We start from the raw sequence: 57,544 nt of genomic DNA on the forward strand, positions 1-57,544 counted from the left end.
TCGCTGCGGGGCAGCAGCACGTGCAGGATCTGCGGCGGCATCACGCGGTTGCCGTCCTGGTCGCCGACCGCCGCGCCGATCATCACCCACTGGCAGTGATCGGTACCCGACGAGAACGACCAGCGACCGTTGAGGATGTAGCCGCCGTCGGTCGGCACCGCGACGCCCATCGGCGCGTACGGCGAGGCCATCCAGGTGTCGGGATCCTGGCCCCACACCTCCTCCTGCGCCTTCGGGTCGAAGAACGCCAGCTCCCACGGGTGCACCCCGACGATGCCGGCGACCCAGCCGGTGGCGCCGTCCATCGCGCCGATCGCCATCGCGGTCTCCGCGAATTCACGCGGGTGCACCTCGAGGCCACCGTGGTTCTTGGGCTGCAGCATCCGGATCACACCGGACTCCCGCAGTCGCTTGGCGCTGGCGTCGGTCAGGCGCATCAGCTTGTCGCCCTCGACGCCGTCCGCACGGATCTCGTCCGCGTGCTGTTCGATCCGATCCAGGACCTGCCCCATGATTTCCCTCGTCTTTCGCTGATGATCCGGCGGCCTACCGTCGCCTGCTTTCGATCGTCCCAGCCGTCAGGCGGATGCGCCTTCGGTGCTCTTGCTCAGTGGGAGCGTATGCGCAGCGGCGTACTTCGCGGCCAGATATCCGAAGACCATCGACGGTCCGATCGTGGCTCCGGCGCCGGCGTACTCGTTGCCCATCACCGAGGCCGTGGTGTTGCCGGTCGCGAACAACCCCTCGATGGCCGTGCCGTCCGCGCGCAGCACCCGGCTGTTCTCGTCGCAGACCAGGCCACCCTTCGTGCCGAGGTCACCCGCCTCGCAGCGGATCGCGTAGAACGGCCCCTTGACGATCTCGTCCAGGTTCGGGTTCTTCATCGTGGGGTCCCCGTAGTAGCGGTCGTACGCACTGTCGCCGCGGCCGAAGTCCTCGTCCTTGCCGGCGCGGGCGAACCCGTTGAACCGCTCGATCGTGGCGACCAGCTTGTCGGCCGGGACACCGATCTGCGCGGCGAGCTCGGGCAGGGTGTCGGCCCGGTGCACCACCCCGGAGTCGTAGAAGCCTTGCGGGAACGGCATGTTCGGCAGCACCTGCGCGAACGGGTAGCGGTTCTTCGCCTTGGTGTCCATGACGAACCAGGCAGGCACGTGGCCGCCCTCGAGCTGGTCGTGCACGAAGTTCACGTACGGCGACGACTCGTTGGTGAACCGCTCGCCCTGGGCGTTGACGATCACCGACGGCGGGATGCAGCGTTCGGACACGAGCGGGATCACCGCACCCATCGGGTGGAACACCGACGGCATCCACCACGCGTCGTCCATCAGGTCCACCGCGGCACCGAGCTGCTGGCCGACCCGGATCCCGTCGCCGACGTTCTCCCGCGCACCCGCGCTGATGTTCGCCCGCCCGTGCTCGGGAAGGTACCTGTCGCGCATCTCCTGGTTGTGGTCGAAACCACCGGTCGCGAGCAGCACCCCACGGCGCGCTCGGATCCGGACCGTCCTGCCCTCACGCTCGGCGACCACACCGATCACCGCGCCGCGCTCGTCGGTCACGAGTTCGGTCATCGAGGTACGCAGCCACAACGGCACACCCGCGTCCTTGAGCACCATCCGCAGCCGGGCGACGAGCGCACGGCCACCGGTCGACATGTGCCGCCGCCGAACCACGTTCGACGCAACGCGCCACGCCGCGACCATCGACGCCCGGCGGCCCGCCCAGGTGCGCTTGACCATCGCCAGGTCGTGGTAGTCCTTCGACGTCACCCAGAGTCCGAGCGGACCCTTCATGCTGTTCGGACGCTGGAACTGCTCGTCCTCCTTCAGCTTTCGGGTGTCGAACGGCAGACACTCGATGGTGCGGCCGAGCGGGCTGCCGCCCTCCTCCTCCGGGTGGTAGTCGGAGTACCCCTTCACCCAGTACAGCTTCATGTGCTTGCTGCGGTCGAGCAGCCCCATCAGCTCGGGGCCGTTCTCGACGTAGGCGTCGATCCGTGCGTCGGACACCGTCCCCGCGGTCAGGGTGCGCAGGTAGCGGCGGATCGCGCCCGGATCGTCGACCATACCCTTGCGGGTGAGGGTGGGGGCGTTGGGAATCCAGATGCCGCCGCCCGAGATCGCGGTCGATCCACCGAACTTCTTGCCCTTCTCGATGATCAGGGTGTCGAGGCCGAGGTCGGCGGCGGCGATGCCTGCGGCCATGCCGCCACCGCCGCTGCCGACGACCAGGAAGTCGACGGCGGTGTCCCAGGCTTGTTCCGTCATCGAGTGGTGTCCGCGCGACGCAGGAAGGCCAGCACGGCGGAGGTCCAGGCGTCCTTGGCTTCGATCATCGTCCAGTGCCCGCAGTTCGGGAACACGTGCAGTTCGGCGTTGGGGATGTCGCGCATCGGGAGCATCGCCATGTCGACCGGGCTGACCCGGTCGTCGCGACCCCAGGTGAGCATCGTCGGGGCCGTCACCTTGTGGAGCTGCGCCCAGTACGGGGTGACGTCGGAGGCCTGCGCGGCGGCGGCGTTGGCCGCGAAGGCCTTGCTGCCGTACATCCGGGCGGCGATCTCGAGGGTGAGCGGCTCTGTGGCCAGCTCCCAGCGCTCCTCGATCAGCTGCTCGGTGACCACCGCCGGGTCGTAGACCATCGAGTGCAGCCACCGGATCAGGCCCTCGCGGGTCGGGTTGTCGGTGAACTCCATCAGCAGCTTGATGCCCTCACCGGGGCCGGGCGCGAAAACGTTCTTGCCGACGCCGCCGATGGTGACCAGCTTGTTCACCCGCTCCGGCGCGTTGATCGCGACGGTGGTGGCGACGATGCCGCCCATCGAGTTGCCGATCATGTGCACCGGTTCGTCGATGCCGAGAGCGTCGAGGAACACCCCGACCGACGCTCCGGCCATCACCAGCGGGTGCCCGTCCCCGGGGTCGCTGACGCCGAAGCCCGGAAACTCGAGCACCAGGCACCGGAAGTGCTCGGCGAAGTCGGCGAGGACGCCGCGGTAATTGCGCCATCCGGTCACGCCGGGTCCGGAGCCGTGCAGCAGCAGCAGCGGCGGGCCGTCTCCGGCCTCGTGGTATCGCAGCACTCCGAGGTCGGTCACGACCTCCCTCTTCGTGGACTCGTAGGTGAGTTCGCTCGTCATGGACCCGACGGTGCCAGTCCAGGTGGGTCGCGGGCAGGTGAATTCCCGATCAGCGAGATCATCCGGCATGGTGTGCGGTGCCGTCGCCGAATCCCGCGGCGCCGCCTCGGCCGCCGAACTCCCGGCCCCGATGTGCCCCCGCGACTACCATCAGGTGCATCCGTCGACATGGATCGGAGCCGAGATGGCGAAGATGCTGAAGTCCCTGACCGACGACGAATTCCTGCTCGTCCGCGACACCAGGAAGACGCGGATGGCGGAGCTCGACGAGGACGACCTGATCGCTCTGCACAGTCGCGTGCGCAAGCACCGCAACAAGTACGTGAAGCTGTACCACCGGGCGGGCGCGAAGAAGGTCGTGCAGAAAGGCGCCCGGGGCGCCGCGAAGGCCGCGAACAAGCACAACGCCCGCAAGGCGGAACTCTTCGAGGACGCCCTCGCGCGGGTCAGCAGGCGCCTGGCCGTCGTGGCCGAACAGACCGCGCTCGAACTCAAGCAGGAGCGGCTGGCCCGGGCCCGCAAGGACGCCCCGTCGTTCGGCGGTGTCGACACCGACGGCTCCCGGGTGCCGTCCGAAGGCGTGATCCGCGTCGACCGCACCCGCGAGTCGCCGGGTCGGATGAAGTACGAGGCGTCGACGATCGCGGCCGGCGACCGGCGGCAGGCGAAGAAGGACAACCGCTGACAACGGGCACGCCGACGGGCCGGCCACAGCTTCCTGACCGGCCCGTTCTCGCCGCGCGGCGCTGACTAGATCCAGCCGCCGACCCGACCGCCGAGCACGCGGGTGCGGGCCTCCGGCGACCAGGTGTCGGCAGGCACCGGCTCCGCGGGCCGCACGGCCCGGCGTGGTGCCGCCATCTCGGGGTGGAGGGTGCGACCGATCTCCCGGGCCGCGTCGACGACGAGCGGTGCGACCCGTTCCAGCGGCGCGGTGCGCACGTCGCCGCTCAGCGACACCGCCGCGACCGGGCCCTCGGTGCCGCGGACCGCGGCACCGACACACGCGACACCGCGGGTCGACTCCTCCCGCTCGAACGCGAGGCCGCGACGCTGCCGGATCCGGTTCAGTTCGAGGTGCAGGGTGCCCAGCCCGGTGATGGTGTTGGCGGTGACCCGGCCGAGCCGGTCGCCGCAGACCGCGTCGACCCGCTCGGGGTCGAGCCAGGCGAGCATCGCCTTGCCTGCGGCGGTCGCGTGGGCGGGCAGCCGGCCGCCGACCCGCGACGGGATCGCGGCCGCCATCCGGCCGCCGACCTTGTCGAGGTAGACGATCTCGTGGCCGTCGAGAACGGACAGGTGCACGACCATGCCGGTCTGCAGGTGCAGCTCGTGCAGCAGCGGCGCGGCCGCCTCGCGGAGCTCGGCCTGGCCGCTGTCACCGCCCGTGCCGAGTGCGCGGCGGCCGAGGCGGTATCCGAACGACGCGTGCTCGACCCAGTTCAGCTTCACCAGCGAGTCCAGGATGCGGTGGACCGTCGACCGCGGGAGGCGGGATCGGCACGCGACCTCTTCGAGAGTGAGCCGTGCGGCGCGACCGTCGAAGGCGTCGAGGATCAGCGTCATCCGTTCGACCATCGACGGCGGCACATCGCGGGTGGCCTTGGGGGTGGGCGCATCGGTGACGACCGTCATGGCGGCTCCTCCGGTCCGGTGGATCGCATGGATGGTCATCGTACGATCCACAAAACTGAAATGAATTCTGAAACTGTACCAAGCCTCGGGGTGATGTAGAACACTGTGTCCTGATTCGCGCGGTCCCGGCCACCGAGAGCGCCCGTAACCGGCCGACCGGGCCGGGGTAGAAAGCGGACGCGGGGTCCACCACGGTCCGGCGCAGTCCCCGACCGACGGGAGCGAGAAGGCATGCGAATCGGGATCGTCACCCCGGTGCTGATCCAGCACCCCGGCACACGGGCGGACTGGGAGGTCGGCGCCGGAATCGACGAGGTCGCCCGGATCGGCGAAACCGCGGATCGACTCGGATACCACCACCTGACCTGCAGCGAGCACGTCGCGGTGCCGACCGCTGTCGCCGCCGAACGCGGCGGGACCTATTGGGATCCCCTCGCCACCCTCGGCTACCTGGCCGCCCGTACCACCCGGATCCGGCTGGTCACGCAGGTCGTCGTGCTCGGCTATCACCACCCGCTCGAGATCGCGAAGCGCTACGGCACCCTCGACCGGGTCAGCGGCGGGCGCCTGACGCTCGGCCTGGGCATCGGCAGCCTGCGCGAGGAGTTCGACCTGTTGGGGGCGCAGTTCTCGGGGCGCGGCGAGCGCGCCGACGACGCCCTGCGCGCGTTGCGCGCCTCGCTCTCTCGACCGGAACCCGAGTACCACGGCGAGTTCTACGACTTCGCCGACGTGGTCGTACGACCGCACGCCGTGCAGGACACGGTGCCGCTGTGGATCGGCGGCCGAACCGCGAGATCCCTGCGTCGCGCGGTCGAGCTCGGCGACGGCTGGGTGCCGTTCGGGCTGCGACTCGACGACCTGGCCGCGATGCTCGAGGCAACCCCGCCGCGGCCGGACATGGAGATCGTGCTCGCGGCGCCGCGCCCACTCGACCCGGCCGGCGCGCCCGACGTCGCGATCCGGGCGCTGGCGCGGCTTCGGGACGCAGGCGCGACCGCGGCCGGCGTCACCATAGCCGCGACCGGCGTCGACCACTACTGCGACCAGCTGGCCGAGCTGAAGGAGCTCGCCGGCCCGCTCGGCATCGACTTCGACTGATCGACAACCGAAAGGAACACCATGACCGACACCTCCGAGCTCGTCGCCCAGCTCGCCGACCGCGTCCAGCTGCTCGAGGACAAGCTCGCGATCATGCACATCATCAGCGCCTACGGTCCGGCCGTGGACAGCGGATCCGCCGAGGCGGTCGCCGGACTGTGGACCGAGGACGGCGTCTACGACGTCGACACCGGATCGATGAGCGGCCGCGCCGAGATCGAGTCGATGGTCCGGTCGTCGAACCACCAGTCGTACATCCACGGCGGCTGCGCGCACCTGGTCGGGCCGCCGCACATCGCGATCGACGGTGACACCGCGGTCGCGACCTGCCACTCCCAGCTCGTCCTCCGCGACACCGAGACGGGCGCCAACCGGGTCGCGCGGATCACCGCCAACCGGTGGGAGTTCGCCCGCCTGAACGGGGAGTGGAAGGTCACCCTGCGCACCAACCGCCTGCTCGACGGACGCGCCGAGGCCCGCGACATCCTCGCGGCCGGCGTCACCGCGACCGTCTGACCGGGACACCGGAAGCCCCGGCGGAACGGTTCCGCCGGGGCATTCGCGGGCCGGGGTCAGCGGGGTGCCGCTTCGAGCGTGGCCTTCGCCCACCGGTAGTCCGCCTTGCCCGCGGGCGACCGCACGATCGCGTCGACCGCGACCACGAGTCGGGGCGCCTTGTAGCGGGCCACCTGGGTGGTGACATGGTCGATCAGCTCGTCCAGATCGGGCACGGCGTGCCCCTCACGCGGCTGGACGACCACGCCGACCCGCTGGCCGTACCGCTCGTCGTCCACGCCGGCGACCAGCGCGTCCATCACGGCCGGGTGGCTCTTGACCGCCATCTCGACCTCTTCGGGGAAGACCTTCTCGCCGCCGGTGTTGATGCACATGGAGCCGCGGCCGAGCAGCACGATGGTGCCGTCGTCCTCGACCCGGCCGAGGTCCCCGAGGATCGACATCCGCACGCCGTCGACGACCGGGAACGTGGCGGCCGTCTTCTCCGGGTCGCCCCAGTAGCCGAGCGGAACGTTGCCGGACCGGGCGATGTACCCGACCTCGTCCGACCCCGGCGTGACCGGCTGCATCCGCTCGTCGACGACCCGCACGGTCGGCTTGCCCGCGATCCGCATCAGCCCGTCGGCGCCGATCTCGAGGTTGCCGTCGACGCCGGACTCGGATGCCCCGAAGCCGTCCCGGACGGTGAGCTGCGGCAGGTGCGCGACGAGCTGCTCCCGCACTCCCCTGGAGAACAGCGCACCACCGGAGCCGACGACCAGCAGCGAGCTCAGGTCGTACTCGGCACCGTGTTCGACGATCGCGTCGGCGAGCGGCCGGGCCATGGCGTCACCGACCACGGTCAGCGTCATGACACGCTCGCGTTCGACCAGTGCGAGCGCCTCCCGCGCGTCGAACCTCGGCATCAGCACATGGGTGGTGCCGACGCAGAACCCGGTGAACAGCGTGTACAAGGCGGCGCCGTGGATCAGCGGAGCGGTCAGCATCCACGTCATCTCCGGGATGTGCGGGACCGCGGCCGCCACCGCCTCGGGGCCGGCGTACGGCTCACCGAACGGGTTCCCGCCGGTCAGGGCCGCGTGGAAGAAGTCCTCGTGCCGCCACATCACGCCCTTCGGCATCCCGGTGGTGCCGCCGGTGTAGATGATGAACAGATCGTCGTCGCTGCGCTCGGGGAAGTCGCGGTCGGCGGACTGCGCGGCGACGGCGTCGTGGAAGTCGGCGGCGGTGACGGCCCCCCAGTCGAGGTCCGCGGCCGGTCCGACGGTCAGGACGTGGCGGACGGTCGGGGTCTGCGGCAGCACCGCGGCGGTGGTGGCGGCGAACTCGCCGTCGGCGATCACCGCGACGAGTTCCGCGTTGCCGAACAGGTAGGTCAGTTCGGCGTCGACGTACCGGTAGTTGACGTTCACCGGGACGGCCCGGATCTTCAGGCACGCGAGCAGGGACTCGACGAACTCGATGCTGTTGCGCATGTACATGCCGACGTGATCGCCCGGCCCGACCCCGGCACCCACGAGGTGATGGGCGAGCCGGTTGGCTCCGGCGTCGAGTTCGGCGTAGGTCACGCGTTCGCCGGCGCACACGATCGCGGTGCGGTCGGGCACGCCGTCAACGGCTGCTTCGAACAGGTCGGCAAGGTTCAGCGACATCCAGGGTCCTTCTCGCGCAGTGTGATCGGGCGCCCAGACGGTGCCACAAGGCCCAGATGTGGGCCGGGTCACTCCCGGTCACCGGGATCGCGTCGAGGGTGGGACGACACCTTGCCGGGAAATAGAATCAATACTAGTTTTCGCCGCAGTGTCAGCGGAAGAACTGCTGCAAAGACCACAGGAGACAAACATGGGTGAATCCGTCAGCCTGGACGGCCGGACCGCCGTCGTCACCGGAGCCGGCGCCGGACTCGGCCGCGCCGAGGCCCTCGCGCTCGCGCAGGCCGGAGCCGCGGTCGTCGTCAACGACATGGGCCAGGCTGCCCACGACGTGGCCGAGGAGATCCGCACCGCCGGCGGCCAGGCCGTCGCCGTCACCGGCGACGTGTCCGACTGGTCACTGGGCGCCCGCATGATCGAGGAGGCCGTCACCCACTTCGGCTCCTTCGACATCCTCGTCAACAACGCGGGCATCCTGCGCGACAAGATGATCTTCAACCTGTCCGAGTCGGACTGGGACGACGTCATCCGCGTCCACCTCAAGGGCCACGCCGCCACCTCCCACGCCGCCGCCGTGCACTGGCGCGCGGCCGGCAAGGCGGCCGGCGGACCGGTCTACGGCCGCGTCGTCAACACCTCCTCGGAGGCGTTCCTGTTCGGCTCCGCCGGACAGCCGAACTACTCGGCGGCGAAGGCAGGCATCACCGCCCTGACGTTGTCGACCGCGCAGGGCCTGGCCCGCTACGGCGTCACCGCCAATGCGATCTGCCCGCGCGCCCGGACCGCGATGACCGCCGAGGCGTTCGGCGAGTCCGACGGCACGACGGCCGGACTCGACCCGCTCGCCCCCGAGCGGGTCGGCACCCTGGTCAGTTACCTGGCCTCCCCGGCATCGCACGAGATCACCGGTCAGGTTTTCGTCGTCTACGGCAAGATGGTCGCCCTGATGGCGTCGCCGAAGGTCGAGAACCGTTTCGACGCATCCGGTTCCGCCTTCACCGTCGAGGAGCTGGACCAGCAGCTCTCGTCGTACTTCACCGGCCGCGGGCAGTACGAGACCTACTCCGCGTACGGCGTTGCCGAGCTGGAGAAGGCCGCGCTGGCGGTCGACTGATTCGAAGGAGCTGACATGAGGCTTGCAGGCAAGGTTGCGATCGTCACCGGCGGCGCCGGGGGCATCGGCCGAGGCATCGTCCGAGCGTTCGCGAAGGAAGGCGCGAAAATCCTGTTCGTCGACATCAACGACGACGCGGGCACGGCGCTCGAGGACGAACTCGGCGGCGCGGGACGGTACCTGCACGCGGACATCTCGAAGGAGGAGAGCGCGGCGACGATCGTCGCGGCCGCGGTCGAGGCGTTCGGCAAGGTCGACGTCCTGGTCAACAACGCGCACGCGTCCCGGCAGGCGCCCCTGCTCGAGACCACCCAGGAGATGCTCGACCTGTCGTTCGGGACCGGCTTCTACCCGACGTTCTGGCTGATGAAGGCCGCGCACGCCCAGCTCGCCGCGAACGAGGGGTCGGTGATCAACTTCGCGTCCGGCGCCGGTCTGGAGGGGCAGCTGACGCAGGGCTCCTACGCCGCCGCGAAGGAGGCCATCCGCGCGATCAGCCGGGTCGCCGCCAACGAGTGGGCGGCCGACAACGTCAACGTCAACGTGATCTCCCCGCTGGCACTCACCGAGGGCGTCAAGGCGTACGTCGAGGCCAACCCCGGTGTCGAGGAGGTGCTGCTCGCGAAGACCCCGCTGCACCGATTCGGCGACCCCGAGTCCGACATCGGACGGGTCGCGGTGTTCCTGGCCAGCGAGGACGCGAGCTACATGACCGGCCAGACCCTGATGGTCGACGGGGGCAGCATCAAGCTGCGGTGACGCGCCGAGAGTCCCCGAGGTCCCTGCCGGGACCTCGGGGACTCTCGCATCGGTCGAGCCGTCTCAGCAGGTCTGCGGGGTTTCCTGCCCGTTCAGGAGGGCAGTGGTGAACGCCTCCGCGTCGACCAGCGACGCTTGCACCGCCGCGCGGTGGTCGGCACCGTCGTAGGTGCGGTAGTCGATGCGAGTTCCCTTGCCGCACAGTTCCTTCACCAGCGCGTTCGTGGCGGCGGGGGTGACGAGCTGGTCGGCGGTCCCCTGCGCGACGAGCAGCGGCACCTTCGGCGCAGCGTTGGAGGGCTCCTGCGCGGCCAGATACGACGTCCACGGACCGAGATCGGCATCCGGTCGGATCGCCTTGTCCACCGGAACCGACGGCACGGCCGCGCGGATGTCGGCGATGCAGCCGCGCCGGGCCGCGGTCATCAGCGGCGCCGCAGCGTCGGTGACGATCTGCTCCGGCTTGACGGCCGGGTCGGCGGCCGCTGCACCGAGCAACGTGATCGGCAGGAAGGCCAGCGCGGGTGCGATGGCCGGATTCCCGGACTTGATGTACGCGGGAGTCTGGCTCAGCCCGCTCCCGGGGGCGACGGCGATCGCGCCGAGCAGGGACAGTTCGGGAGCGCGGCCCACCGCCTGATCGGACGCGCTGACCGTGGCCGCGCCACCCTGGCTGTGTCCGCCGACGAACCATTTGCTTCCGACACCAGCATCGAGATGCCTTGCTGCCCTGACGATGTCGGTCACCGCGTTCGATTCCGAGGTCGCGTTGAGGTAGGTGTGGTCTCCGGGCGTTCCCATGCCCTCGTAGTCGGTCTGGACGACCACGTAGCCCTTCTTCACCCAGTCGTCGAGAGTGGCGCTGACGCTGCCGACGTAGTCGTGCACCGCGCCGTCGACGGTGTCCCCCGAGGGCGCGCAGGTGTCCGCGATGCCGGTCGTGCCGTGCGCCCAGCTGATCACCGGCCAGCCGCCTTCGGGCGCCGACCCGTGCGGGAACGCCACCGTCCCCGACACCACGATCGGCGTGCCGTTGCCGTTCTCCGACGCATAGGTGATCAGCTCGCTTCGGCCCGCACTCGGCAGCACGGCGGCGTTGGTCAGGGGCGCAGTCGAGAGCACGTCGCCGGCCTTCGGGGTGGCCGGCGCGTCGGCGTCACCGCCGGACGAGCAGCCGGCCAACGCGATCGCGGCGACCGCGAATCCCCCTATCATGCGGACGGGAACAGCAGCAGGAACCAAACGCATCGACAACCTCCGAACGGGTACGAGGAACTCGCCTCGGAAAAGAATTAAGAAGGGTTTCTTAGTACCGTGGCGCCGACACAGCAGTCAAGAGGCAAGGACACATTGGTTCAGGCGGCCGAACGCCTGGTCGCCGAGCGCGGACTGCACGGTGTCCGCGCCAGCGAGGTCGTCAAGGCTGCCGGACACCGGAACAACTCGGCGATCACCTACCACTTCGGCACCTGGGAGAACCTGCTGATCGCGGTGTGGGAGTCGCACACGGTCCGCGTCAACGCCGACCGGTCGGCGTTGATCGCCGCGGCCCGCGCCCACGACGGGTTCGACCTGCCCACGATGGTCCGCGCGTACGTCGAACCGCTCGTCGCGGACCTCGACCGGCACCGGCCGAGCTACTGGGCGCGCTTCTCCGAGCAGTGGCTGGCGACGATCCGGCTCGACTTCTTCCGCCTCGACGAGCAGGCCGCGGCCGACCAACCGCACGTCGAGTCGGTGATGGTCGTGCACGAGCTGTTCACCGAGATCGCCGCCACCCTCGACCACCTGCCGCCGGAGGCACGGACGCGGCGGGTCGCGCTGATGTCCCGGTTCGTCATCGCGGCACTCGCCGCCTGGGAACGCGAGGGCAACGAGGCGCAGCCACTCGACGATCTCGCACGCGAACTCGTCAGCACCGCCGTCGCGCTGCTGCGGGCACCCGGGGCGTTCTGAGCAACCCCACCGCCGGGTCGCCGGGCGGTGGTGCGCAGATCCGTGTGCAGCGGTCGGCGGCGACGGAGGCCGGATGGAGGTGCTCTGTGCCGCCGACGACCGGCGTCGGCCGCGCTCCACCGACCCGTCGCCTCCCGGCGAACCTGCATCCGGCGGCCGCCCCGAACGGGCGGGCCGCCGGCACGGGAACGGCCCACCGGTGCCGCCGTCAGCTGTAGTCGTAGAAGCCGCGGCCGGACTTACGACCGAGGCGACCGGCGTCGACCATCCGGCGCAGCAACGCCGGCGGCGCGTAGTGCGGCTCGGCGAACTCGGCGTACAACGACTCCGACGCCGCGAGCGCGACGTCCAGACCGACCGTGTCGAGCAGCGTCAGCGGACCCATCGGGTAGCCGCAGCCACCCTTCATCGCCGCGTCGATGTCCTCGGCGGTCGCGTAACCCGACTCGAGCATCCGCACCGCCTGGCACAGGTACGGGATGAGCAGTGCGTTGACGATGAACCCGGACCGGTCCCCGGCCTGCACGGTGGTCTTGCGCAGCGTGTTCTTCGCGTAGTCGGTGACCGCGGCGGCGGTCTCCGGGGCGGTGACCAGCGTCGAGATGATCTCGACCAGCGGCATCACCGGGACCGGGTTGAAGAAGTGCACGCCGACGACCCGCTCGGGACGCTGCGTGGCGCCCGCGACCTTGATGACCGGGATCGAGGAGGTGTTGGTGGCGAGGATGCCGGACGGCTTGACGATCTTGTCGAGCTTGCCGAAGATCTCGTACTTCAGCGCCTCGATCTCCGGGGCGGCCTCGATGACGAGGTCGCGGTCGGCGAACTCCTCGATGTCGAGGGTCACGCGGACGCGCGCGATGGCGGCGTCGGCCTCCTCCTGGGTGATCTTGCCCTTCGCGACGCCGCGGGAGATCGACGACGCGATCCGCTCGGTCGCGGCGTCGGCGAACTCCTGCTTGGTCTCGAGCACCAGGACGTCGCTCCCGGCCTTCGCGCACACCTCGGCGATGCCGGCACCCATGGTGCCGCCACCGATGACTCCGATCAGCTCCACTGTCATCCCTCCAAACCTGAACCAGCCGTCACACGACGGCGCCATCGTCGAAATCGGCCAAAGCATCACTCACACACCAGAACCCACCGCCGCACACGCGTGCCACCACTCGGAGCCCACCTGGAAAGAGGGTTCACCCGGGCAGGCGCCTGCCGTGGTCACCGGCGTTGATACTCTTGGCGAACACCCGGTCGGCAGAGATTCAGACCACCCGTTGCACCCCCGGGTGTGGTCGTGCTCATCCGGGCCGGGTACCTGCCTTCGCGAGAGTGAAATGCGGGTGGGAGTCCACTCCGGAACCACAAGGTGCCCGGTTCGGCATCAGGTGCCGGGTCCTTTCCGGGTGCGGCTTCTGTCCGATCCCCGTTCGGACTGCTCCGTCAGGGCCGCGTCGAGCAGCGATGCACCGGCCGCCTGCAGTTCGGCGATCCGTGCGTTGCGCCGCGTCAGCTCCGCGTGGCTCTGGACGGCGAAGCTCCGGGCAGCCGGATTCAGCGACCCGGGGCGGTGCACGATGCCGAACGGCGTCCGGATCTGGGGATCGGTCTCGACGACGACCGCGCCCAACCGGTGCGCGGCCGTCGCCATCCGCAGCGGCAGGAAGGCGCTGACGGCGCCGTTGAGGACCAGCGTCATCTGCGCGTGCCGGTCCGGCATCTGGGCCCGGACCAGTGGAAGCACCGACTCCCGACGCAGCATCGAGGTGACGAGGTCGTTCTCGCGCAGCGCCGAATTGCTCACCACCAGTGGTACATCCCCGAGCCGCCTCAGCGCGAGCGGCTGCACCGGGGGAGGGGTCCTGGGCGGCATCACGAGCAACAGCCGCTGGTCCCCCAGCTCGATCCGCTCGAGGTTCTCGGTCGGAACCGGAAAGGTGGTGAAGCCGAGCTCGCAACGACCGGCGAGCACCTCGTCGCACAATTCTCGCGCGCCCGGGAACTCCAGCACGTCGATCCGGATCTCGGGGTGGAGACGCGTGAACGAGGCACTCCACGCGGCGACCGCGTCACTGGACATCTCCGGCATCGTGCCGATCGTGACGGACCCGACCTGCAGTTCCCGGGCCCCCCGCATGATGTCCTGCGCTGCGACGAGGTCACCGAGCACCTTCCGCGCCGGCTCCACGAGCAGCTGACCCGCCGGATTGAGGACGAGGTTACGGCCGGTCCGGTGGAACAGGCTCAGCTTCAGCTCACGTTCGAGCTGACGGATGCCCTGCGAGATGGACGCCTGCGCGACCTGCAGGTGCTGAGCCGCCCGGTTCACCCCCTGGTGCTCGACAACGGCAAGGAAGTACTCGAGTTGTCGGATATCCACAGCGTCAATCTTCCCTCCACCCACGGCGGACCGGCGTAACCGCGGCGTCAGACGCGATAGGAATCCGGCAGTGCGCCGTCGGCCCCGACCTGCTTGATCATGGCCTTGGCGAGGTTGCGCTCGTGGATCGGCGAGGAGCCCTCGTAGATGCGCAGCGCCCGGACGTCTCGCCACATCCGGGGGACGGGGTGCGGACCGACGATGCCCTCGCCGCCGAGCAGCTGCACGCAGCGGTCGGCGACGCGGCCGGCCATCTCGGAGCCGTACAGCTTGGCCGCGGCGATCCGGTGCCGCGGGATCACGCCCGTGTCGAACGCCCGCGCGCTCTCGATCGCCAGGGCCCGGCCGGCCTCCATCTCAGCGAAGCTCGCACCGAGCATCGCCTGTACCGCACCGAGCTCGGACAGCGGGGACCCGAACTGGCTGCGCCCGATGAGATGCGCCGTCGTCTCCTCGAGCATCCGGGTCGCCTGGCCGATACAGGTCGCCGCGACGTGCATGCGCGCGTGGTTGATGCCGCGCAACGCCATCGTCAGCCCCTTCCCCTCACCCTCGGGACCGCCGAGCAGGTTCGCGGCGGGCACCTCGACTCCGTCGAGGTGGATCTCGCCGACCGGCGCCTCCGCATGCCCGTTCATGATGGCGGGCAATGCCGTTCGCACTCCGGGCAACTTGGCGTCCACGATGAAGGCAGAGACTCCCGCGGCGCCGGGCTCGGCCTCGTCGGTGCGCGCGAAGACGACGAACGCGTCCGCCCACGCGGCGTTGGTGATGTACCGCTTGCTCCCGTCGAGGACGTACACATCACCCCGACGCCGCGCGGTGGTGCGCAGGGCGCCCGCGTCGGAGCCCGCGAACTCCTCGGTGAGCGCGAACGCGGTCACCAGCGTGCCCGCCGCCATCGCCGGAAGCAGTTGGCGGCGCTGGTCTTCGGTGCCGTGATCGAGGATCGCCTGCGAGCACAGGCCGATCACCGTCGAGAAGCGCGAGCGGTACACGCACGACGCGCGGGTGAACTCGAACGTCAGCAGCACCTGCTGTTCCATCGACCAACCGAGCCCGCCGTACTCCCGGGGAATCGTGATCGCGAACAGCCCGAGCTGCGCCATCCGCTCGACGAGGCGGACGGGAACCTCGCCCGCCTCGACCATCTCGTTCTCGGCCGGGATCAGCTCGTTCTCGGTGAACTCGGCGATCACCTTCAAGTAGGTGGGGAAGTCATGGTCGAGAATCTCGGGGTTGATCATGAAGAGTGCCTTTCTATTTGACGTAGGGAGAAAGCAGGGGCGCCGACGACCCGACTGTCGAGCAGCGCGGCGACGGCCGAATCCGGGTAGCCGAGGTCACGGAGGACGGCGACGGTGTGCTGACCCACCACCGGTGCCGAGACGGAGGTGGTGCGGCGACGGCCGTCGAGCGTGAAGGCCAGCCCCGGACTGGTGTACCTGCCCCCGTCGGAGGTGGCGACATCGACGAGGATCTCGGACGCCGCGACATCCTTGTCGTCGACGAGATCGTCGAACGATCGGACTGCGCCGCAGACGATTCCGGCGGACTGCAACCGTTCGACGGCCTGGTGCCTGGTCATCGCGCCGAACGCCTCGGACAGCGCCGCCAGGAGCTCCGCGCGGTGCGCGACCCGCGCCGGGTTGTCGACGAACCGTGGGTCGTCGATCAGCTCCGGTCGGTCGATGAGATTGCACAGCGCAGACCACTTCTCGGCGGTGTAGGCGGAGAGCACGATCGTCCCGTCGGCCACTGTGACGACATCGGCGCCGGGCGCGACCAGCGCCTGTCCGTTGCCCTTGCGTCGCGGCGCCTGCCCGGTGAGCGTGTACTCGCCCCAGTTGGACGCCTGCATCGACAACGTCGCCTCCATCAGGGAGGTCTGGACGTGCGCGCCACGCCCCGTCGAGGTCCGCTGGAACAGTGCGGCGAGGATTCCGGTGGCGAGAGCGTTGGCCGCGGTGACGTCGGCGACGGGCAGGCCCAGGCGTTGCGGTTCCCCGTCCGCCTCACCGGTGGCGTACATGAGCCCGAACTCCGCCTGGGCGGCGATGTCGAGTCCCGGACGGCCACGCGACGGTCCGTTGACCCCGAACCCGGTCACGCCGCCGTGGACCAGCCGGGGGTAGCGCCTGCTCAGCTCGTCCGGGCCGATGCCCAGCCGTTCGGCCGAGCCGTGGCGGAAGTTCTGGACCAACACATCCGCCTCCGCCAGCAGCTTGTGCAGGATCTCCCGGCCTTCCTCTCGGCCGAGATCGAGGGCGATGCTGCGCTTGTCCCGGTTGTAGGCCTGCACCATCGCCTCGCCGAAGGTGCCGATCCCACGGGCCTGGTCACCGCTCAGGCTCTCCACCTTGAGCACGTCCGCGCCGAGATCGGCCAGGGTCTGGCCTGCGCCCGGCCCGGCGATGTACTGGCCGAGGTCGAGCACTCGAATTCCTGTGAGAGGCCCGCACATGGTGATCACTGCGCCTCTCGTGCCGCGTACTGCGCGGTCAGCTGCTCGAGTCGCGCCTTGGCCTTCTCCGGGTTGAGCATGAGGCCTCCGGCGATCCCGAGCACGCACACGGTGATGCCGACGAACAGGAAGCCGGTCGAGTAGCCCTGTGCTGCGCTCGGCGCGTGCTCGACGATGAGGCCGAGGCCGAACGGCGCGACGATGCCTGCGACGCTGTAGGCCGCGATGATGCACCCGAAGAACGCCACCCGCTGCCTGGCCGGCAGGAAGTCCGACGCCCCGGCGAACGCGACGGAGAACGCGACGCTGTTGACGGCGAACGCCGCGATCACGAAGACCAACTGCACGGGCCCGGCCGGGAGCTGGGTGAACACGACCATCGAGAGACCGCCGACCAGCAGGTACGCGCCGCTGACGTAGCCGCGCGCGACTCGCGAGGTGTAGCCCTTGCGTATCAGCCGACCGGACAGCAGGCCCGCCGAGAGCAGGACGACGACCGCGACGATGTACGGCAGCGTCACCAGCATGCCGACCGTGCTCGCGGAGTACCCGAGGCCCTCGTTCATGTACGCCGGCAGCCACGCCACCTTCAGCGACGAGATGAGGTAGCCGGCGAACGAGAGGAGGACCAGGCCCCAGAAACTCTGCAGGGTCAGCAGCCGGCGGAACGGAACCACGATATTGCCGTTGGGATCTTCGCCCTGCCCGCCGCCCTCGACCGCCGCGTCGCTCCGCTTGAAGGGCAGCTTCTCGGTGTACCAGGACCACCCGATCAGCCAGAGCACTCCGACGACCACCAGGGCCATGAAGGCGGCATGCCACGACCAGGTCAGGATCACCCAGGTCAGCACCGGCGCGGCCACCAGCGGACCCACCGACGACCCGGCGTTGATCATGGCCCCGGCCGTCGCCCTCTTGTCGGGCGCGAATCGGTCCGCGACGATCGACTGGCACAGCGCGTGTGCGGGACCTTCGAAGAAGCCCAACGCGATTCGGCACGCGAGGAGAACACCGAACGATGTCGGGACCGTCAGCGGAAGCATGCTGACGACCCAAGCGAGCATCAGCAGGCCGGCGCCCCAGGTGTACGAGATCTTGCGGAGCACGGCAGTGAGGGTGACCGCGCCGACCGCGAACAGCCAGAAGAAGGCGCTGCCGAGCAGACCGTACTGGCCCGCGCTCAGGCCGAGGCTCGCACGGATCTGCCGACTACCGAGACCGATTGCGGCCTTGTCCGCGAAGTTGAGCGTGAAGAACAGGAAGAGCAGCACGACGATGCCCCACGCTTGCCGGTTCGCCGGCCGCTTCGGCTGCGCCCCAGTCTCGCTGGGGCGGTCTTGCGTCAGCACCATGAATTCCTCCGAAATGTGAGCGCTCGGCCGCGGACCGTCCCGATCGACTGTGATCGAGGCCACTGGAGCAGTTCCCACATCACATCCAAATTCCTGCGCAGCATCAACCGGCAATACGCGGTCGAACCGTTCGGCTGCGCCTATAGGCGTAGGTCGGAACTGGCCGCCACCGACATACCCGGCGCCGAAGCACTGATCATGTTGCGCAACAACGGGCCGGGGGCGGCCGCTCACGGCATCCACGGGGCACCGCCGTGGTGATGCCGGCGATCAGCGCCCACTCGGCGTCGTCGTACGGACACGGCGGAGCAACAGCATCCGTGAACAGTTCGCGCGGACGATCGCGCCACCATCGCGCGTGTCCAAGGGTCAGTGCGAGCGATGGTCCGTGACTGCAGTCCGGGGCCCGAACTTCGGCTTCACCGCCTGACCGGTGACCTCGAGCAGCCGGATCGCCCGGTACCGGTGCGGCCGGAGCGGTTCGAGGTACTCGACCATGCCGGGGTCGTCGAGCGGACGTCCGAGCAGTGACCACCCGACCATCGCAGCCAGGTGGAAGTCGCCGACCGACACCGCGTCGGCGTCGCCGAGCGCCCGCTGCGCGACCTCGGCCGCGGTCCACACCCCGATGCCGGGTACCGCGCGCAACCGGGCCGCCGCCTCCTCGGGCGCCATCGCCACCGTCTGCTCGAGCCGGTCGGCGACCGCGGCGGCGGTCACGATCGCCCGGGAGCGCTTCGGGTCGACACCCGCGCGGTGGAACTCCCAGGACGGAATCCGGCGCCACACCTCGGCCGGCGGCGGCACCCGCATCCCGGCCGGCGCCGGTCCGGGAGCCGGGGCGCCGTGCGCGCCGACCAGCCGTCGCCAGGAGGCCCGGGCGGCGATGCCGTGCACCTTCTGTTCCAGGATCGTCGGCACCAGCACCTCGAAGACCCGGCCGGTGCGCGGGATCCGCAGCCCGGGGCACCGGCGGTGCGCCTCGGCCAGCTTCGGGTGCCGCGGCGCGAATCCCGTTGCCTCGTCCCGTTCCCCGAGCAGATCCGGCAGGGTGTCGGCGAACTCCACGGCCCCGGGCCCCCAGGCCCGGCAGTGCACCGACGTCGGGTCGCGCTGGACGAGCCGGTACGTGACCGGGCCGGCCGGCATCAGGGAGGTCCGCCACAGCGCACCGTCCGGGGTGACGCGGTGGCACGGGTCGCCCCTGCCGCGGCCGAGCGTCGCAAGCGAGGCCGCCAGCAGCAGCGGCCGGCCGCTGCGGTGCAGCGTCTCCACGGGCGCGGCAGCGGAGACGGTCATGACCCCCACGATAGGCGGGCGCCGGACGGGACCGGGCCGGCGGTGCCGGTCAGTCGTCCGCCCGGTAGGCGGCGGCGGACCGGCCGTGGCCGGCCTCGCGCGTGATGTGGTCGACGAGCGGCTGGGTGCGGTACTTGACCGGCGTCGTCAGCGCGAGGGTCGTCGTGGTGTGCGCGACGCCGGCGAGTCCGAGGATCCGCTCGAGGACGTGGAGCAACTCCTCGTGGGACGGCGCAGCGATACGGATCAACAGGTCCTCGCGCCCGGTGGTGGTGTGCACCTCGAGCACCTCCGGGACACCTCGGAGCTCCTCGATCACCGCCTGGATGCGCCCCTGCTCCAACTCGGCGCCGACGAAGGCCTGCACCGACAGCCCGAGCACCGACAGATCCACGTCGGGCCGGTACCCGGTCACGACCCCGGACTCCTCCAGCCGGCGCATCCGGGAGGCGATCGTGTTGCGTGCGACGCCGAGCCGGGTGGCGAGATCCATGATCTGGGCCCGGGGGTCGTCGGTGAGCTGCTGGAGCAGTGCGGCGTCGAGCTTGTCGATGCTGATCACGATGCTGACCTTTCGGGGGTGATGTACGTCATAACTATGCACGATGACACGTTGTTCCGTCGAGTGTTGACGTGCCCGATACCTGAGCCAATTATTGCTGCACCGAAAGACCGAATTTTCTCCGGTGACGCTACAGCGACATAGGAACAGGTGGCCGCAGATGACCGAACTCGCCGATCGCCCCACGACTGCAGTCGTCACGCCGTACGACCTGGACGACCGGTACCGTCCCGGCGCGGGCCCGGTCCTGCTCACCGGGGTACAGGCCATCGCCCGACTCCTCGTCGAACAGCACATGCGCGACCTGAGGGCCGGACGGCGCGTCGCGACGTTCGTCTCCGGCTACCAGGGCAGCCCCCTCGGCGGGGTCGACAAGATGCTGGGCGGCATGCCGAAGGTCCTCGACGAGCACGACATCACGTTCGTGCCGGGCTTCAACGAGGAGCTCGCGGCCACCGCGGTGTGGGGCAGCCAGGCGGACCTGACCGCGTTCGGCGGCACCGCCACCCACGACGGGGTGGTCGGCGTCTGGTACGGCAAGGGCCCCGGCGTGGACCGCGCCACCGACGCCCTGCGGCACGCCAACATGTACGGCGTCAGCGCCCGGGGCGGCATGCTGCTGCTCGTCGGCGACGACCCGGCGTCGAAGTCCTCGACGGTCCCCGCCGTCAGCGAACGCTCCCTCGCCGCCCTCGGCATCCCCGTCCTGTTCCCGCGCAACGCGGCCGAACTGGTCACGATGGGCATGCACGGCATCGCGCTGTCCCGGGCGTCGGGGTGCATCGTCGCGCTCAAGATCGTCGCCGACGTCGCCGACGGCGCCTGGACCCTCGACGGTTCGGTCGCGGACCTCGACATCACGGTCCCCGAGATCGAATGGGAGGGGCGGCCGTTCACGTACCTGCAGCGGCCGATGGCGGTTCCGACGGACAGCGTGATCGCCGAGGCGGACCTGTACGGCCCGCGCGCCGAGATCGTCCGCGCGTACGGCGCCGCCAACGGCCTGGACGTGATCGAGGTGGACCCGGCGTCCGCGCGGATCGGATTCGCCGCCACCGGAACCGCATTCGACTCGCTGCGCCAGGCGTTGCTCGACCTCGGAGTCGACGAACAGACGATGCACCGCGCCGGGATCCGGTTGCTGCGCATCGGCATGCCGACCCCGCTCGGTCCCGACCGGGTCCGCGAGTTCGCGGCCGGGCTCGACCGACTGGTCGTGGTGGAGGACAAGACCGCGTTCGTCGAGACGCAGATCCGCGAGATCCTCTACGGCACCGATCGCACACCGCAGATCCTCGGCAAGCGCGACGCCGCCGGACGGCCCCTGATGCCGGTCGACGGGGAGCTGACCGCGGGCCGGCTGCTCGGGCCGCTGCGCCGCGTACTTCGCGACACCGTCGAACTGAAGAAGCCCCTCCCGCCCCAGCTCTCGCTCGAGGTGCTGTCCGCGAAGCGGACCCCCTACTTCTGCAGCGGCTGCCCGCACAACCGCTCCACCGCCCTGCCGGAGGGCTCGATCGGCGGTGGCGGCATCGGCTGCCACACGATGGTGACGATCTCGAACCGGGACGACAGCAAGGTCACCGGGCTGACCCAGATGGGCGGCGAGGGCAGCCAGTGGATCGGGCAGGCTCCGTTCACCGACATCCCGCACCTGTTCCAGAACGTCGGCGACGGGACGTTCTTCCACTCCGGCCAGCTCGCCGTGCAGGCGTGTGTGGCGGCCGGGGTCAACATCACCTACAAGCTGCTCTACAACGAGGTCGTCGCGATGACCGGCGCACAGGACGCCGAGGGCATGCTGACCGTCGCGCAGCTGACGCACAAGCTCACCACCGAGGGTGTCCGGAAGATCATCATCTGCGCGGACGAACCCAAGCGGCACAACAGGAAAGCGCTCGCCAAGGGCACTCTGCTCTGGGACCGGGACCGGCTCGACGAGGCGCAGCGGCTGCTCCGCGACATCGAGGGCGTCACCGTCCTGATCTACGACCAGCACTGCGCCGCCGACGCGCGTCGGCAGCGCAAGCGCGGCACCCTGCCCGCGCGCACCACCCGGGTGGTGATCAACGAGGAGGTGTGCGAGGGCTGCGGCGACTGCGGCACCAAGTCCAACTGCCTGTCGGTGCAACCGGTCGACACCGAGTTCGGCCGCAAGACCCGGATCGACCAGACGTCCTGCAACACCGACTACAGCTGCCTCGACGGCGACTGCCCGTCGTTCGTCACCGTCGAACTCGTTCCCGGGAAGGCCAAGTCCGCCAAGAAGTCCCGTCCCACGCCGCCCGCGGTCGCCGACCCGGGCCTCGCCGACGCGACCGGCACGCAGAACGTCTTCCTGGCCGGCATCGGCGGCACCGGCATCGTCACCGTCAACCAGGTCCTGGCGACGGCCGCGCTGCGCGCCGGCCTCGAGGTCGAGTCCCTCGACCAGATCGGTCTGAGCCAGAAGGCGGGCCCGGTCGTCTCGCACCTGCGGTTCTCCGCCGGAGCGCTCGAGCCCGCGAACCGGCTCACACCGGGCAGCGCCGACGCGATCATCGCGTTCGACCTGCTGACCGCGACCGACGCCAAGAACCTCGGCTACGGCGACCCCACGACGACCGTCGTGGTCGCCTCGACCAGTCAGACCCCGACCGGGGACATGGTGTACGACAAGTCGGTTCGCTACCCCGACGAGCAGCAGCTGCTCGACCGGCTCGGATCGGTCGCACGGACCCTGACGTCGTTCGACGCACTGGCCGCGGCCCAGGAACTGTTCGGGGGCACCGCGGCGGCGAACTTCCTGCTGATCGGCGCCGCCGTTCAGAGCGGCGCCCTGCGCCTGCCCACCGAGGCGATCGAGGAGGCGATCGGCATCAACGGGGTCGCCGTCGACGCCAACGTCGCCGCGTTCCGGTGGGGCCGGGTCGCGGTGGCCGACCCGGCCGCGTTCCGCGCCGCGACCGAGCCGGCCACCACCCGGGCGCCCCGGCCGGTTCCCGCGCACCTGTTGGCCGGCACCACCTTCGACGGTGAGGTACGGCGACTCGTGGAGCTGCGCGCCGCCCGTCTGGTGGACTTCCAGTCCGAGCGGGTCGCCCGCCGGTACGTCGACACGGTGCAGTCCGTGTGGGCGGCCGAGCGCTCGGTCACCGACCGCACCGCCTTCACCGAGGCGGTGGCCCGCGGCCTGTACAAGTTCACCGCCTACAAGGACGAGTACGAGGTCGCCCGCATGCTGGTCGACCCCGCCTTCGTCGTGGACGTACAGGCGCAGGTGCCCGGCGGGACGGACCTGACCTACAAGCTGCACCCGCCGGCGCTGCGTGCGCTCGGCCGCACCAAGAAGATCGGGCTCCGGCCGAAGTCCCATGTGGCACTGAAGCTCCTCGCCAAGGGCAAGGTGCTGCGGGGCACCAAGCTCGACCCGTTCGGGTACGCCCACGTCCGCAGGGTCGAACGCGAGCTGCTGGCCCACTACACCGCGACCGTGCGGGAGCTGGCGGCCACGCTGACCGTCGACTCGTACGACCGGGCCGCCGAGATCGCCGGGCTCCCGGACCTCGTGCGGGGCTACGAGTCCGTCAAGCTCGGCAACGTGGAGCTGTACCGGGACCGCCTGCGGGAGCTGGGCGTCACCCCCTGACCCGTCACCCCGGGTGACGGGGCGTCGGGGCTACCGATCTGCGGGCGCGGTCAGGTACCGCGCCCGCAGCCGGTGCTTGACCAGCTTGCCGGTGGGAGTGCGGGGCAGGTCGTCGGTGAAGTCCACGGTCCGCGGCGCCTTGAAGTGGGAGACGCGGGCGCGCACGTACTCGAGGAGTTCGCGTTCCAGCTCCGGGCTCGGTTCGAACCCGTCCGCGAGCTGGACGACCGCCTTGACCTCCTCCCCCATCTCCTCGTTCGGTACGCCGATCACCGCCGCGTCGAACACCTTGGGGTGCATGGTCAGGACGTTCTCCGACTCCTGCGGGTAGATGTTCACGCCGCCCGAGATGATCGTGAACGCGGCCCGGTCCGTCAGATACAGGAAACGGTCGTCGTCGAGGTAGCCGATGTCGCCGCTGGTGGTCCACGTCCGATGCGCGGGGTGGGTCGCCTCCTCGGTCTTCTCCGGGGCGTTGTGGTACTCGAACGGCCGCTCCTCCCGCTCCCACCACACCGTGCCGGTCTGGCCCGTCGGCACCTCGACCCCGAGCTCGTCGCAGATGTGCACGATGCCCAGCACCCCGTCCCGGCCCACCGATCCGGGTTTCGCGAGCGCCTGGGCGCTGTCGATGAACGTCGCACCGGAGCCCTCGGTGGAGGCGTAGTACTCGTGGATCACCGGGCCCCACCAGTCGATCATCGCGCGCTTGACCTCGGGTGGGCACGGGGCGGCCGCGTGCACGGCAACCTTCGTGCTCGAGACGTCGTAGCGCTCGCGCACCTCGACCGGCAGCTTGAGCATCCGCACGAACATCGTCGGCACCCACTGGCTGTGGGTGACGCGGTACCGCTGGATCAGCGCGAGGGACTCCTCGGGGTCGAACCGGTCCATGACGACGACCGTCCCGCCGACCGACGTGATCGTGCCGCAGAAGCGCAGCGGCGCTGCGTGATACAGCGGTGCGGGACAGAGGTAGACGGTGTCGCTGTCGAAGCCGTACATCGGGGCGAACACCGCCGTGTACGGATCCGCCGTGTCCTGAACCTGCCCCTCCGGCAGGTGCGGCTTGATGCCCTTGGGCCGGCCGGTGGTGCCGGAGGAGTACAGCATGTCCGAACCGCGCGGCTGGTCGGCGAGCGGCGAGGCGTCGAACCGTTCGAGGGCCTCCTCGTAGTCGTCGAAGCCGTCTAGCGTGCCGCCGAAGACCAGGCGGTGGATGACGTTCGGGAAGGCGCCGGGATTCACGTCGACCGCCGACGCGGCGTCGGCCGCGACCACCAGCGCGGTCGCGCCGCAGTCGTCGACGACGTACGCGGCCTCGGCCGGGGTCAAGTGCCAGTTGACCGCGGTGATGTACAGGCCGGAACGCACCGCCGCCCAGTACACCTCCAGCACGCGCAGGTCGTTGCCCGCGATCAGCGCGACGTGGGCACCCGGCCGCAGCCCGGCGTCACGCAGGTATTTCGCCAGCCGGATGGAGCGCTCGTCGAGCTCGCGATAGGTGAGCTGCTCGCCGGTGGCGGGCCGGATGATCGCCGGCTTGTCCGGGGTGACGGCCGCAAAGTTCCCCACGTACACGAACGACCTCCTGAAGTGAACGTCAATTCTCGTCGTTCATACCTCAGGAGGTCGCCCGCGCGGAAGGTTTCCGCCCCATTCGTGACCGTCGGCGTCCGGCCGCGGCCGCGGATCAGAACCAGGCCGGGTCCACGTCCAGCAGGGTCCGGTCCAGACTGTCGAGCAGATCCAGCTGCGGTCCGGTCTTCGGCAGCTCGTAGCGGAAGAAGTACCGCGCGGCCGCCCGCTTGCCCTCGTAGAAGTCACCGGACCTGCCGTCCGCCGCGAGCACCTGTTCGAGCCACATCCACGCGATCACCATGTGCCCGAAAGCCTCCAGGTAGGCCGACGAGTTCGCCAGCGCGACCGCGGGATCGCCCGTACCCCAAAGCCTCCCGGTGGTCGCGACGACCCGGTCGAGCACCGCGCCGAGCTGGGACGCGTACTCGGCCGCCGGCCCGCCCACGGACCCGGCGCGCGCGATCGTCGCACCCACCGCCTCCGCCAGCACCGCCAGCCCGGCACCGCCCTGCATGATCACCTTGCGGCCCAGCAGGTCCAGGCCCTGGATGCCGTGCGTACCCTCGTGGATCGGGTTGAGCCGGTTGTCGCGGTAGAACTGTTCGACGTCGTAGTCGCGGGTGTAGCCGTAGCCGCCGTGCACCTGGATCGCGAGGCTGTTCGCCTCGAGGCACCACTGCGAGGGCCAGCTCTTGACGATCGGGGTGAGGGTGTCGAGCAGCAGCCCGGCCCGCGTCGCCGCCTCCCCCTCCGCGGTCTCCTGGTCGTCGACCAGCTTGGCGCAGTACAGCCCGAGCGCCAACGCACCCTCGACGTACGCCTTCTGCGCCAACAGCATTCGACGCACGTCGGCGTGGCGGTTGATCGGCACCGGCGCCGAGGTGGGGTCCTTGTCGTCGGCGGCGCGGCCCTGCGTGCGGGTGGCGGCGTAGTCGACGGACTGCAGGTAGCCTGCGTAGCCGAGCGAGATCGCCACGAATCCGACACCGATCCGGGCCTCGTTCATCATGTGGAACATGTAGGACAGGCCCTTGTTCTCCTCGCCGACCAGGTAGCCGACCGCGCCGGGCTCGCCACCCGGCGTGTGGGTGCCGTCGCCGAAGTTCAACAGGGTGTTCGTGGTGCCGCGGTTGCCCATCTTGTGGTTGAGGCCGACGAGGGTGACGTCGTTGCGCTCGCCCGTCGAGCCGTCGGCGTTCACCAGCCTCTTCGGCACGACGAACAGCGAGATGCCCTTGACCCCCGCCGGGGCACCCGGAACCTTGGCGAGCACCAGGTGCACGATGTTCTCGGTCAGCTCGTGGTCGCCGCCGGAGATCCACATCTTGGTGCCGGTGAGCCGGTAGGTGCCGTCGCCGCGGGGAACCGCCCGGGTGGTGATGTCGGCGAGCGACGACCCGGCCTGCGGCTCCGACAGGCACATGGTGCCGAAGAACCGCCCCTCGAGCATCGGCCGCACGTAGGTGTCGATCTGCTCCTGGCTGCCGTGCGCGACAAGGAGATTCGCGTTCCCGATCGTCAGGAACGGGTACGCCGAGGTGCCTGCGTTGGCGGCCTGGAACCAGGCCAGCGACGCCCGGGCGACGACGGCGGGCAGCTGCATGCCACCGAGCGCCTCGTCGAACTGTCCGGCGATCAGGCCCGCCTCGCCGAAGACCCGGAGCGCCTCGGCGACCTCGGGGATCATCTCGACCGAGCCGTCCGGCAGCATGTGCGGCTCGTTGGCGTCGGCCTTCTTGTTGTGCGGGGCGAAGTGCTTGACGGCCATGTCGGCGCTCAGGTCCAACACCGCGTCGAACGTCTCCTTCGAGTGCTCGGCAAAGCGCTTGCGACCGGTCAGCGTCGTGACGTCGAGCCACTCGTAGAGCAGGAAGTCGAGATCGCGGCGGGACAGCGGTGCGGTGGTCATGGGTACATCCTTCCGAAAAGTGGCTGCGCCACGAGTCACATCGACAGGCCGCCGTCGACAGGCAGGACGACACCGGTGATGTACCCGGCCTCCTCCGACGCGAAGAAGGCAACGGCGGCGGCCATCTCGGCGGGATCGGCGAACCGCGGGATCGGGCCGGTGACCTCGGCGATCTTCTCCTCGGGGATCGATGCGGTCATCCGCGTCGCGGCGTTCGGGGAGATCGCGTTGACGGTGACACCGAACGCGGCGAGTTCCTTCGCCGCGGTCTTGGTGAAGCCGATGATGCCCGCCTTCGCGGTCGCGTAGTTCGCCTGCCCCCGGTTGCCGTGCAGGCCGGTGTAGGACGTCACGTTCACGACGCGGCCGAACTGCTGGGCACGGAAGTGCGGGACGCACGCGCGGGTGAACCGGAAGGTGCCGCCGGCGTGCACGGCGAGGACCTGCTCCCAGTCGTCGTCGGTGAGCTTCCACAGCACGCGGTCACGCAGGATGCCGGCGTTGTTGACGAGAATGTCGATCCGGCCGGTCTCGTCGACCGCGGTGGCCACGACGCGCTCGACGTCCTCGGTCTCGGACACGTCGGCCTGGGCGGCCTTCGCCCCCACCTCCGCCGCGGCGGCGTCGAGTTCGGCACCGTCGAAGTCGACCATGAACACCGTCGCCCCCGCCTCCCGGAACTGCCGGGACAGCTCCTTGCCGATGCCGCGGGCAGCACCGGTGACCACGACGGTGCGGCCGGTGAAGTCGAAGGAGAGGTTGCTCATCGCGTGACCTTTCGAGGAGGGTGACTAAGCGCTCACTTAGTAGAGCGGGCGTGGTGCATGATGTCAAGGCATCGGCACCCACGCAGAGAGGCCCCAAATGAGCAAGCCGCCCGCGACCGCGAGCGAGGCCGACCCGACCGGCCTCGACACCGAGATCGCGATGCTGTTCCCCGAGGTCGACTCCGACGTCGCGCGGCGGCTGATCGGTTCCGCGATGCACGCGTTCGCCGAACGCGGGTACCACGCCACCACCACCCGGCACATCTCCGAGGGCGCGGGCCTGAGCCCGGCCGCCCTGTACGTGCACTTCAAGTCGAAGGAGGCCGCACTGTATGCGGTCAGCCGGTCCGGACACCTCGGGGTCCTCGACGCCATCCGTGCCGCGGCGGACGAGGAGTCCACCCCACCGGACCGGATGCGCGCCGTCGTACGGGCCTTCACCACCTGGCACGTGCGCTACCACACGGCCTGCCGGGTCGCGCAGTACGAGATCGCCGCGCTGACCGAGGAGCACTACGCCGAGATCGCCGACATCCGGCGCGACACAGAACAATTCGTGCGGCGAGAGATCCAGGCCGGCGTCGACAGCGGGGACTTCACCGTGCCCGCCGTCGCCACCGCCGCCCGCGCGATCCTGTCGATGGGCATCGACGTGGCCCGCTGGTACCAGCCGGGCCGCAGCACCGACCCGGACCTGCTGGCCACGCAGTACGCCGAGCTCGCCGCGAGCATGCTCGGCGTGCGCCCCGGCCGCTGAGCGCCGCGACCTCCCCCGCCCAGGGCGTCTCCCGGCCCTCCGTTCGGCACCCGGGCCACACCCGGACGGAGCCGGAGCCACGCCCTAGTCTCCACAGGGTGACCCTCACCTTCTCCGCCCTCGTCGCCCGCGAAGCAGACGGGGCGATCACCCTGTCCCACGAAACCCTCGACGAGACCGCGCTGCCGCCCGGCGACGTCCTCGTCCGCGTCCACTATTCGAGCGTGAACTACAAGGACGCGCTCGCCGTGACCCCGCGCGGCGGCGTGGTGCGCGAGTACCCGATCGTGCCGGGCATCGACCTGGCCGGCGAGGTCGTCTCGTCCGAGTCCCCGGACTTCGGCCCCGGCGACCTGGTCGTCGCGCACGGATACGACATCGGTACCGCCCGGCACGGCGGCTACGCCGAGTACGCGCGGATCCCGGCGGCCTGGGTGGTCAAGCTGTCCGGCCTGACGCCTCGGGAGGCCGCCACGGTCGGCACGGCCGGGTTCACCGCGGCGATGAGCGTGCAGGCGCTGTTGGACCGGGGGCTGACTCCGAGCGACGGCCCGGTACTGGTGACCGGCGCCACCGGCGGGGTCGGCAGCGTCAGCGTCGACCTGCTCGCGGCAGCCGGTTTCGAGGTCGTGGCGTCGACGGGGAAGCCCGACGCACACGAGCTGCTCGTCTCGCTCGGTGCGGCGAAGGTCATCGGCCGGCTGCCGGCCGACCCGGACGCGAAGCCCCGGCCGCTCGGCAAGGCGCAGTGGGCGGCGGCCGTGGACTGCGTCGGCGGCGCGACGCTCGCGGACGTGCTCAGCATGGTCAAGTACGGCGGCGCGGTCGCCGCGAGCGGTCTCACGGGCGGCGCCGCCCTGCACACCACGGTGATGCCGTTCATCCTGCGCGGGGTGGATCTGCTGGGCATCGACTCGGTCCAGCTGCCGATCGACCGCCGCCGCGCCCTGTGGCAGCGGATCGCGACGGACCTGCGCCCCCGTCACCTGGACGCGCTCACGCACGAGGTGCCGATCGGCGAGGTCACCGCGGTGCTCGACCGAATCCGTGGCGGCGGCCAGTCCGGCCGGACCGTCGTTCGCGTGGCCGACGCGTTCTGACCCGCCTCCGACCCCTGGACGCCCCGCACCGGCCGCGCCACCCACCCGCGGCGGGGCGCGCGGCACTCCGCGACTCGGGCCGCGGTCGCCCTCGTTCGGGCGGAAACACCGGGTGCCGACCCGGAGGCGAGCGGGGGCGGTCGACCGGACCGGTCAACCGCCCCCGTTCACCCCCCGGGGGGACTCAGCTCCCGAACGGCAGGGTGCCGGGCTGAATCTGGTAGCCGCTGCTGCCGGCAGCAACGGTGCCGACCGACCCGAGGATCCAGTTGATCGCGGTGGTGAGCATGAACGTCCTTTCGTCATCACGGGCGATCCGATTGAACGGACCGTCCGTCACGGTATTCATCGACCCCGCCGCTGTCGACCGAGCGCCGGACATTGGCAGCGACATGACAGGGTGGACAACATGTGCGAAACCCCCGAAACGGAGAACGGCCCCGACCGGGAGGCCCCGGACGACCGTCACACCGACGTGGAATCGGTCCGCAGATTCCGCGAGGACCACGGGCTGGCGCGGATCATCGACGTCCACACCCATTTCATGCCGAAGCGGGTGATGGACAAGGTGTGGGCGTACTTCGACTCCGCCGGGCCGCTGACGGGCGTGGTGTGGCCGATCCAGTACCGGCACGACGAGGACGTCCGCCTGGACCGGCTCCGGTCCTACGGCGTGCAGGCGTTCACGTCGATGATCTACCCGCACAAGCCGGACATGGCGGCGTGGCTGAACCAGTGGTCGGTCGAGTTCGCTGCCCGCAACCCGGACTGTCTGCACACGAGCACCTTCTACCCGGAGCCGAGTGCGCCCGGATACGTCGCCGACGCACTCGCCGCCGGCGCACGAGTGTTCAAGTCGCACATCCAGGTTGGCGACTACGACCCCAACGACCCGCTGCTCGACGAGGTCTGGGGGCAACTCGAGGACGCGGGCGTCCCGGTCGTCATCCACTGCGGTTCCGGCCCGGCACCCGGCCGGTTCACCGGCCCGGACCGGATCGAGAAGCTGATGGCCCGGTACCCGCGGCTGCGTCTGATCGTCGCCCACATGGGCATGCCCGAGTACAGCGCGTTCCTGGATCTGGCCGTGCGGCACGCGTCCGTCATGCTCGACACCACGATGGCGTTCACCGACTTCATCGGCGAGATGGGGCCGTCCGACCCCGCCGACACGCGGCGGCTGCGTGATCTGGGCGACCGGATCCTGTTCGGCAGCGACTTCCCGAACATCCCGTACCCGTACATCCACGCCCTCGATGCGGTCGCGCGGTTGGATCTCGGTGACGAGTGGATCCGCGGCGTCTGCCACGACAACGCCGCGCGGCTGTTCGCGCTCTGACCGGTTCCGGTCAGAAGAGCGTGAGCTCCATCGTCTCGGGCAGCTCGAACAACCCGGGTTCGGCGTCGACGGTGGGCACCTGCGGCCGACGCACCTGGCGGGTCTTCTTCGCCGGCGACCCGGCCGTTCCGGCGGCGGGCTTCCGGGTGGCGGGCCGTGCCGGCGAATGCGCCGTGGACGCCGCGACCGCGCGTGCGGCCTCCCCCGCGAGGCGGTCGGCCTCCTCGTTGTAGTGGTTGCCGACGTGTCCGCGGACCCACCGGAACCGGACCGGACCGGACCGTTCGGCCAGCGCCTCGTCGATGTCCCGGATCAGGTCGACGTTCTTGACCGGGTCGCCGGTGGAGGTGCGCCACCCCTTCCGCTTCCATCCCACGACCCACTCGGACGCACACTTGATCGCGTACTGGGAGTCGGACTCGATCAGCATCGGCTCATCCCCCGGATGCGCCCGGATCGCCTCGAGCACGGCTCGGAGCTCGGCGATCTGGTTGGTGCCGGACCGCTCGCCGCCCGAGCGGCTGGGACCCTGATGGTTCACCCACGCCCACCCGATCGCTCCACCGGGATTGCGCAGGCAGGAGCCGTCCGTACTGACGATGATCACGGTTGCACACTCTACGGTGGCGAACCGACAAACGCGCAGGACGTGGTCAATCTCCCACTCGCCGACGGCTACTCGCCGACGAATTCGGGAGCACGCTTCTCCAGCATCGCCGCCACCGCCTCCCGGTGGTCACGGGTGTGGTGCGCCAGCGCCTGCATCGCCGCCGACAGTTCGAGCAACGACTCGAGGCTCTGGTGCTGGCCCTCGCGGAGCAGCTTCTTGGTCATCCGCAGGGCCTGCGGCGGGTTCGCGGCGACCCGGGCCGCGAGCGCGTGCGCGGCGGGCAGCAGCTCGTCCGGGTCGACGACCCGCGACACCAGCCCCCACTCGAGTGCGGTCGCGGCGTCGATCGCGTCGCCGGTGAACGCCATCTCCGCCGCCCGCGCCAGCCCGACCGCCCGCGGCAACAGCCACGCGCCGCCGTCCCCGGGGATGATGCCGAGCTTGACGAAGCTCTCCGCGAAGGTCGCCGCGGTCGACGCGATCCGCATGTCGCACATCAGCGCGAGGTCGCACCCGGCACCGATCGCCGGGCCGTTCACCGCGGCGATCACCGGAATCTCGCAGTGGTACAGCGCCTTCGGGATCCGCTGGATGCCGCTCCGGTAGCCGTCGCGCAGGTCGGCGGGCGCACCGCCGAACATCCCGACCCGGTCCCGCATGTGCTTGACGTTGCCGCCCGAGGAGAACGCCGGACCGTTCGCGGCGAGGACCACGACGCGGACGGTGCGGTCGGCGTTCACCGCGGCGATGGCCTCCTCGAAGGCCTGCACCATGTCGGGCTCGGAGATGACATTGCGGGTGTCCGGTCGGTTCAGCGTCCAGGTGACGATGTCGCCGTCCCGCCGGATCTCGATCGCGTCGCTCATGCGCCCCACCTTAGGCACCGGGGCGCGCCCGCCCCGGCTAGGCCGCGTGGACCAGGTAGCCGTGGGCCTCGGCGACAGCGGCGGACAGGACGGCGCCGTCGTGGGTGGTCAGACCCGCGGCGAGGGCCGGGTCGGCCGCCGTGGCGCGCCGCCAGCCCTGGTCTGCGAGCGCGACGGCGTACGGCAAGGTGGCGTTGGTCAGCGCGAACGTCGAGGTTCGCGGCACCGCGCCGGGCATGTTCGCGACGCAGTAGAACACCGAGTCGTGCACCCGGAACGTCGGGTCCGCGTGCGTCGTCGGGTGCGTGTCCTCGAAGCAGCCACCCTGGTCGACGGCGACGTCCACCAGCACCGAGCCCGGACGCATCCGCGCCACCAGTTCGTTCGTCACCAGCTTCGGCGCCCGCGCACCGGGGATCAGCACCGCCCCGATCACCAGATCCGCGCCGAGCAGCGCCCGCTCGACCTCGTACCGGTTGGACGCCAGGGTCCGCACTCGCCCGCGGTAGCGCTCGTCGATCTCCCTCAGCCGGGCCGGGTTGACGTCGAGGACGGTGACGTCGGCGTGCATCCCGACCGCGATCGCGGTCGCGTTCTGGCCGGCGACACCTCCGCCGAGCACGACCACGTCGGCGGGCCGAACGCCCGGGACGCCGCCCATCAGGACGCCGCGCCCACCGGCGTTGGCCATCAGGTGGTAGGCGCCGACCTGTGGGGCCAGCCGCCCGGCGACCTCGCTCATCGGAGCGAGCAGCGGCAGCGACCCGTCCGCGGACCGGACGGTCTCGTAGGCGATCGACGTGGTCCCGGCGGCGAGCAACGCGTCGGTGCACTCCCGGGATGCGGCGAGGTGCAGGTAGGTGAACAGGACCTGGCCGGCCCGCATTCGCGAATACTCCTCCGCGACAGGCTCTTTCACCTTCAGAACCAGGTCCGCGTCCGCCCACACGTCGGCGGCGTCGGGAACGATGCGCGCCCCGGCGGCGCGGTAGTGGTCGTCGGGCAGCGACGAGCCGGCGCCGGCGCCGGACTCGACCAGTACCTGGTGGCCGTGGGCGACGAGTTCCTGGACGCCGGCAGGGGTGATGGCGACGCGATACTCGTGGATCTTGAGCTCGCGGGGGATTCCGATCCTCATGTGGGGAGACCTCGGGGTTTCGTTGGTGACTGATCGGCGCGATCGGCGCCACTGCCAGTATGAATTTCCGCCGGCGGATCGCCTAGATCACTGCAGATAATTCTCTATTCTCGTCATATGGCAGTCGATGATTCGATTTCCAGGCCCGACACGGCCGGCCAGCCGAACGATGTTCGGCAGGTCCGACTCGACGAGGTCGACCACCTGATCCTCACCCAGCTCACCCGCGACGCGCGCACCCCGAACATCGCGCTCGCCCAGCTCGCCGGCATCGCCCCGTCCACCTGCCTGGCGCGGGTGCGATCACTGATCGACCGCGGGGTGATCCGCGGCTTCCACGCAGAGGTCGACCCGGCCGCGCTCGGCCGCGACCTCGAGGCGATGATCGCGGTCCGGTTGCGCGCCGACGCCCGTCACCACATGGCCGAGTTCGCCGACCGCATGGCCACGATCCCGGACGTGCTCGACGTCTACTTCGTCGCCGGCGCCGACGACTACCTGCTGCACGTGGCGATGCGTGACACGGCCGCCCTCCGCGACTTCGTCGTCGAACACCTGTCGGCGCGACCCGAGGTCGCGGCCACCGAGACGATCCTGATCTTCGAGCACATCCGGACGCGGGGGCGGCGGTAGCCGCCCGGACGAGCAGTGACATCCTCGCCTGATCACCTTGTCCGGCAACGGATTCGGGGAACCCGGCGGGGGTCCCCATCCTCGGCCACCGGAACGCCGGCCCGCCTGTTGTCGGGCGCGACGTCCGGATCGATCACGTCCGGCACTCGACCCCCTCCGGGCGGCAGGTCGCGCGGGCCGCCGCCGGGAACGTTCGGGCGGCATCCGTCGCCGCTCGCGCGGCGGGAGGGCGTGGTGTACTTGACCGCATTGGTGTTACCCGAACCGTGCATTCGAGGAGACCCGATGACCGACGTGGACCTCGACACCCAGGCTCCGGCGCAGCCCCCGACACCGCGCCGCGGGTGGCCCGTGGTCGCCGTTCTCCTGCTCGCGGTGGTCGCATTCCTCGCCGGCGGGGCCGGTGGTGCGTATCAGGCCAAACTCACCGAGGTCCAGAAGAACGACAACGCCTCCTTCCTGCCCGCCTCGGCCGAGTCGACGGTCGCGGCGAACGAGGCGGCCGCATTCGTCACCGTCCAGACGATCCCCGGGTTCGTCGTCTTCCACCGGGACGGCCCGCTCACCGACGACGACCGCGCCTCGATCGCCCGCGCCGCGAAGGCGGTGGCCGAGGTGCCCGGGGTCGACGCGACCGGGATGACGCCGACGCAGTACTCCGCGGACGGCACCACCGCCGCCCAGTACGTTCCCCTCGTCGCGAAGGCCGACGGCACCGACGTCACCGGCGACGAACTCGCGGCCACCGAACAGCAGGTGATGGACGCCGCGAAGGCGGCCGCGACCGCGGAAGTCGAGGTGCTTCCCGCCGGTCCGGGTGGACTGCTGGTCGCGTTCATCGACGCCTTCCAGGGGCTCGACAGCACCCTGCTGCTCGCCGCGGTACTCGTCGTCATCGCGATCCTGCTCGTCGTGTACCGGTCGCCGGTCCTGTGGTTCTTCCCGCTGCTGTCGGCCGGGCTCGCGCTCGGGCTGTCCTCGATGCTGATCTACTTCCTCGCCAAGGCGGGTGTCGTCACGCTGACCGGTCAGAGTCAGGGCATCCTGATGGTGCTCGTCCTCGGTGCCGGCACCGACTACGCGTTGCTGCTGATCTCCCGCTATCGCGAGGAGCTGCACGGGTACGAGAACCGCTTCGACGCGATGATCCGGGCCTGGCGCGAGTCCGCGCCTGCGATCACCGCGTCGGCGGTGACCGTCATCCTCGGCCTGCTGTGCCTCGGCTTCTCCGAACTGAACTCGAACAAGGGCCTCGGCCCCGTCGCCGCGATCGGCATCGCATGCACGTATCTGGTGATGATGACGTTCCTGCCGGTGGTCCTGTCGCTCGCCGGGCGCTGGGTGTTCTGGCCGCGGATCCCGCGCGTCGACCACGCCGCCGACCTCGCCACCCACGGCCTGTGGGGACGGATCGCCGACACCGTCGGGCGCCGCGACCGACCGGCCTGGATCGGTGCCACCGCGCTGCTGGTCGTGCTGTTCGCGGTCGGGATCGGCAGCCTGGACACCTCCGGGCTGACCTCCAGCGAGAACTTCACCAACACCCCCGACGCGGTGACGGGGCAGCAGATCTACGACGAGCACTTCGATCCCGGGACCGGCGCGCCTGCCGTGATCGTCACCAACGCGGACCAGGTGGACGCGGTGATGGCCGCGGCCGCGGCCACACCGGGGGTGTCCACCGCGCCGGGGTCGGTGTGCCTGCAGATCGACTACGCGAAGCTCGCGCAGCTGGCGAAGCTCGGCATGGGCGCCGGAGCCACCACCGCACCGGCGGGCTGTCCGCCGCCGGCCCTGACGGTGCAGCCCATCGACGGCCGCACGGTTGTGAACGCGGTGCTCGCCGACCAGTACGACTCGCCGGAGGCGCTCGCCACGATCGGCCGGCTCCGGGACGCCGTGCACGCGGTGCCGGGTGCCGACGCGCTGGTGGGGGGCAACTCCGCCGCGACGGTCGACGTGCAGGCCGCGTCGGTGCACGACCGGAACCTGATCATTCCGATCGTGCTCGCCGTGATCTTCGTCGTGCTCGCCGTGCTCCTGAGGGCGTTGCTGGCGCCGATCATCCTCATTGCGACCGTCGTGCTCTCGTTCGCCGCGACCCTCGGCGTCTGCGGGTTCTTCTTCACCCACGTCTTCCACTTCGCCGGCGCCGATCCGGCGTTTCCGCTGTTCGCGTTCGTGTTCCTGGTCGCGCTCGGCATCGACTACAACATCTTCCTGATGACCCGGGTGCGGGAGGAGGCCCAGCGGCACGGCACCCGGACCGGAGTCCTGCGCGGCCTCGCCGTCACCGGCGGAGTCATCACCTCGGCCGGCGTCGTGCTGGCCGCGACGTTCGCGGTGCTCGGCGTGCTGCCACTGGTGTTCCTCGCCGAGGTCGGGTTCGCGGTCGCATTCGGCGTGCTGCTCGACACGATCGTGGTCCGCAGCGTCCTCGTCCCCGCCCTGTCCCACGACATCGGCCGGCCGATCTGGTGGCCGTCCGCGTTGTCCCGCGCCGAACGCTGACGGCAGCCGGAGCGTCCGGGGCGTCGTGGGCCCTTCGGGCCCGTGTCGACGCGCCGACCATTCGTAGCTCATGCGTGATCGCTGTCACTACGGCACACTCGATCCCGGTCACAACGTTCGGTCGGGGAATCCGAATAGGAGTGTCATGTCACAGCGTTCACGCACGATCCGGACCCGTCTGCTGCTGTCCGCCCTCGTCGCCTCCGCCGCGGCGGCCGTGTTGCCGGCAACCGCGCAGGCCGACGTCACCCCGACCACGCTGATCAACGGCGTGCTCTCGACCGTCGGCGGCTGCCAGACCCCGATGCGCGACGCGATCGTCGGCTGCACCCGGATGGAGACGCTGACCACCCAGTTCCCGGTCAACCTCGACCTGAACCAGGTCGGCACCAACATCGTCGTGCTCGGCGCGGGCCTGCTCCCCGACGGCTCGATGCGGCCACTGCTGGTGTCCCGGCTGCAGGCCGCGCTGCAGGTCGCCCGGCGCTACCCGCTGTCCCCGATCATCGTCAGCGGCGGCGTGCCCCAGAACGGTGTCACCGAGGCCGGCGCGATGCGCGGATGGCTGATCGCGAACGGGATCCCGTGGTTCCGGATCACCGAGGAGAACACGTCGCGGTCGACCGTCGAGAACGCACGCAACACCAATGCCATCCTCGCCCAGCGTGGAGCCGCCAGCGCCGTCGTGGTCACCTCCCCCGACCACCTGCAACGCGCGATGGTGGACTTCCGGACCGCGGTCGCCGGCCGGATCCCGATCGCCGGGGTGGTGGCCCCGTTCTGAACGATCCGAATCGCAACCGATTCGGCGAATTCCCGGCGACGCGGACACGATCGGTGACAACCTGAACCGAGGTCCCGCGACGACTTCTGGGGTGATCGCTGATGGCTCGACCCGTACGCGTGGTGGTACTCGGCGCAGGTTCGTGGGGGACGACGGTGGCGTCGCTCGCCACGCGGAACACCCCGACCCTGCTGTGGGCTCGGGACGCCGATTCCGCCGACGAGATCAACACCGATCACCGCAACACCCGCTATCTCGGCGACCGGACGCTGCCGAAGAACCTGCGGGCCACGGGCGACATCGTCGAAGCCGCACACGAGGCCGACGTCCTCGTCGTGGGGGTGCCCTCGCACGCGGTGCGGACGACGCTGAGCGAGATCTCGAACGAAGTGCGGGCCTGGGTGCCGGTGCTGTCGCTGGCGAAGGGTCTGGAACCGGGAACCCGGCTGCGGCCGACCGAGGTGATCGCCGAATGCCTGCCCGGTCATCCGGTCGGGCTGATGGCGGGCCCGAACCTCGCGAAGGAGATCCTCGACGGCATGGCCGCGGCGACGGTCGTCGCGATGCAGGACGAGCGGGTGGCCAGCGCGCTGCAGCCGCTGTTCGCCTCGCCGGTGTTCCGCGTGTACCGCAACACCGATGTCCTCGGCTGTGAACTGGGCGGCATCCTCAAGAACATCGTCGCGATCGCGTCGGGCATGGCCGACGGTCTCGGCGTCGGCGACAACACCCGCGCCATGGTGCTCGCCCGCGGTCTCGCCGAGATGATCCGGCTCGGCGAGGCAATGGGCGCGCATCCGCGCACGTTTGCCGGCCTGACCGGGGTCGGGGACCTGATCGCCACCTGCATCAGCCCCTCCTCCCGCAACCGGCGGGTCGGCGAGTACCTCGCGAAGGGACTGACGACCGAGCAGGCCGTCGCCAAACTCGGTCAGGTCGCCGAGGGCGTCAAGACTGCACCGACGGTGATGGAACTGGCCCGCGACCACGGCGTCGAGATGCCGATCGCCGCCGAGGTCGAGGCCGTCATCGCCGGCCGCTGCACACCCGAGGAGGCCTACCGCGGGCTGAGGCGGGTCGCCCCCGGGGACGAGGACGACCTGGCCTGAGCGGACGTCAGGTCACGCCATCACCCGATCGGTGCGCCGAAACCGGAACTGAAGAAGTCCGCGGAGCCCGAACCGCCACCACCGGGGGTGGGTCGCGATCCGACAACGAGAGGCAGGCCACTCGGGTTCCACTCCGTGCTCTGCTCCTGCCCGGCAACGTCGAAGGTGACGCCGTTGGCGAGCACCGATCCGTCCTGGGCGGAGTCGGGGACGCGATAGGTGGCCGAGAACAGAACCCGCGTGCCATGGAGGGCCACCGGCCAACCCGCCCCCGGGGCCGCCGACACCGTGACCGTGCCGGGGCCGACCTCGGGCGCGACCGGCACATTCTCCTCGGCCCACGTGTTGCTGTCCCGAAGCCTCACCCTCGCGCTGCCCCCGCAGCGAGCACAGGCGCGCCCACACCCCTCCCTGGTCATTTCAAAATAATTGCGGCAGTGGATGATTACGTTAAACATGCCGCTTGCCGGAGCGGTGGGACCACGTCGTTGCCACGAGCGTGGACCGCCCGAAGGTGCCGGCGAGCAGCCACCTCGCCTTCCGAGGCGTCAACCACTGCACACCCTCGGCAGGACGGTTCCTCGATCTCTCGTGCGCCGTCAGCTGCCGAAGATGAACGACGACGAACCGAGGGAGTCGACGCTCTTCGGCAAGTTGACGTCCACCGGCAGGCCCATGGCCGTCCAGCCCAGACCTTCCCCCCGCCCGGCGACGTCGAAGGTGACCCCACCGCCGTCCACCTCGGAGGGGATCGAGAGCAGCGGGGCACGATAGGTGACGGTGAGGACGACGCCCTTCGCCGGCGCAGCCGAGAGCGGCCATCCGGTCCCGGGCGCCCTCACCGTGACGGCGCCCGCACCCACCTCGGGCGTGACCGATTCGCGCTGTACCGCACCGGAGGCATCGCGATACTCGACTGTCGCGCTGCCCGGGACGTACTCGAACCCGGCCGGACCGTGATCGGTGATCCTGGTTACGAGCCGCTCATCCCCCTCGCGGACGCTGAACGTGGTCGTGAAGGTGATGTCACCTCCGATGCGGACCGCCGGTCGAGCGCCGAGACCGTAGACGTCACCCAGACCTCCCCTGACGACACTGATGTTCCCCACCGTTTGCTCCGCAGTGACGGGGGATACGTAGACCGCCGCCGCGGTACCGGACCCTGCCACCACACCGGCACCGACCAACAGGGCCGCGGCCGCGACCGCAGCCATCCCCCGCCTCACCACCGAACGAATCATCTCCGCCCCTTCAAGATTCACGACGGGGCGACCGCCGCCCCGGTCGCGCTATCGTAGAGGCGGCCGCGCCGACCCATCTGAAATATCAAAGTAATTGCGGCAGTGCGCCATTGCGTTCAACGCAACCGAGGGCGGTCCGGAACTCACGGCCACCCTGGCGTGTCGGGCCGAACCTGGCCGCCGTTGCCGATCACGCCATCGACTAGGTCCGCCGGGTTCGGTCTTCGTCCCACGGAACGGATTCCGGGCGGGAAGGTCGGCACTGCCGTTGGCGTACCCGAATCCGGCGGGGCGGAAGTCGTCGACCTCGGGGGTGTGGCGGTCGACGACGTCGTTCGCCGAGAACGTCGACCGGAAGGTGACCTGCCGGCCCGGCGCGACGGACACGAACGACACGACGGGTTGCCCCGGATGTGCGGAGGCCGGTTCCGACACCCACCACCGACGGTGATGGAACCGGCCCGCGACCACAGTGCCGAGATGGCGATCGCCGCCGAGGTCGAGGACGCCCCGGCCTGACCGCACCGACCGCGCAACGCGACGAGGGCCGCCCGGGAATTCCCGGGCGGCCCTCGTTGCCAGGTCGGAACTAGCTGCCGTTGCCGATCACGCCGCTGATGACGTCGGAGACGAAGTCGGCGGGGTTCTCGATGATCGCGGACCCGGCGGAGCCGGTGGTGCCACCCTCTCCGTCGGACGATCCGAGGCCCAGCTCAGCGGAACCGCTCGCGGCGCCCTCGCCGAGGTTGGAGTTGCGGATCGTGACGAACACGCCCATCGGATCCCAGCTCTGGCTGCTCTGGAAGAACTGGACGTCGAAGGCCAGGCCGCTGTCCAGAGCGTCGCCGACCTTGGCATTCTCGGGCACCAGGTAGGTGGACTCGAGGGTCAGGGTCTTCGCGCCGGTCGACGAGATCAGCCACCCGCCCGGGTTGGGGACCCGGATGTAGTTGCCCTCGACGTTGACCTCGGGGGAGACGGCTTCGGTCTTCTGACCGCCGATCAGGTGCCAGGCGTTGATGGTCGCGCTGCCCTGCACGTACTGGAACCCGGCGGGGTGGATGTCCTTGATCTTGGTGATGTAGCGATCGACGCCGCTCGGGATCGAGAAGGTGGTCCGGTAGGTCACCTTCTGGCCCGGGGCGACGGTGCCGTCTCCGACGACCTGCTTGGTCACCGAGATGTTGGAGGTGGTCTTGGTGGCCGAGTGGGGCTTCTGCTCGCCGGCATCGGAGGACCCGACGCTGCCGAGGTCGGACGAACCGACGGCCGCCGCGGTTCCGACGCCGACGGTGAGGCCGCCCGCGAGCAGTGCGGTGGCGGCGACGATGGATGCGGTACGACGCATCGACTTACGTGACATGCAAATTCCTCCAGTCGAGTGGAACAACGTGCACGACGGTTTGCTGTCGGATCGCTCGCCCCCCGTCGCGTGCACCCTCTTTATATCGGACAAACGTCCAACTCGCTGTCCGATTTGTGACCTGCACACGTGTGGTGCGGGTCACTCGGAGCGGCCGTCGGCGGGGCCCGGACTGTTGCGGTTGCTCACGACACCGTCTACTGTGGCGGCCATGACGCGCATTCTCGTAGTTCGCCGCCGTAGCGGGGTCTGATTCGGACCGACCCCTCGCTGCGGGTCGTTGAGCTACGCGTTGGTCCTCCCTTTGATTTCAGGAAGACCACCCACGATGAATGGCACCGCGAACACCACTTCCGCATTCGCCTCTCCGGCCGACCCGTTCTCGACCCGTTTCGGCATGCCGCTGCCCCGCGAGATGCGCGCCGAGTGCGCCGGGATGAGCTGGCGCACCTTCCTCGCGTCCTACTCACCGTCCGGCGGTCCGATCCGGTTCGGCCGCTGGTCGGTCACGCCGATCGGCGCCGGGCGCAGCGAGTTCCGGGCCACGCTCGGCATCGGCGACGCCATCCACCAGACGGCCGCGATCGCGTCCGGCCCGGTGTCCGCGCTGACCACGATGCTCTACGAGGCCGGATTCCAGATGGAGATCCTGTCGTTCCACCAGATGCGCATCAGCGCCGAGCGGACCGCGACCTTCCTGCTGTGCGAGCACGACGGGCGCCGGCACTGGGCGCTGGGCATGGGGCACGATGCCACCGAGTCGTCCGTCGAGGCGATGATCGCGGGCGCGAACCTCCTGCACGGCTGAGCCGCTGTGAGCGAAGCGCGTCAGGGCATTTCGACGGTCTCGGCGCGGGCGATCTCGCCGATGGCGCGGCGCAGGTAGCCGTCCGCGGGTGCCTGCGCGACCGCCAGCAGGTCGGCGATCACGAGCACCGCGTGCGCGACGATCACCTCGCGTCCCACCCGCCGCGCGTCCTCGTCCGGGTCGGACAGGCCGAGCGATCCGGTCAGCACGACCGCGAGGGCGCCGACGTCGAGGTTCGGTGCCCACCCGGCGGCAGCGCGGGCGCACCGTTCCAGCACCGCCTGCACCGCCTCACCGGTGAGGCCGTCGGGGTGCACGTCCTCGAGCAGTTCCCGGACCATCGCCGAGTGCACCGCCCGCACCTGATCGGGTTCGGCGCTCGACAACCGCTGCGTCGCCTCGGTGAACGGCGCGGAGTCCGCGGCGAGGGCCGCGGTCACCGCGGCATCGGTCGCCGCAGCGATCTCCTTCGCCGGACGCGGCCAGCCCGCGGGCCACTGTTGCACTGTCGACTCCTCCGGTCCGGCGCCGAAAGTGCTGTCGCTCAGCCCAGTTCGGCGCGCATCAGGTACACGTTGTAATCGGACCACGTCGACACCGTGAAATACAGGTCCGCTGCGGTCGACCACGGATGGATGAAGCCACCGTACAACTCCGGGAACGTCTCGACCCCCACCAACCGGGCCGGTTCCGACCACACCCCCTGCGGGGTGTCGGACTCGCGCAGCGTGATCCCCGTCCGGGCCGTGTCCAGATACGACATCTGCCACCGGTCACGAGACTCGTCGTACCGAACCGACAGCTCCGCCGCCGTGCCACGCACGATCGGGGTCGCGGCGCGCGGCCCGCCGACCGCGGTCCAGTTGCCGTCGCTCCAGTACTGATACGCCGACTTGTTCAGCACCTGGTCCAGCGGGACGCGCGCCAGTCCGACCTCACCGAGCCGGGTGTTCGCGGTGCCGAACATGTAGACGTACCCGCCCTGCGGCACCATCGCCGCCACCTGGAACTTCGACACCCCGAAAATGTTGTCCCACTGGGCATACGGGTCCTTCGTCCAGGTCTGCCCGGCGTCGTCGGAATAGGCGATGCCGCCGTGGTTGGTGAACCAGGTCCCGGGGATGCTGTTCCACGTCCGGATCGACATGTAGCTCATGTACTGGCGCGAACCGACCGCGAATCCGGAGGTGGGGATCGTGGTGATCTCGACGTTGTCCGTCTTCCGGCTGCCGAGCACCTCGGCGGCGTGGCACCGGCTGTCCTGGACGAAGCGGTCGATCGTCATCCCGTCCGCGAGATCGCGGTCCGTGCTGAACCCGAGGACGTTGCTGCGCCAGTCCTCGCCCTGCCCGCCCGGCGGGTGGAATCCGCGGCCCACGGTGTCGCCGAACGCGACCGCGACCTTGCCGGGTTCGCTCTCCCACATGATCCCGAGGTCGGTGCCGTTGACCTGCCACCGCTTGTCGGTCCTGTTGGTGGAGCTCGCCCCGGTCACCTTCGCGACCGTGCTCACCTCCCGCACGTGCGGGGCCGGACGCTGCGGCGCCGGCGGCGCGGTCTCCGTCGGCGGATGCTCCGTCGGCGGCGGCTCCGGCTTCGGCCCGATGTCCGGGCCGGGAACCGGGATCCCGAACACGAACGGGTTGAGGTCGAACCCGATCTGCGGCAACCCCAACGCGGACGACAAGCCGCCCGGCGACAGGTCCGGACCGTCCGTCAGGTCCGGGCACGGGTTGGTGCACGGATCCGCGGGCAGCGGCGGCGGGGTGATCCGCACCGGCGTGGGTTCCGGAGCCGGATACACGACCGGCTCGACCGCCGGGTACGGGATCGGGATGTCGAGCTTCTTCGGAATCACCGACTCGTGCACGGGCGGAGGATCACTCGCACACGGCCCGGTACCGACCACCGGCTCCGCCGATGCCGGGGACCCGGCCCCCAGGACCCCGCTCGCCGCGACCACCGCTGCCGCGACCACCACCCGCATCGCCATTCGACACCTCCTCGGGTGTCAGCGTGCCCGATCGACCCGGAGCCCGCACAACGACACCCGCCCCGCTCCGTGAATGTCCACGTGGTGCCGGAGGATCGACGGATCGGCGTCACCCGCCTAGTGTGTCGGGCTGGACCCGAAGCGAGGTGAACAGTTCGTGCCCGAACCCCTGCCCCCGGCCGGCCCGTATTCGTCGGGGCCGCCCGCGGACGCCCTGACCGTGCACATGCCGGAACTCGACCGCTTCGGGCCCGCGCAGATGTGGCGCGCGCTGGTCGTCGGGGCCGTCGTGATCGCCTGCGCGCTGATCGCCGTCGTCACCAAACCGTTCACCCGCCGCGGAATGGGCTGGGCCGACGCGGCGGCCGAGGGCGTCGTCAACGCGTTCGAATTCCTCGGGCCGACGTTCGTCAAGCTCGGCCAGCTGATGGCCTCATCGTCCGGCGTGTTCCCGGCACCCCTCGCGAACGCGTGCCTCCGCTGTCTCGACGACGTGCCGCCGGTGCCGGCCACGGCCGCCCGCGCGGTGATCGAGGCGGACCTCGGACGTCCGGTGGCCGAGTTGTTCGTCGAGTTCGACGACGTCCCGTTGGCGGCGGCGTCCGTCGCCCAGGTGCACGCATGTGTGCTGCCGGACGGCCGGGAGGCGGTGATCAAGGTGCAGCGTCCCGGCATCCACCACCGGATGCTGCTCGACCTGCGCACCGCGTACTGGGTGGCCCGCCAGCTCGAACGAGCGCACGAGTTCTTCCGGATCGCCAACGCCACCGCGATCATCCGCGACCTGCACACCGCGACGATGACCGAACTCAACAGCGCCGTCGAGGCGGACCGGCAGACCCGCTTCCGCGACGCGCTGTGGGCGTTCGGCGACAACAAGTGGGTGACCGCGCCCGAGGTGTACTGGCCGTACTGCGGCCCCCACGTCATCTGCATGGAACGGATGCACGGCGTGCCGTTCGACCGGGTCGAGCCCCGCGACGGACTCGACACCCGGATCCTGATCCGGCGCGGCGTCAAGGCCTGGATCGAGGCGATCACCGTGCACGGCCCGTTCCACGGGGACGTGCACGCCGGCAACCTGTGGCTGCTCCACGACGGCCGGATCGCGATGCTCGACTTCGGCATCGTCGGCGAACTTCCCCCGACGTGGCGCGCGATCCTGCGCGACATGTTCCACGCGACGCTGATCGACGGCGACTACTCCCGTGTCGCCCGCGGGATCCGCGCCCTCGGCTACACCGCCGACCTGGAGGCCAGCGACGCGGAGATCGGAGCGCAGGTCGGAGCCGTCCTCGCCCCGGTGTTCGCGAACGACCTCGGCGAACTGAAGCTGAGCTCACTGATCATGGCGTTGGTGGCCATCGGCAAGCAGTGGGGAGTGGCGAGCCCGGAGGAGCTGGTGCTGTTCGGCAAGCAGCTCGGCTACTTCGAGCGGTACGCGACCCGGATGGCACCCGGTTGGGTGATGGGCAGCGACCTCTTCCTCTTCCGCAACGTCTTCCCGGACGAGGTGGCTCGCCGGGCCGACGAACTCGGGATCGCCCTGCCGGACGACTGACGCGAGGCGGCCGAGGGGGTCACACTGATATCCATGGCCATCGGTGCACGACTTCGGCCGGGGGCGCACGCGGTGTGGGCGTACATCCGTCGTGCCCCCGGAACGTTCATCTGGTTGGCGATCCTGCTGGTGACGACCGTCGTCGCTCGGATCCTGCCCGACCACGTCCTGAACGAGGTGCTGGGCAACCGGTCCACGAACCTGCACCACCTCGAGGAGGATCCGGTGCGGGTGCTGGTGACGAGCGCGTTCTGGCTCGCCGGCGGACCGTGGGTGTCGTATCTGGTGCTCTACAACATCTTCCACGTCCCCGCCGAACGCTGGCTGGGCACGCTGCGGTGGCTGGTGGTCTGCGTGATCGCCCACGTCGGCGCGACCTATCTCAGCGAGGGCGTCCTGTACTGGGCGATCCAACACGACGACGCCCCCGCCTCCGCGGTGAACACCCTCGACGTCGGGGTGAGCTACGCGCTCGCCGGGGTCGTGGGCGTGCTGGTGTACCGGATCGCGACGCCATGGCGGTACCTGTACGCCTTCGGGGTCGTGGTGTTCTTCCTGGTTCCGGTGCTGGCGAACCAGACGTTCACCGACGTCGGGCACCTGACCGCTGCACTGCTCGGGTTCGCCTGCTATCCGCTCACCCTCGGCAGGCCCGGGGTGTGGGACCCGGTCGCCGCCGTGCGCTCCCTGCGCAGGCGCCCCCAGCCGGCCGAGTGACGACGAGCGCGTGCGCGTCACCGCCGGACCAGTTCGATCGCGGCGGCCTCGATCTCCCGCTCCGACAGCAGCACCAGCCGGGCCGCGTCACCGAGCGGGACGAAGCTGTCGGCGCTCGCGACCCGGGCCATCTTCCCGTCGAACCCGGCGTCGACGAGCGCGGCGAGCACGCCCTCCGAGACGCCGCCCGACCGGCGGGTCTCGTCGGCGACGAGGACCCGGCCGGTCGCGGCGGCCTCCCGCACCAGGTCGCCGATCGGGAGCGGAACCAGCCAGCGCAGGTCGAGGACCCGCGCCCGGATCCCCCGGGCCGCGAGTCGCGCCGCCGCCCGCAGACTCAGGTACAGGCCGTTGCCGAACGTGACGACGGTCAGGTCGGCGCCGTCGCCGTGGGTGCGCGCCCGGCCGACCGGGACGTGCTCGTGGCCGTACGGGGCGAGCCAGCGACCGTCGCCGGGCTCGTGGAGGTCCCGGGTGTGGTACCGCGCGATCGGTTCCAGGATCACGCACACGGCACCACTGGTTCGGGCGGCCGCGACGCACGTGTGCAGCATCGCGGCCGCGTCGTCGGGCCGGGCGGGGGACGCGACGACGATGCCGGGCACGTCCCGCAGCACCGCCACCGCGTCGTCGTTGTGGAAGTGTCCACCGAATCCTTCCTGGTAGCCGTACCCGGCGATCCGGACCACCATCGGGTTGCGGTACTGCCCGGCCGAGAAGAATCCCAGTGTCGCTGCCTCGCCGCGGATCTGGTCCTCCGCGTTGTGCAGGAACGCGAGGTACTGGATCTCCGGGATCGGCAGCAGGCCGGCGAGGCCGGCACCGGCGGCGAGGCCGAGGATCGCCTGTTCGTCGAGCAGGGTGTCGAACACGCGGGCGGAGCCGAACCGGTCGGCCAGACCGCGGGTCACCCCGTAGACACCGCCCTTGCGGCCGACGTCCTCGCCGAACACGATCGCGCCCGGTTCCACTGCCAGGACGTCGGCCAGCGCCTGGTTGACCGCCTGGGCGACCGTGAGCGGTTCCGTCGATTCCTGTGTACCGCGCCCTGATCCGCGGACGTGCCGAACGTGCCCGGCCACCACGGACGGTGCGGGCCCGGCGAGTGGTGCGACCACCTCGGCCCGGGTGCGCAACGGCACCGATTCCGCGACCGACCGCTCGACCGCGGCGACCCGCTCGCCGGTACCGCGGTACCGGTCCAGGACCTCGTCGGGCGTCAGCGCGCCCGCCTCGACGAGCAGGCGCGCGGTGCCCACCAGCGGGTCACGGGCGAGGTCCGCGGCGATCGCGGCACGGGAGCGGTAGGCGGACTCGACGTCGGAGCCGGCGTGCCCCATCAGCCGCACCGTCGTCAGATGCAGGAACGCCGGTTTCCGGTGTGCGCGTGTCCAGTCCACGGCTCGCACCGCGGTGTCGTGGGCCGCGGCGAGATCGCAGCCGTCGGCGGCGAAATAGGCCAGTCCCGCTCGCCCGGAGTGGGCGGCGGCGATCCAGCCGGGCGCGGTGGGCACGCTGATGCCGAGACCGTTGTCCTCGCAGACCAGCAGCAGACTGAGCGGCAGCCCGCGGTAGGCGAGGTTCGCCGCGGTGTTGATCGCGCCGACCGCGGTCGAGTGGTTCGCGGAGGCGTCGCCGAAGCTGCAGACGGTGACCGCGTCCGCCGGCCACCCCGACTCCACCCCGAGCCGTCTCGCCCGGTCGATCGCGAACGCCAACCCGACCGCCCGCGGCAGGTGCGACGCGACCGTCGAGGTCTGCGGGACGACCGCCAGGTCGTGGCGGCCGAACACCTTGTGACGACCCCCGGAGATCGGGTCCCGCGCGGCGGCGACGACGCCGAGCAGCACGTCCCGCACCGGGTCGTGACCACCGACCTGACGAGCCCGCTCCAGGAAGAACGCACCCGAACGGTAGTGCAGCAGAGCCGGATCCGTCGGGCGCAGCGCCGCTGCGACGGCGGCGTTGCCCTCGTGCCCGGCCGAGCCGATCGTGTAGAAGCCGTGCCCGGACGCCCGCAACCGGCGCGCCGCCAGGTCCAGGTGCCGGCTCGTGAGCTGGGCGTCGAACAGGTCGAGACACCGCTCGACCGTCAGCGACGACCCGGCACGCACGAACCCCGCCGGCACCCGCGCCGTCGCCGCCGTCATCGAGCGGACGGCGGCGGCGAAACGGGCGCCGACGGGGTCGTCGGGTCCGGGGCTCAGCCCTGGACGGCCTGCGGATCCATCCACATGACCTCCCAGACGTGACCGTCGAGGTCGCGGAACGCCCGGCCGTACATGAAGCCGTGGTCCTGCGGCTCCATCCAGGCGCTGCCGCCGGCCGCGATCGCACGCTCGACGAGGCTGTTCACCTCGTCGCGGCTGTCGGCGGACACGCACAGCAGCACCTCGCGGGACTTGGCGGTGTCGCAGATGTCGTCGGCGATGAAGTCGCGGAAACGCGGCTCCTCCAGCAGCATCACCATGGTCTGGTCGTTGACCACCATGCAGGCGGTGTGCTCGTCGGTGAACTGCTGGTTGAACTCGAAACCGAGGTTGTCGAAGAACTTCCGCGTCGCGGTGACGTCTCGGACCGGCAGGTTGGCGAACAGCATGCGGGACATCGGGGGCTCCGTTTCCGTGCGGAGGACTGGATTCCAGTCTCGGTGTGCGGTTGTCGGATGTACAGACCGCCACGGTCACGAAAACTCATCGCCGCGGGCGAAGCCTCGGGGAAAACTTCGTCCAGCCGCGGGCGAAGCCTCGGGGAAAACTTCGTCCAGCCGCGGGCGAAGCCTCGGGGAGAACGGATCGCGCCGCGTGCACGAGCACGCGGCGCGATCATCCGGGACGGGTCAGCCGATCTCCCACATCTTCGGCCAGTCCCGGCCGCGGAAGGCGGCGTCGGTGCCGCCGTCGACGAACACCACCGACCCGACGAAGTAGGTCGAGTCCGGCCCGAGCAGGAACGACACCAGCGCCGCGATCTCCTCGGGGGTGCCGGCGCGGCCGGCGGGAATCGTGGCGAGGAATCCGCGCATGGCCTCGCCGATCAGCGGGTCCTCACGCCCCTCTACCGTCATCGGCGTCTCGATCAGGCCGGGTGCGATGGCGTTGAGGCGGATTCCCTCCTTGATGTACTCGGCGGACTTGGTCCGCGCGTAGTACGCCAGCGCCGCCTTCGTCGCCGGGTACGCCTGGATCGCCGCGAGATCGCCGAATCCGGCGGCGATCTCGACAGCCTTGGCCTCGTCGCCGTCCAGGCAGGCGTCGGCCAGTTCCACGGGCCAGCCGGGCTGACTGGTGGTCGAGTTCGAGCTGATCAGGACCACGGACGGCCGCTCGGCCGCCGCGAGCAGCGGGCGCAGCCCCTCGAGCAGTTCGATCGCACCGAAGTAGTTGACGGTGATCAGGTCGGCGGCGGGCCGTCCGGTCGCCGCGGCGAGGCCCGCGAATGGGACGAAGCCGTCGATCGGGCCGTCGGCGAGCGCGGTCACCCGCTCGATCGCCTCGGCGCGACCGGCGGCGGTGCGGAGGTCGACGGTGACGTCGGCCGACTGGACGTCGACGCCGATGACCCGGTGCCCTTCGGACTCGAGCCGCGCCTTGGTCGCCGCGCCGAGTCCCGATGCGGCGCCCGTGAGGACGTAGGTGGCCATTGCTGTTCCCTTCGCGAGGTCAGGTGGCGTGCCCGCAGCGGCGCGCCGGTGACGGGTTCGGACGGATCCGCTCCCACGGGGTGCCCGAACCTGGCCCGGATGCACACGGCGGTGGCGGGTTTCGCCTGATCCGATCCTGTCACGATAAGAAGGGTGGGGGTCGCCGCGACAGGTGAAGGTTCCACCCAGCGGGCGGTCCGCCGGTTCAGCGGGCCGCCGCCGCGCCGAGGAACGTCGCGATCTCCGCGGCCTGCCTGCGACCTTGCGCCCGGCCGGCGAGCGCGGCCGGCCGACGAATCTCCGGGTCCAGTGGGTTAGGACCGAACGCCGCGACCGACGCGGGGTCGGCATACGCGGCGTACACGACCCCGGCAGGCGCCGCGGCGACGTCTTCGGCCAGGCTGCCCCCGAGCAGGTACGGGGTGGGATCCGGGGTGGGCGCCAGCACGACGACCCGGTCGTGGCCCTCGGCCAGGTGCAGATTCGTCGACGTCGCGACACCACCGTCCATGTATCGACGGCCGCCGATCGTGACCGGCGGCCAGACGCCCGGCACCGCACAGCTCGCGGCGACGGCGTCGACCAGCGCGACTCCGGACCCCCGGTCGAACACGACGAGTTCGCCGGTGTCGACGTCGATCGCCGGAATGGACAGCGCGCGGGTCGGCCAGTCGTGCGACGGCAGCCGTGCCTCGATCACCCGACGCCGACGTTCCTCGTCGACGGTGGCGGCGTGCAGCGCCATCGACCCGACGGCGCGCAGGCGTTCGGTCTGTGACGCCGTGTCCGTCGCGAGCACCGCGGCGAACATCTCGCCCATCGTCACCATGTCGATGCCCGGCGGAATCTCGTGGTTGACCGGCGAGACCTGTCGGTCGAACAGCGTCCGCAGCGGCAACCCGCTGCCGAGTTGGGCAGCGACCGCCGATCCGGCGGAGGTGCCCAGCCACAGGTCCGCCGCGAGCACCGCGTCCGCAAGGTCCGGGGACTCGTCCTCGAGTCCGAGCAGGAACCCGGTTTCCCAGGCGATTCCCGCGACCCCGCCACCGGCCAACACCAACGCCAGTCCCGCCACCGTCCGACCTCCCGAGCTCGACGTGTCACCGCCGAAGCTACCGGCCGCGGCGCCCTCGGGCGCGGCGCAACACGGACATCAGGATCGTCTGAGCTGCGCCTTCAGGTGGTGGGTCAGCGGGGTGTCGGCATGCGACATCCACAGGTCGTAGGAGAGGACGTCGCCGTCGACGGTGATCCGCCTGCGGATCTCGTGCACGGGTTTGGCGTCCGGCGACGCGACCAGCGACACCGGAGTCAGGTCGAGCACGCCGCCCTGCAGATCGCCACGCTGGATCTCGACGAAGCCGGTCGGCTGGCTGACCAGCAGCTCGATCGAGTCCCCGGCGTGGCGCAGGTAACCGTTCTCGGTGTGCATCGGTCGCTCGCGTCCGGGGGACCAGGTCCGGGACCGGTACGCAACGAACGGCTTACCGGGGGTTGCGGTGAATTCGATCTCCTCCTCGTAGGAGAAGTCGTCGATCGTCGGGTAGTGGCCCTCGCCTCCCCCGACCCATGTGCCGACGAAAACGCCCAGTTCAGCAAGTGGATCGCCCGCACCGCTCATCCGACACCTCCGGTCCCGTCACGCCCGGGTTCGTGCCCCGCGGTCCCCGGCATTGTGCCTGACGCCGCGACGATCGTGAGATGGACCACCAATCAATGGGCAAAACTCTGGCGGTTAGAATTCATTTCTGCTAATGCGTCACACCGAGCGGGAACGAGCAGACACGTGAGCAGGATCCACAACTCCACCTTCGCCCAGAAGGTGACGTCCGCGGCCGACGCGGTGACGGCCATCCACCCCGGGGACACGGTCGCGATCAGCGGCTTCGCCTCCGCGGGCACCCCCAAGGTCGTCATTCCCGCCCTGGCCGAGCGGATCCACGCCGTCCGCGGCGCGGGGTCGAACTTCACGATCAACCTGCTGACCGGCGCGTCGGTCTCGTCCGCCACCGAACGGGCACTCGCCGAGATCGACGGCATCGCCCTCCGCATGCCGTACCAGTCGGAGCCGACGGCGCGCCGCAAGATCAACGACGGCCGGATGGACTACGTCGACATCCACCTCTCCCATGTCGCGCAGCAGGTGTGGGAGGGCTACTACGGCAACGTCGACGTCGCGATCGTCGAGGTCTCGGGTGTCACCGAGTCCGGCGAGCTGATCCCCTCCGCGTCGATCGGCAACAACAAGACCTGGCTCGACGTCGCGGACCGGATCATTCTCGAGGTGAACTCCTGGGTGCCCGCGGAGATGCAGGGCATGCACGACGTCTACTACGGCACGGCGCTGCCCCCGCACCGCAAGCCGCTGCAGCTCACCCACGTCGAGGACCGGATCGGCCAGCCCACGTTCCGGGTCGACCCGGCGAAGGTGGTCGCGGTGGTCGAGACGAACGCCCCGGACAGCGCGAGCGAGCTGACCGACCCGGACGACGTGAGCCTCGCTATCGCCGGGCACGTCCTCGACTTCTTCGCCCACGAGGTGAAGGCGGGTCGACTGCCCGCGGACACGTTGCTGCCGCTGCAGGCCGGCATCGGCAACGTCGCGAACGCGGTGCTCGGCGGCCTCGATCGCGGCGGCTACCGGAACCTGACCTGCTACTCGGAGGTCATCCAGGATTCGATGCTGCGCCTGATCAAGGACGGCGCGGTCGCGCACGCGTCGGCGACGTCACTGGCGCTGTCCGAGAAGGGGCTCGCGGACCTGACCGCGAACATCGACTTCTACCGCAACCACATCACGCTGCGGCCGCAGGAGATCAGTAACCATCCCGAGGTGGTGCGGCGGCTCGGCATCATCGCGATGAACGGAATGCTCGAGGCCGACATCTACGGCAACGTGAACTCCACCCACGTGATGGGGACGAAGATCATGAACGGCATCGGCGGGTCCGGCGACTTCGCCCGCAACGGCTACCTGTCGATGTTCCTGAGCCCGTCCACGGCGAAGGGCGGCGCGATCTCCTCGATCGTGCCGATGATTCCGCACGTCGATCACACCGAGCACGACGTCCAGGTGCTCGTCACCGAGCAGGGGCTGGCGGATCTGCGCGGTCTGTCGCCGCGCAAGCGCTCGCAGGTGATCATCGACAACTGCGCACACCCCGAGTTCCGTCCGCTGCTGCACGACTACGTCGCGCGGGCGCAGGCGGTGCCGAACGTCGGTCACACTCCGCACCTGCTCGGCGAGGCGTTCTCGTTCCACGAGCGGTTCACCGCGACGGGGTCGATGCTGCCGTAGAGCGCGGCTGCGATGCCGGACCGCCGCCGTCCACTACCATCCCCGGTGTCATGGCACCCGGAACGGAAGGATGGGCACCCATCCCCGACAACGCTTTCGACCCCGCACTGAGGTTCGCGCGATACCTGCCGCGCGCGATCGTCACGCCGAGCACCGCCGGCCCGCTTCGACGGCTGACGGGCCTCGTCGGGTCCGTGCCTCCGAAGGGTGGTGACGTCGTCCACGTCGACGACAACGTCACCGTCCGCGTGTTCCGCCCTCGGTCGGCGCGGCGTTCGCTCCCCGGGCTGCTGTTCATCCACGGCGGCGGCTACCTCATCGGCAGCGCGTCGATGGGCGATCACCTGTGCCGCCGCGTCGCCGAGGAACTCGGTGCGGTCGCGGCATCGGTGGAGTACCGCCTGGCTCCGCGGCATCCGTTCCCGACACCGCTCGAGGACTGCTACACCGGACTGCGCTGGCTCGCCGACCAGCCGGACGTCGACGCGACCCGGATCGCGATCGCGGGCGAGAGCGCCGGCGGCGGCCTGGCCGCGGCACTGGCGCTGCTGGCACGCGAGCGCGGCGAGATCCGACCGGCCTTCCAGCTGCTCTCCTACCCGATGCTCGACAACCGGACCGGCGATCGCGACTATGTCGACGGCCGGCGGCTGCGCGTGTGGAGCGCAGCCAGCAACCGCTACGGCTGGCGCTCCTATCTGGGATCGGCCGATTTCGACGACGTGCCACCGCTGGCCGTCCCGGCCCGGCACGAGGACCTGTCCGGGCTGCCACCGGCATGGATCGGGGTGGGCACCCACGACCTGTTCCACGACGAGGACGTCGCCTACGCGAAGCGCCTGAGCGACGCGGGCGTGCCGTGCACTCTGCACGTGGTGCCCGGGGCCTATCACGCTTTCGACATGTTCGAGAGCTGGTCCCCCACTTCCCGCGCCTATCGACGGGAACAGATGCGGGCACTCGCCGCCGCCCTGGGCGCCTCGTAGATCCAGGCTCGGGTACTGCGTCAGCGCCGGTCGGACTCGGTCTCGGCCGCCGAACTCGGCGGGTACACGAACGAAATGGTTTGCGCGACCACACGAGTGATACCCCGCGCGTTCGCCGCACTGCACCGGGGTCACACACGTCGATCGGAACCGGTTGCGCACCCATCGATTCCAGTGCCGTCACACCACCGAATCGGCGCCACATTCGGATGACCGACGACGCCGGAGACCGCCACGACAGTCCGCGTCGACTTTCACTGTCCGACACTGGTTCCGATGCCACCACGACCTCGCGGTCAGGCCACGTCGGTACGCGCAGACGCCGACGGCCGCCGCATCGTCGAATGGATGCAGCGGCCGTCGAGCACCGCGGTCAGCGGTGGACACGTCGTTCAGTTGTGGTGCGGCAGTGAGGTTGACTCAGAGGTACTTGCCGCACACGGGCCAGGCACCGGCACCCTGACCGGCGAGGACGTTCTCCGCGACGCGGATCTGCTCGGCCTTGCTGGCGTGGCTGGCGCTGCCGGAGCCGCCGTAGGCGTTCCAGGTGCTCTGGGTGAACTGCAGGCCGCCGTAGAAGCCGTTGCCGGTGTTGGTGGACCAGTTGCCGCTGCTCTCACACTGCGCGACCGCGTCCCAGTTGTGACCCGCGGCGTTGGCGGTTCCGGACGCGAGTCCCATCGGGACGGCGACGAGCGCGCCGGTCACTGCCGCCCAGCCGAGGACCTTCTTCGCCTTGGTGGCGGTGATCTGGATGCGGTTCGTGGTCATCGAGATGTTCCTTTCGCAGCCGCGGGCGAGACCGGTGTCCGGTGAGGGGGATTCGGCCCCGCGATCGTCGCGGTGGCCTCGCCGCTGCCCCTTGGTGCCTGGTTCTCGGGTCCGGATCCGCGGGGCAGGTTCGGCGGCGGTCCGGGTATGACCTCGATCTCGAAGTCGTTACCGACCATACGGAGCTCGATGCCCCTTGCAAACCATGGCATTTCGGCGCCACAGCCCCGGCCGGGCGTCCAGATCACGGGATTTTTACACCTGATTCGCGCAGGTCGAGCGGGATTGTTATCTATCGCCCCCCCGCTCGTTACCGTTACGTGATTGTGAGCCAGATCACATGATTATGGCCTTTTCGGCCCGAAGCAAGGCATGCGAACACAAGCCCAATGGGTTGACGAGGTCTCGAAAAGGTCTCATCCGGTGGAGCTAGCGCAGAAAGTCGGCCGCCCGTTCGGCGAGGTCGAGCAGCGGCTGGGGGGCGATGCCCAGCAGCACCGTCACCGCCGCACCGACGGCCACCGCGCTGGTGGTCAGTGGGCTGGGCACCACAACCGCCGGAGGATCGGGAGGCAGATCCGAGAAGAACATCAGGACGATCACCCGCACGTAGAAGAACGCCGCGATCGCACTGCACACGACACCGACGATCACCAGGGGTGCCGCACCCGCCCCGGCCGCCGCCTGGAACACCGCGAACTTGCTCGTGAACCCGGCGGTCAGCGGGATGCCGGCGAACGACAGCAGCAGCAGGGCGAACGTGCCCGCGATCAAGGGTGCGCGGCGCCCCAGGCCCGCCCAGTGCGACATGTGGGTCGCCTCCCCGCCGGGCCCGCGCACCAGACCGACGATCGCGAACCCCGCGACGGTGCTGAACCCGTAGGCCAGCAGATAGAACATCGTCGACGCCAGGCCCGCCCGGTCGGCGGCGACCACGCCGACGAGCAGGAATCCGGCATGCGCGATCGACGAGTACGCGAGCATCCGCTTGACGTCGGTCTGTGTGACCGCGAGCACAGAGCCGAACACCATCGTGACGATCGCGACCACCCACAGCAGCGGTCGCCACTGATCGCGCAGGCCCGGCAGTGCGACGTAGAAGATCCGCAGCATCGCCCCGAACGCGGCGATCTTCGTCGCCGAGGCCATGAACGCGGTGATCGGGGTCGGGGCGCCCTGGTAGACGTCGGGTACCCAGGTGTGGAACGGCACCGCACCGACCTTGAACAGCAGCCCCACCGACAGCAGACCGGTGCCGATCAGCGCGAAGGTGGTGCCACCCGACGCGGTGGCCTCCGCGATGCCGGACAACCTGACGGTGCCCGCCTCGCCGTACAGGAACGCCACGCCGTACAGGAAGAACGCAGACGAGAATGCGCCCAGCAGAAAGTATTTCAGCGCCGACTCCTGGGACAGCACCCGTTGACGGCGGGCGAGACCGCACAGCAGGTACAGCGGAAGCGACAGCACCTCGAGCGCCACGAACATCGTGAGCAGGTCGCCCGACGCGGGGAACAGCAACATCCCGCCGACCGCGAACAGGGTCAGCGGAAACACCTCGGTGCGGGTGACGCCGGCCCGGGTGGCTTCCTTCTCGGCGACACTGCCGGGCACGACCGAGGCCTGTGGCGTGAACGCGTCCGCAACACCCTCGGCCGGGGCGTCTGTCCGGCTCCCCGACCCGTCGAGTCGTCGCTCGGCGATCAGCAGCACCGAGAGGAACGCCACCAACAGGATGGCGCCCTGCAGGAACAGCGTCGGACCGTCCACGACGACGGCTCCGCCGATCGCGGTGCCGCGATCGTTCCGCAGGAGCACGACCGCGACGAACGCGGCGGCCGTTCCGCCGAGCCCGAGCACCAGGTGGCTGCCGTACCGCATGCGGGGCGGTACGAACGACTCGACCAGGACCCCGATCACCGCCGCCGCGAAGACGATCAGCATCGGCGCGAGCCTGCCGTACTCGATGTCGGGGGTCGGCAGCGCCGTGTCGGCGAGGATCGCGGTCGCCGCGTCGTCGAATGTGCTCATCGGTGCCCTCCTCCCTGCCCGCCCCGCCCGGCCTCGATCCCGGTGCCGACGGTGGGCGCCGGGTCCTGCTGGTGGACCGCGGTGAGCGTGCCGGTCACCGCGGGGGTGATCGCGTCGAGCACCGGTTTCGGATAGAACCCGAGGACCAGGAGCAGCACGATCAGCGGCGCCACCACGGCCAGTTCCCGGGGCACCAGGTCCCGCACCCGGTCCCCGCCGCGCGGGACCGGGCCCGTCATCACCCGCTGGTACAGCCACAGGACGTACACCGCGGCCAGCACCAGCGCGCTCGTCGCCACGATCGCGGCCACCGGGTATCGCGTGAACGTGCCGATCAGGACCAGGAATTCGCTGACGAACGGGGCCAGGCCGGGCAGCGACAGGGTCGCGAGTCCGGCGACCAGGAAGGTGCCGGCCAGGATCGGGGCGGTGGACTGCACACCGCCGTAGTCGCCGATCACGCGGCTGCCTCGC

Annotated in this window: 50 protein-coding genes and 1 pseudogene (1 of these 51 cut by a window edge); 19 read left to right on the forward strand and 32 right to left on the reverse strand. The window is 70.2% G+C overall.

All coding sequences use genetic code 11. From position 1 onward, the window contains the following. The 3 genes from ABD951_RS04200 to ABD951_RS04210 all read right to left on the reverse strand — a co-directional run. Positions 1-512, reverse strand: a 512-nt coding sequence (locus ABD951_RS04200) for an acyl-CoA dehydrogenase family protein (RefSeq protein WP_486374948.1), incomplete at its 3' end; no start/stop codon positions are given. Positions 513-578: 66 nt separating this feature from the next. Continuing rightward, positions 579-2,270, reverse strand: coding sequence for an FAD-binding protein (locus ABD951_RS04205; protein WP_345342480.1), 1,692 nt, complete (start codon positions 2,268-2,270; stop codon positions 579-581). Further along, complete coding sequence (locus ABD951_RS04210; RefSeq protein WP_345342482.1) at positions 2,267-3,142, reverse strand: alpha/beta fold hydrolase; 876 nt, start codon at positions 3,140-3,142, stop codon at positions 2,267-2,269. Before ABD951_RS04210 ends, ABD951_RS04205 begins: the two co-directional genes overlap by 4 nt. Positions 3,143-3,326: 184 nt before the next feature. On the opposite strand from ABD951_RS04210, the gene ABD951_RS04215 reads away from it, so the two are divergent. Beyond that, positions 3,327-3,827, forward strand: a complete 501-nt coding sequence (locus tag ABD951_RS04215; RefSeq protein WP_345342484.1) for a hypothetical protein — start codon at positions 3,327-3,329, stop codon at positions 3,825-3,827. Positions 3,828-3,892: 65 nt separating this feature from the next. Here the strand turns inward: ABD951_RS04215 and ABD951_RS04220 are convergent, their stop codons facing one another. Beyond that, a complete protein-coding gene (locus ABD951_RS04220) occupies positions 3,893-4,777 on the reverse strand; it encodes an IclR family transcriptional regulator (RefSeq protein WP_345342486.1) in 885 nt (294 codons plus the stop codon). 231 nt (positions 4,778-5,008) lie between these two features. Between ABD951_RS04220 and ABD951_RS04225 the strand changes: the two genes are divergently transcribed. After that, a complete protein-coding gene (locus ABD951_RS04225) occupies positions 5,009-5,878 on the forward strand; it encodes an LLM class F420-dependent oxidoreductase (protein ID WP_345342488.1) in 870 nt (289 codons plus the stop codon). Between the two features lie 21 nt (positions 5,879-5,899). Beyond that, positions 5,900-6,394, forward strand: coding sequence for a nuclear transport factor 2 family protein (locus tag ABD951_RS04230; protein WP_345342490.1), 495 nt, complete (start codon positions 5,900-5,902; stop codon positions 6,392-6,394). Between the two features lie 56 nt (positions 6,395-6,450). Here ABD951_RS04230 and ABD951_RS04235 read toward each other — a convergent pair whose 3' ends face one another. After that, complete coding sequence (locus ABD951_RS04235; RefSeq protein ID WP_345342492.1) at positions 6,451-8,046, reverse strand: acyl-CoA synthetase; 1,596 nt, start codon at positions 8,044-8,046, stop codon at positions 6,451-6,453. Between the two features lie 190 nt (positions 8,047-8,236). On the opposite strand from ABD951_RS04235, the gene ABD951_RS04240 reads away from it, so the two are divergent. Then, positions 8,237-9,160 carry a 3-oxoacyl-ACP reductase gene (locus tag ABD951_RS04240; RefSeq protein WP_345342494.1) on the forward strand — a complete coding sequence of 308 codons (924 nt, stop codon included), beginning with the start codon at positions 8,237-8,239 and terminating at the stop codon, positions 9,158-9,160. 15 nt (positions 9,161-9,175) lie between these two features. Then, positions 9,176-9,919, forward strand: a complete 744-nt coding sequence (locus tag ABD951_RS04245; RefSeq protein ID WP_345342496.1) for an SDR family NAD(P)-dependent oxidoreductase — start codon at positions 9,176-9,178, stop codon at positions 9,917-9,919. 63 nt (positions 9,920-9,982) lie between these two features. Here the strand turns inward: ABD951_RS04245 and ABD951_RS04250 are convergent, their stop codons facing one another. Next, positions 9,983-11,134 (reverse strand): lipase family protein, encoded by a 1,152-nt coding sequence (locus ABD951_RS04250; protein ID WP_345342498.1) that lies wholly within the window; start codon positions 11,132-11,134, stop codon positions 9,983-9,985. Between the two features lie 135 nt (positions 11,135-11,269). On the opposite strand from ABD951_RS04250, the gene ABD951_RS04255 reads away from it, so the two are divergent. Then, positions 11,270-11,875, forward strand: coding sequence for a TetR/AcrR family transcriptional regulator (locus ABD951_RS04255; protein WP_345342500.1), 606 nt, complete (start codon positions 11,270-11,272; stop codon positions 11,873-11,875). A 208-nt stretch (positions 11,876-12,083) separates the two neighbouring features. Here ABD951_RS04255 and ABD951_RS04260 read toward each other — a convergent pair whose 3' ends face one another. From ABD951_RS04260 to ABD951_RS04290, 7 genes are all read right to left on the reverse strand, one after another. Then, positions 12,084-12,932, reverse strand: a complete 849-nt coding sequence (locus ABD951_RS04260) for a 3-hydroxybutyryl-CoA dehydrogenase (RefSeq protein ID WP_345342552.1) — start codon at positions 12,930-12,932, stop codon at positions 12,084-12,086. Between the two features lie 321 nt (positions 12,933-13,253). Next, positions 13,254-14,249 carry a LysR family transcriptional regulator gene (locus ABD951_RS04265; RefSeq protein WP_345342501.1) on the reverse strand — a complete coding sequence of 332 codons (996 nt, stop codon included), beginning with the start codon at positions 14,247-14,249 and terminating at the stop codon, positions 13,254-13,256. Between the two features lie 47 nt (positions 14,250-14,296). Then, positions 14,297-15,496 (reverse strand): acyl-CoA dehydrogenase family protein, encoded by a 1,200-nt coding sequence (locus tag ABD951_RS04270; protein ID WP_345342502.1) that lies wholly within the window; start codon positions 15,494-15,496, stop codon positions 14,297-14,299. Further along, a complete protein-coding gene (locus ABD951_RS04275; RefSeq protein WP_345342503.1) occupies positions 15,493-16,713 on the reverse strand; it encodes a CaiB/BaiF CoA transferase family protein in 1,221 nt (406 codons plus the stop codon). Before ABD951_RS04275 ends, ABD951_RS04270 begins: the two co-directional genes overlap by 4 nt. 5 nt (positions 16,714-16,718) lie before the next feature. After that, positions 16,719-18,065, reverse strand: coding sequence for an MFS transporter (locus ABD951_RS04280; protein WP_345342504.1), 1,347 nt, complete (start codon positions 18,063-18,065; stop codon positions 16,719-16,721). 369 nt (positions 18,066-18,434) lie between these two features. Next, a complete protein-coding gene (locus ABD951_RS04285; protein ID WP_345342505.1) occupies positions 18,435-19,364 on the reverse strand; it encodes a DNA-3-methyladenine glycosylase family protein in 930 nt (309 codons plus the stop codon). Between the two features lie 49 nt (positions 19,365-19,413). Beyond that, on the reverse strand, positions 19,414-19,926 hold the full coding sequence (locus tag ABD951_RS04290) for an Lrp/AsnC family transcriptional regulator (protein WP_345342506.1): 513 nt from the start codon (positions 19,924-19,926) through the stop codon (positions 19,414-19,416). Positions 19,927-20,086: 160 nt separating this feature from the next. On the opposite strand from ABD951_RS04290, the gene ABD951_RS04295 reads away from it, so the two are divergent. Continuing rightward, positions 20,087-23,554 carry an indolepyruvate ferredoxin oxidoreductase family protein gene (locus ABD951_RS04295; RefSeq protein ID WP_345342507.1) on the forward strand — a complete coding sequence of 1,156 codons (3,468 nt, stop codon included), beginning with the start codon at positions 20,087-20,089 and terminating at the stop codon, positions 23,552-23,554. A gap of 30 nt (positions 23,555-23,584) precedes the next feature. Here ABD951_RS04295 and ABD951_RS04300 read toward each other — a convergent pair whose 3' ends face one another. From ABD951_RS04300 to ABD951_RS04310, 3 genes are all read right to left on the reverse strand, one after another. Next, a complete protein-coding gene (locus ABD951_RS04300; protein WP_345342508.1) occupies positions 23,585-25,135 on the reverse strand; it encodes an AMP-binding protein in 1,551 nt (516 codons plus the stop codon). Positions 25,136-25,247: 112 nt separating this feature from the next. Then, complete coding sequence (locus ABD951_RS04305) at positions 25,248-27,044, reverse strand: acyl-CoA dehydrogenase (protein ID WP_345342509.1); 1,797 nt, start codon at positions 27,042-27,044, stop codon at positions 25,248-25,250. Between the two features lie 35 nt (positions 27,045-27,079). After that, positions 27,080-27,811 (reverse strand): SDR family oxidoreductase, encoded by a 732-nt coding sequence (locus tag ABD951_RS04310; protein WP_345342510.1) that lies wholly within the window; start codon positions 27,809-27,811, stop codon positions 27,080-27,082. Between the two features lie 97 nt (positions 27,812-27,908). Between ABD951_RS04310 and ABD951_RS04315 the strand changes: the two genes are divergently transcribed. From ABD951_RS04315 to ABD951_RS04325, 3 genes are all read left to right on the forward strand, one after another. After that, positions 27,909-28,568 carry a TetR/AcrR family transcriptional regulator gene (locus tag ABD951_RS04315; RefSeq protein ID WP_345342511.1) on the forward strand — a complete coding sequence of 220 codons (660 nt, stop codon included), beginning with the start codon at positions 27,909-27,911 and terminating at the stop codon, positions 28,566-28,568. A gap of 98 nt (positions 28,569-28,666) precedes the next feature. Continuing rightward, positions 28,667-29,668, forward strand: coding sequence for an oxidoreductase (locus ABD951_RS04320; RefSeq protein WP_345342512.1), 1,002 nt, complete (start codon positions 28,667-28,669; stop codon positions 29,666-29,668). 409 nt (positions 29,669-30,077) lie between these two features. Further along, the gene (locus tag ABD951_RS04325) at positions 30,078-31,007 is read left to right on the forward strand and encodes an amidohydrolase family protein (protein ID WP_345342513.1); all 930 of its coding nucleotides are present in this window, start codon (positions 30,078-30,080) and stop codon (positions 31,005-31,007) included. Positions 31,008-31,017: 10 nt separating this feature from the next. Here the strand turns inward: ABD951_RS04325 and ABD951_RS04330 are convergent, their stop codons facing one another. From ABD951_RS04330 to ald, 3 genes are all read right to left on the reverse strand, one after another. Next, positions 31,018-31,614, reverse strand: coding sequence for a ribonuclease H family protein (locus ABD951_RS04330; RefSeq protein ID WP_345342514.1), 597 nt, complete (start codon positions 31,612-31,614; stop codon positions 31,018-31,020). Between the two features lie 68 nt (positions 31,615-31,682). Beyond that, a complete protein-coding gene (locus tag ABD951_RS04335) occupies positions 31,683-32,483 on the reverse strand; it encodes a crotonase/enoyl-CoA hydratase family protein (protein ID WP_345342515.1) in 801 nt (266 codons plus the stop codon). A gap of 37 nt (positions 32,484-32,520) precedes the next feature. Then, entirely contained in the window at positions 32,521-33,621 is a 1,101-nt protein-coding gene (ald, locus tag ABD951_RS04340) for an alanine dehydrogenase (protein ID WP_345342516.1), read from the reverse strand. A gap of 117 nt (positions 33,622-33,738) precedes the next feature. Between ald and ABD951_RS04345 the strand changes: the two genes are divergently transcribed. The 4 genes from ABD951_RS04345 (at position 33,739) to ABD951_RS04360 (ending at position 38,658) form a co-directional block, all read left to right on the forward strand. After that, a complete protein-coding gene (locus ABD951_RS04345; protein ID WP_345342517.1) occupies positions 33,739-34,254 on the forward strand; it encodes an Lrp/AsnC family transcriptional regulator in 516 nt (171 codons plus the stop codon). A gap of 285 nt (positions 34,255-34,539) precedes the next feature. Further along, the gene (locus tag ABD951_RS04350) at positions 34,540-36,765 is read left to right on the forward strand and encodes an MMPL family transporter (protein ID WP_345342518.1); all 2,226 of its coding nucleotides are present in this window, start codon (positions 34,540-34,542) and stop codon (positions 36,763-36,765) included. 145 nt (positions 36,766-36,910) lie between these two features. Next, positions 36,911-37,549 carry a YdcF family protein gene (locus ABD951_RS04355; protein ID WP_345342519.1) on the forward strand — a complete coding sequence of 213 codons (639 nt, stop codon included), beginning with the start codon at positions 36,911-36,913 and terminating at the stop codon, positions 37,547-37,549. Positions 37,550-37,650: 101 nt separating this feature from the next. Beyond that, positions 37,651-38,658 carry an NAD(P)H-dependent glycerol-3-phosphate dehydrogenase gene (locus ABD951_RS04360; protein ID WP_345342520.1) on the forward strand — a complete coding sequence of 336 codons (1,008 nt, stop codon included), beginning with the start codon at positions 37,651-37,653 and terminating at the stop codon, positions 38,656-38,658. 20 nt (positions 38,659-38,678) lie between these two features. Here ABD951_RS04360 and ABD951_RS04365 read toward each other — a convergent pair whose 3' ends face one another. The 3 genes from ABD951_RS04365 to ABD951_RS04375 form a co-directional block, all read right to left on the reverse strand. Then, positions 38,679-38,984 carry a hypothetical protein gene (locus tag ABD951_RS04365; protein ID WP_345342521.1) on the reverse strand — a complete coding sequence of 102 codons (306 nt, stop codon included), beginning with the start codon at positions 38,982-38,984 and terminating at the stop codon, positions 38,679-38,681. A 273-nt stretch (positions 38,985-39,257) separates the two neighbouring features. Beyond that, positions 39,258-39,767: a hypothetical protein gene (locus ABD951_RS04370; protein ID WP_345342522.1), complete on the reverse strand. Its 510-nt coding sequence runs from the start codon at positions 39,765-39,767 to the stop codon at positions 39,258-39,260. Positions 39,768-40,488: 721 nt separating this feature from the next. Next, positions 40,489-41,262 carry a hypothetical protein gene (locus ABD951_RS04375; RefSeq protein WP_345342523.1) on the reverse strand — a complete coding sequence of 258 codons (774 nt, stop codon included), beginning with the start codon at positions 41,260-41,262 and terminating at the stop codon, positions 40,489-40,491. Between the two features lie 328 nt (positions 41,263-41,590). Between ABD951_RS04375 and ABD951_RS04380 the strand changes: the two genes are divergently transcribed. After that, a complete protein-coding gene (locus ABD951_RS04380; RefSeq protein ID WP_345342524.1) occupies positions 41,591-42,070 on the forward strand; it encodes an alpha-isopropylmalate synthase regulatory domain-containing protein in 480 nt (159 codons plus the stop codon). Between the two features lie 20 nt (positions 42,071-42,090). Here the strand turns inward: ABD951_RS04380 and ABD951_RS04385 are convergent, their stop codons facing one another. Beyond that, entirely contained in the window at positions 42,091-42,576 is a 486-nt protein-coding gene (locus ABD951_RS04385; protein ID WP_345342525.1) for a hypothetical protein, read from the reverse strand. A 38-nt stretch (positions 42,577-42,614) separates the two neighbouring features. Continuing rightward, positions 42,615-44,063, reverse strand: a complete 1,449-nt coding sequence (locus ABD951_RS04390; protein ID WP_345342526.1) for a glycoside hydrolase family 183 protein — start codon at positions 44,061-44,063, stop codon at positions 42,615-42,617. A gap of 157 nt (positions 44,064-44,220) precedes the next feature. On the opposite strand from ABD951_RS04390, the gene ABD951_RS04395 reads away from it, so the two are divergent. Further along, a complete protein-coding gene (locus tag ABD951_RS04395) occupies positions 44,221-45,624 on the forward strand; it encodes an ABC1 kinase family protein (RefSeq protein ID WP_345342527.1) in 1,404 nt (467 codons plus the stop codon). Positions 45,625-45,657: 33 nt separating this feature from the next. After that, the gene (locus tag ABD951_RS04400) at positions 45,658-46,341 is read left to right on the forward strand and encodes a rhomboid-like protein (RefSeq protein ID WP_345342528.1); all 684 of its coding nucleotides are present in this window, start codon (positions 45,658-45,660) and stop codon (positions 46,339-46,341) included. 17 nt (positions 46,342-46,358) lie between these two features. On the opposite strand, the gene ABD951_RS04405 is transcribed toward ABD951_RS04400, so the two are convergent. The 5 genes from ABD951_RS04405 to ABD951_RS04425 form a co-directional block, all read right to left on the reverse strand. Beyond that, positions 46,359-48,491, reverse strand: coding sequence for a thiamine pyrophosphate-dependent enzyme (locus tag ABD951_RS04405; RefSeq protein WP_345342553.1), 2,133 nt, complete (start codon positions 48,489-48,491; stop codon positions 46,359-46,361). A 53-nt stretch (positions 48,492-48,544) separates the two neighbouring features. Then, positions 48,545-48,949: a VOC family protein gene (locus ABD951_RS04410; RefSeq protein WP_345342529.1), complete on the reverse strand. Its 405-nt coding sequence runs from the start codon at positions 48,947-48,949 to the stop codon at positions 48,545-48,547. A 231-nt stretch (positions 48,950-49,180) separates the two neighbouring features. Next, positions 49,181-49,984: an SDR family oxidoreductase gene (locus ABD951_RS04415; protein ID WP_345342530.1), complete on the reverse strand. Its 804-nt coding sequence runs from the start codon at positions 49,982-49,984 to the stop codon at positions 49,181-49,183. Positions 49,985-50,189: 205 nt separating this feature from the next. Beyond that, positions 50,190-51,059, reverse strand: coding sequence for a patatin-like phospholipase family protein (locus ABD951_RS04420; RefSeq protein WP_345342531.1), 870 nt, complete (start codon positions 51,057-51,059; stop codon positions 50,190-50,192). 78 nt (positions 51,060-51,137) lie between these two features. Beyond that, positions 51,138-51,605 carry a heme-binding beta-barrel domain-containing protein gene (locus ABD951_RS04425; protein ID WP_345342533.1) on the reverse strand — a complete coding sequence of 156 codons (468 nt, stop codon included), beginning with the start codon at positions 51,603-51,605 and terminating at the stop codon, positions 51,138-51,140. 165 nt (positions 51,606-51,770) lie between these two features. On the opposite strand from ABD951_RS04425, the gene scpC reads away from it, so the two are divergent. Then, positions 51,771-53,282, forward strand: coding sequence for a succinyl-CoA:acetate CoA-transferase ScpC (gene scpC, locus ABD951_RS04430; RefSeq protein WP_345342534.1), 1,512 nt, complete (start codon positions 51,771-51,773; stop codon positions 53,280-53,282). Between the two features lie 50 nt (positions 53,283-53,332). Further along, complete coding sequence (locus ABD951_RS04435) at positions 53,333-54,268, forward strand: alpha/beta hydrolase (RefSeq protein ID WP_345342535.1); 936 nt, start codon at positions 53,333-53,335, stop codon at positions 54,266-54,268. Positions 54,269-54,691: 423 nt separating this feature from the next. Here ABD951_RS04435 and ABD951_RS04440 read toward each other — a convergent pair. From ABD951_RS04440 to ABD951_RS04450, 3 genes and pseudogenes are all read right to left on the reverse strand, one after another. Next, positions 54,692-55,039 (reverse strand): annotated as a pseudogene (locus ABD951_RS04440) (transglycosylase family protein); the annotation flags it as partial. Positions 55,040-55,468: 429 nt separating this feature from the next. Beyond that, on the reverse strand, positions 55,469-57,070 hold the full coding sequence (nuoN, locus tag ABD951_RS04445) for an NADH-quinone oxidoreductase subunit NuoN (protein WP_345342536.1): 1,602 nt from the start codon (positions 57,068-57,070) through the stop codon (positions 55,469-55,471). Continuing rightward, positions 57,067-57,544, reverse strand: the final stretch of a protein-coding gene (locus tag ABD951_RS04450; protein ID WP_345342537.1) for an NADH-quinone oxidoreductase subunit M. 1,115 nt of this gene lie beyond the right edge of the window; only the last 478 of its 1,593 coding nucleotides appear in the window; its start codon lies off the right edge, out of view — the gene reads right to left on this strand; the stop codon is at positions 57,067-57,069. Before ABD951_RS04450 ends, nuoN begins: the two co-directional genes overlap by 4 nt.

Source organism: Rhodococcus olei, from assembly GCF_039540555.1.
GTDB lineage: Bacteria > Actinomycetota > Actinomycetes > Mycobacteriales > Mycobacteriaceae > Rhodococcus_G > Rhodococcus_G olei.

Bases quoted from the DNA above. Each gene is read 5' to 3' on its own strand.
- ABD951_RS04205 (WP_345342480.1), bottom strand. From the start codon at position 2,270: ATGACGGAACAAGCCTGGGACACCGCCGTCGACTTCCTGGTCGTCGGC.
- ABD951_RS04210 (WP_345342482.1), bottom strand. From the start codon at position 3,142: ATGACGAGCGAACTCACCTACGAGTCCACGAAGAGGGAGGTCGTGACC.
- ABD951_RS04215 (WP_345342484.1), top strand. From the start codon at position 3,327: ATGGCGAAGATGCTGAAGTCCCTGACCGACGACGAATTCCTGCTCGTC.
- ABD951_RS04220 (WP_345342486.1), bottom strand. From the start codon at position 4,777: ATGACGGTCGTCACCGATGCGCCCACCCCCAAGGCCACCCGCGATGTG.
- ABD951_RS04225 (WP_345342488.1), top strand. From the start codon at position 5,009: ATGCGAATCGGGATCGTCACCCCGGTGCTGATCCAGCACCCCGGCACA.
- ABD951_RS04230 (WP_345342490.1), top strand. From the start codon at position 5,900: ATGACCGACACCTCCGAGCTCGTCGCCCAGCTCGCCGACCGCGTCCAG.
- ABD951_RS04235 (WP_345342492.1), bottom strand. From the start codon at position 8,046: ATGTCGCTGAACCTTGCCGACCTGTTCGAAGCAGCCGTTGACGGCGTG.
- ABD951_RS04240 (WP_345342494.1), top strand. From the start codon at position 8,237: ATGGGTGAATCCGTCAGCCTGGACGGCCGGACCGCCGTCGTCACCGGA.
- ABD951_RS04245 (WP_345342496.1), top strand. From the start codon at position 9,176: ATGAGGCTTGCAGGCAAGGTTGCGATCGTCACCGGCGGCGCCGGGGGC.
- ABD951_RS04250 (WP_345342498.1), bottom strand. From the start codon at position 11,134: ATGATAGGGGGATTCGCGGTCGCCGCGATCGCGTTGGCCGGCTGCTCG.
- ABD951_RS04270 (WP_345342502.1), bottom strand. From the start codon at position 15,496: ATGATCAACCCCGAGATTCTCGACCATGACTTCCCCACCTACTTGAAG.
- ABD951_RS04275 (WP_345342503.1), bottom strand. From the start codon at position 16,713: ATGTGCGGGCCTCTCACAGGAATTCGAGTGCTCGACCTCGGCCAGTAC.
- ABD951_RS04280 (WP_345342504.1), bottom strand. From the start codon at position 18,065: ATGGTGCTGACGCAAGACCGCCCCAGCGAGACTGGGGCGCAGCCGAAG.
- ABD951_RS04285 (WP_345342505.1), bottom strand. From the start codon at position 19,364: ATGACCGTCTCCGCTGCCGCGCCCGTGGAGACGCTGCACCGCAGCGGC.
- ABD951_RS04295 (WP_345342507.1), top strand. From the start codon at position 20,087: ATGACCGAACTCGCCGATCGCCCCACGACTGCAGTCGTCACGCCGTAC.
- ABD951_RS04305 (WP_345342509.1), bottom strand. From the start codon at position 27,044: ATGACCACCGCACCGCTGTCCCGCCGCGATCTCGACTTCCTGCTCTAC.
- ABD951_RS04310 (WP_345342510.1), bottom strand. From the start codon at position 27,811: ATGAGCAACCTCTCCTTCGACTTCACCGGCCGCACCGTCGTGGTCACC.
- ABD951_RS04315 (WP_345342511.1), top strand. From the start codon at position 27,909: ATGAGCAAGCCGCCCGCGACCGCGAGCGAGGCCGACCCGACCGGCCTC.
- ABD951_RS04325 (WP_345342513.1), top strand. From the start codon at position 30,078: ATGTGCGAAACCCCCGAAACGGAGAACGGCCCCGACCGGGAGGCCCCG.
- ABD951_RS04335 (WP_345342515.1), bottom strand. From the start codon at position 32,483: ATGAGCGACGCGATCGAGATCCGGCGGGACGGCGACATCGTCACCTGG.
- ald (WP_345342516.1), bottom strand. From the start codon at position 33,621: ATGAGGATCGGAATCCCCCGCGAGCTCAAGATCCACGAGTATCGCGTC.
- ABD951_RS04345 (WP_345342517.1), top strand. From the start codon at position 33,739: ATGGCAGTCGATGATTCGATTTCCAGGCCCGACACGGCCGGCCAGCCG.
- ABD951_RS04350 (WP_345342518.1), top strand. From the start codon at position 34,540: ATGACCGACGTGGACCTCGACACCCAGGCTCCGGCGCAGCCCCCGACA.
- ABD951_RS04355 (WP_345342519.1), top strand. From the start codon at position 36,911: ATGTCACAGCGTTCACGCACGATCCGGACCCGTCTGCTGCTGTCCGCC.
- ABD951_RS04360 (WP_345342520.1), top strand. From the start codon at position 37,651: ATGGCTCGACCCGTACGCGTGGTGGTACTCGGCGCAGGTTCGTGGGGG.
- ABD951_RS04375 (WP_345342523.1), bottom strand. From the start codon at position 41,262: ATGTCACGTAAGTCGATGCGTCGTACCGCATCCATCGTCGCCGCCACC.
- ABD951_RS04380 (WP_345342524.1), top strand. From the start codon at position 41,591: ATGAATGGCACCGCGAACACCACTTCCGCATTCGCCTCTCCGGCCGAC.
- ABD951_RS04390 (WP_345342526.1), bottom strand. From the start codon at position 44,063: ATGGCGATGCGGGTGGTGGTCGCGGCAGCGGTGGTCGCGGCGAGCGGG.
- ABD951_RS04400 (WP_345342528.1), top strand. From the start codon at position 45,658: ATGGCCATCGGTGCACGACTTCGGCCGGGGGCGCACGCGGTGTGGGCG.
- ABD951_RS04405 (WP_345342553.1), bottom strand. From the start codon at position 48,491: ATGACGGCGGCGACGGCGCGGGTGCCGGCGGGGTTCGTGCGTGCCGGG.
- ABD951_RS04410 (WP_345342529.1), bottom strand. From the start codon at position 48,949: ATGTCCCGCATGCTGTTCGCCAACCTGCCGGTCCGAGACGTCACCGCG.
- ABD951_RS04415 (WP_345342530.1), bottom strand. From the start codon at position 49,984: ATGGCCACCTACGTCCTCACGGGCGCCGCATCGGGACTCGGCGCGGCG.
- ABD951_RS04425 (WP_345342533.1), bottom strand. From the start codon at position 51,605: ATGAGCGGTGCGGGCGATCCACTTGCTGAACTGGGCGTTTTCGTCGGC.
- ABD951_RS04435 (WP_345342535.1), top strand. From the start codon at position 53,333: ATGGCACCCGGAACGGAAGGATGGGCACCCATCCCCGACAACGCTTTC.
- nuoN (WP_345342536.1), bottom strand. From the start codon at position 57,070: ATGAGCACATTCGACGACGCGGCGACCGCGATCCTCGCCGACACGGCG.